Source organism: Streptomyces sp. NPDC096176 (assembly GCF_044763255.1).
Classification (GTDB): Bacteria; Actinomycetota; Actinomycetes; order Streptomycetales; family Streptomycetaceae; genus Streptomyces.
Map to the genome: position 1 here is coordinate 54,027 of NZ_JBIWFV010000003.1, position 54,924 is coordinate 108,950.

The following is a 54,924-nucleotide window of genomic DNA, read 5'->3' on the forward strand; positions in this document are numbered from 1 at the left end:
CCGCCCGGTTAGGGTCTGTCCGCTGCCTACAAAGGGACCGGACCACCATGCCTCAGGATCCTTTCGACTGGATCGACGACGAGTCGCGCCGCCGCGAGCAGGCCGGTCTCGTCCGTACGCTCCGGCCGCGCGCCGCGGACAGTGCCCTCCTGGATCTGGCGAGCAACGACTACCTCGGGCTCACCCGCCGCACGGAGGTCACGGAAGGCGCCGCCGAGGCTGCCCGCCGGTGGGGCGGGGGTGCCACCGGCTCCCGGCTGGTCACCGGCAGCACCGAACTCCACGCCGAGCTGGAACGCGAACTCGCCGACTTCTGCGGCTTCGAGGCGGCCCTCGTCCTGTCCTCCGGCTACGCGGCCAACCTCGCCGCCGTGACCGCCCTCACCGGTCGCGACGCCCTCGTCGTGTCCGACGCGGGCAACCACGCCTCCATCGTCGACGGCTGCCGCCTGTCCCGGGCGGAGACGGCCGTCGTCGCGCACGGCGATGTCGAAGCCGTGCGCAAGACCCTCGACGCGCACCACGGCCGCCGCGCCCTCGCCGTCACCGACTCGGTCTTCTCCGTGGACGGCGACGCGGCACCCCTGACCGGTCTCGCCGACGCCTGCCGCGAGCACGGGGCGGCACTGGTCGTCGACGACGCACACGGTCTCGGCGTTCTCGGCAGCGGGGGGCGCGGGGCCCTGGACGCCGCCGGACTCGCGGGCGCTGCGGGTGTCGTCGCCACGCTCACACTCTCCAAGTCGCTCGGCAGCCAGGGCGGGGCGGTCCTCGGCCCGGCCCGCGTCATCGACCACCTGGTCAACACCGCGCGTACCTTCATCTTCGACACCGGACTTGCCCCGGCGGCGGCCGGCGCGGCTCTCGCGAGCGTGCGGATCCTGCGCCGCGAACCCGGCCTCGCGGCGCGGGCCCGCGAAGTGGCCGCGACGCTGCACCGCCGGCTCACCGACGCGGGGCTGACCTCGGCGCGGCCCGACGCCGCCGTCGTCTCCGTACAGGCGCCGTCGCCGGAGGCGGCCCTGCGGTGGGCGGCCGACTGCCGTGCGGCAGGGCTTGTCGTCGGATGCTTCCGGCCTCCGTCCGTACCGGACGGGATCTCGCGGATCAGGCTCACCGCGCGCGCGGATCTCACGGCAACGCAGATCGACCAGGCGGTCTCCACGATCATCGGTGCCGCGCCCGCCAGTTGAGGACGGCAGCACGTCCCGGGGGCTGCCGGGGCGCCCCAAATACGTTCTGCCGTAGCAGAGTTCACCGCTTCGGGCGACAGATATGTGCGTATCTTGGTGGATCGCCGCCCCTGACGGGCGATAAGTGGCAGTCTGACGCGGAAGCGCAATCCGTGGCCGTTCTCGCATTTCATCCGCTTCGAGTCGGAGCCCGGCCCGGTGGGAAAGGGACAGCGTCGCCATGGCAGACCACCAAGAAGCATCTCTCACTCTGCCGAGCGATCCGGAGTCGGTCTCCACCGCCCGGAGATATGTCACGGACATCGTGTGCGAATGGGGGCTAGGACCCGACACCGAGGCCGTGGACACGGTCCGGCTGATCGTGTCCGAACTCGCCACCAACGCCGTGCAGCACACCTTCGGACAGTCCCCGACCTTCACCGTCGACCTGCGGCTGGAGCGCGACGAGCAGCTGTGCATCGGCGTGACCGACAGTCACCCGCGCTGGCCGCGGCGGCTGCCGGCCGCGGTCCGCCAGGACAATGGCCGCGGGATGGTGATCATTCGTACGCTCACCGCGGAGTGCGGTGGGCAGCTGTCCGTCTCACCCACCCAGGAGGGCGGCAAGACGGTCTGGATCGCGCTGCCGTGGGCCCTTCCCGTACAGAACTGAACGGTCGCCGACTGTCCTCCCCGGCGTCCCCGTCCCGGGGCCGACCCGAGTTGGCCCGGCCGGCGCACCGCCCGTCGCCGTCGAAGGCGTCACGGGGGTGCGCGACCGGACTCGGGGGCGCCCCTGCTCGTCGGGTCCTCGGCGCGATGACACCGTGACCGGGGCGAGGGAAGCGGAGCAGCTGTCGGGGCGTCAGCGGACGCGGCCGTACTTGACGCTCCTCGTCCAGATCTTGGCGAGCTTGACCACGTCGCCCGTCTTGGGTGAGTGCCAGATCTTGCCGTGGCCGGCGTAGATGCCCACGTGGTACACGAAACCGCCGGAGTGGAAGAACACCAGGTCACCGCGTTGCCGGTTGCCGGCGGGGATATGCCGCGTCCGGTTGTACTGCTGTTGAGCGGTCCGGGGCAGTATCTTCCCCGCTTTTTTGTACGAATAGAGCATGAGCCCGGAGCAGTCGAAGCGGGACGGGCCAGTGCCGCCGTAACGGTAGGGGGATCCCTGCTTCGAGGCTGCCACTTTGAGCGCCTTGCTCGCGTGGCTGCTGATCGCTCGCGCCTCTGCGGAGCTGCTGGGGGCCAGGAGTGTGCCGCCGACGGCGGCGATCGTCAGTGCGGATACGGCGCCCGCTCGCGAGAAGAGGGGCGGGAGATGAATCTGCGCAGTCATGCGCAACCCTTCGTCAGCCGCCTGTGAAGGATGACCTGTCGGGTTCGGACCGGCGAAGACGCCCGGCCGCCGTAGCGGCTTCACCCCAAGACGCGTCCGGGATCGCCGGTCACGCCGTACTGCTCGGGTCCTCCACTCCTGCCGATGCAATTCCGTCGACCAGTCGTCCGGTGCGGCGGCAGGACTCAGCGTCCGCCCGGACCGCCCCGTCAGGGTGGCGGGGGCTTGTCGTCCCACGGATCGTTACCCACCGATGTCCGATTTCCGAGTTGAAACGGCTTTTGTGAAGCCAATCACGACTGGCCCTTTCGGGTGGGCAGGAGCGTGAACACCGTTCTCGCGTGACGCGGAAGCATGGTGGTACCAGCGGCGAAGCCGTCGATTGGGCCAGATCGGTGATCGCGCCGCGCAAGTCCTGCGACACGCAACAACTTCCGTGAAGCTCCACCGAACGGGGGACGAATGCCCCTACCCCGTTGGCGGTTGACAACAGCGGAACGACCGTCAACTCGTCGAAACAGGCGGCATGGTCACTCGCTTCGCCCTGCGCTCCCCGTCCAGAATGCGCAGCGCCTCGCTCAGTGTGTGCGTGTACACCTCGCTCTCGCCGCGCACATGCATGAGCGTCAGGGCGTCTTTCAACGCGGCTGCCCGGCCCACCAGGGCTTGTGCCGCGCGCAGTGCGCCGTAGGTGTGGGTGGAGCGGGCGGGGTTGATCCGGCCGACCAGGTCGACTACTTCGAGATACGCGTCGACGAACTCGGCCTCGGCGCTGGTCAGTGCGGGCAGCGGCGGCAGCTCGGGCGGCAACATCGTGCGCTCACTTCGCGCCGGAGGCCGTGGCCGAGGTCTTGCGGCTCGTGATGACGTGGTCGATCAGGCCGTACTCCTTGGCCGCCGTCGCGTCGAAGATCTTGTCCCGCTCAAGGTCGGCGGCGACGCGTTCGGCGTCCTGGCCGGTGTGGCGTACGAACATCCCGGCGAGTTGTGCACGCAGCCGCAGCAACTCGGCGGCATGAATCTCGAGATCGGAGGGCTGTCCCCGCAACGGCTCCTCGAACGCGGGCTGCTGGACCACGATCCGCGCGCCGGGCAACGCCATGCGCTTGCCGGGCGTGCCGGCGGCGAGCAGCGCGGCAGCGGTCGAGGCGGCCTGGCCGAGGCACGTGGTGGCCACGTCGCAGGTGACGACCTGCATCGTGTCGTAGACCGCGGACATGGCGCTGAGAGATCCGCCGGGGGAGTTGATGTACAGGCAGATGTCCTGGTCGGGGGCCGCGTACTCGAGGTGGAGGAATTGCGCGATGACGTCGTTGGCGGCGGTGTCGTCCACCGCGGTCCCGAGGAAGATGATCCGCTCGCCCAGCAGCTTCGAGTACGGGTCCAGCGTGCGCGTCCCCGACGAGGTGCGTTCGGTGAACTCCGGCAGGACGTAGCGGGCGGAAGGACGATTCATGGCGTACCTCTCCTCTGGCGGATGCGGGGCTGTTCGCGGGGCATCTGTAAGAAATGTACAGGACGTACAGACCGTTAGGATGGGTGCATGGCCTATGAGATTCCGGTGACGCAAGCCCGCGCAGAGCTCGCCGACCTGATCAACCGCGTTGTCTACGGCGGGGAGCGCGTGGTGGTGACCCGGCACGGGAAGCCCCTCGTCGCGCTGGTCTCCGCGGCAGACCTGGAACGACTGGAGAACGCGGGGGAGGCGGCCGAGGAGCAGGTGATCAGCTCGGTGTCCTCGTTCGGCTCGACGTCTTCCGCTCCCGCCCCTCGCGGCCGTTTCGGCCTCGCTGCGGAACACCACCGCCCGGAAGACCGCACCTGACCCCTCGCGCGCACTGAACGACCGCGCGCCGCCGCGGGTGAGCGGCGTCGCGCGGCCACTTGAGCCGGCCCGGCGTCGGTTTCGCCGGCCGGCGGCTGGTGTGCGCTCCACCGCCCGGTCGTCGACGGCCCCGGCCGCCGCCTCCCCGCTGCCTCGGTCGCAGAACAGCCGGGCCCGAGCCGCGGTGCCATCGCGCCGGCAGGGTCTTCGGGCTGCGCCGCCCCGGGCTTCGGGCATGCGGAGGCCGCGCGCCCCCGTCCTGCAGCGGGGGCGCGCGGCCGGTAGGAGGGGTCAGGCGGTCGGGACGGGGGAGGGCTTGCTCGGGGCGGGCACGGCGGGGGACGTGGTCCGGCGGCTGCCACCCAAGAGCACCGCTGCCAGGCTCAGTGCCGCCCACGCCGACAGGACGACGGCCGGAGCCGCAGCGGCGTGCCCGTCGAAGTAGGCGGCCGAGCGCAGCAGCGTCGTGCCCGCGCCGGGCGGCAGCCACTGGCCGATGGCGCCGACCGGCTCCGGCAGTAGTTCGGGTGCGGACGCGGCGCCGGAGAACGGATTGCCGATGAGCACCATCAGGAGCGCTCCGAGGCCGATTCCCGGCGTGCCGAGCAGGGCGGCCAGCCCGGCGACCGGCGCGGCGATGGCGGCGACCGTCAGGCTGAGCGCACCCGCCTCCGCCCACCAGTTGCCGTCGAGCACGCCGAGCCAGCTGTGCGCCAGCGCGGCGGCCGTGATGCCCACCATCACGGACGCGCCGACGAGCGCGACGGCGGCCCGCCTGCCGCGCAGTCCCAGCATCGTCACCAGCCCGCCGGCGGCGACCCCGGCGAGGGCGAGCGGCAGCACGCTCGCCGCGAGGGCGCTGCCGCGCGGGTCACCGGACGGCAGCGGAGCGACATCCGTTGTCTGCACCCGGGTGCCGGGCTGCGCCTGTGCCGTGACCGCCTCCTTGAGCATCTGTGCGACGACCGGTGAGGCCCCTGACGCGGTCAGCAGGCGCGGACCTCCCGGGCCGGCGACGACCGCACCGTATACGACCCGGTCCTCTATCGCGGTCCGGGCAGCGGCCTCGTCGTCGTAGCGGTGGACGTCGAAGGCGCCTTCGTGCTCCTCGAACCGCTGCTCGAGCGGGGCGGCCGCCGCGGCCGACCCCGCGACACCTATGGGTACTTCGCGCGGTGCCGTGCGGGCGGCGGGCCAGGCGAACGCCCAGAGGGCCAGCGCCACCACGGCCGGAACCAGGACCATCACCGCGATCATGCGACGCGTCGGCGTAGCGGACATGAGGAACTCCCTGACAGAGAAGGATCGTTCGTTTTGCGGTGTCGCACTGTCCTGCCGCTGGTGGCGCTTGTCAAGAAGGAATGTTCGTTTTACTTTTTGCCTCATGGCCCGCGTATCCCAGGAACACCTTGACGCCCGTCGCCGCCAGATCCTCGACGGCGCCGCCCGCTGCGTCTCCCGCAATGGCTTCCACGCCACGTCGATGCAGGACATCCTGCGCGAGTGCGGACTGTCGGCGGGCGCCGTGTACCGCTACTTCCGCAGCAAGGAAGAGCTGATCACGGCCATCGCCGACGAGGCGTTCAGCGGAATCCGCGCCGCCTTCGCCGAGGCCGCGGAGACCACTCCGCCGCCCGCGCCCGACGTACTGCTCGGGCGGGTGCTGCGCCGCATGCTGGTCGAGGAGGTACCCGGCGGGGACCGTCAGGCCTTCGCCCGGCTGATCGTCCAGGTGTGGACCGAGACCCTGCGCAACGAGGAGCTGGCCGCCGTCCTCGGCGACGGATACAGCGGCATGCGGCAGGCATGGGCGGAGCTCGTCGAGGCCTATCGGGTGAACGGGCAGATGGAGGCGGACGTCGAGGCCGACCATGTGGCGCGCACCCTGATCGCCACCGCTCAGGGGTTCATCGTGCAGCAGGCGCTCTTCGGGGACGTCCGTGTCGAGGTCCTCGAGGACGGCCTGCGCGCCCTGATGTCCATGCGGGATCCCAAGATCAGTTAACGCGCCGGAAAAAACTGCGCTCTAACGTTCAACCCCTGGTCGTGAGATACCCGCGAGCTGGTCAACGAAGTGTTGAAGCGCGCTACGGTCCATCGCGCCCATACGGATACGGGCCGGACGACAGTGAGGTGGACGCGTGCAACTCTCCCCGCACGAGCAGGAACGGCTTCTCATCCATGTGGCCGCGGACGTGGCCGAGAAGCGCAGGGCGCGCGGCGTGAGGCTCAACCACCCCGAGTCCGTCGCCCTCATCACCTCGCACATCCTCGAGGGCGCCAGAGACGGCCGCACCGTCGCCGAACTCATGGCGTCGGGGCGCAAGGTGCTCACCCGCGACGACGTCATGGAAGGCATCCCCGAGATGATCCACGACGTCCAGGTGGAGGCAACCTTCCCCGACGGGACCAAGCTCGTCACCGTCCACGACCCGATCGTCTGAGAGGCGGGGCGCATGATTCCCGGAGAGATCATCTTCGGCGACGGGCCGATCCGGCTCAACGAGGGCCGCGAGACCAGTCGCCTCACCGTTGTCAACGCCGCGGACCGCCCCGTGCAGGTCGGCTCGCACTACCACTTCGCCGAGGCCAATCCCGGCCTCGGCTTCGACCGCGCCGCCGCCCGCGGCAAGCGGCTGAACGTCGCCGCCGGCACCGCCGTGCGCTTCGAGCCGGGCATCCCCGTCGAGGTCGAACTCGTACCGCTCGCCGGGCGCCGGATCGTCGCCGGGCTGCGGGGAGAGACCGGGGGCCGGCTCGATGGCTGAACTGAACCGTGCCGTGTACGCAGATCTGTTCGGCCCCACCACCGGCGACCGTATCCGCCTCGCCGACACGGACCTCCTGGTCGAGATCGAGGACGACCGTTCGGGTGGCCCCGGGCGCGCCGGTGACGAGGCGGTGTTCGGCGGCGGCAAGGTCATCCGCGAGTCGATGGGGCAGTCCCGGACGACACGTGCGGAAGGCGCACCCGACACCGTGATCACGGGTGCCGTGATCATCGACCACTGGGGCGTCGTCAAGGCCGACATCGGCATGCGCGACGGCCGGATCTGCGGCATCGGCAAGGCGGGCAACCCCGACACCATGGACGGTGTCCATCCCGACCTCGTCATCGGCCCGGAGACCGAAGTCATCGCCGGCAACGGGAAGATCGTCACCGCCGGTGCCATCGACGCGCACGTCCACTTCATCTCGCCGACCGTCGTGGAGCAGGCGCTCGCAACCGGCGTGACCACCCTCGTCGGCGGCGGGACGGGGCCGGCCGAAGGGACCAAGGCGACCACGATCACACCCGGTCCGTGGCACCTCGCCCGGATGTTCGAGGCGCTGGAGACCTATCCCGTCAACATCGGCCTGCTCGGCAAGGGCAACACCGTCTCCCGCGACGCCATGTACTCCCAACTGAGGGGCGGCGCCCTCGGATTCAAGATCCACGAGGACTGGGGGGCGACACCCGCCGCCATCGATGCCTGCCTGACCGTCTGCGACGAGACCGGCGCGCAGCTCGCCATCCACACGGACACGTTGAACGAGGCGGGCTTCGTCGGCGACACCCTCGAGGCCATCGCGGGCCGCACCGTCCACGCGTACCACACCGAGGGCGCGGGCGGCGGGCACGCTCCCGACATCATCACCGTCGTCTCCGAGCCGCATGTCCTGCCCAGCTCGACCAACCCGACCCGGCCGCACACCGTCAACACCATCGAGGAACACCTCGACATGCTGATGGTCTGCCACCACCTCAACCCGGCCGTGCCCGAGGATCTCGCCTTCGCGGAGTCACGCATCCGGCCCTCCACGATCGCTGCCGAGGACATCCTCCACGACCTCGGGGCCATCTCGATCATCTCCTCCGACTCGCAGGCCATGGGACGTGTGGGGGAAGTGGTCATGCGCACCTGGCAGACCGCGCACGTGATGAAGAAGCGCAGGGGCCCGCTCGCGGGGGACGGGCGCGCCGACAACCACCGGGCACGTCGTTATGTCGCCAAATACACGATCAACCCCGCGGTCGCACAAGGGCTGGACGGAGAGATCGGCTCGGTCGAGACCGGGAAGCTCGCCGACCTCGTGCTCTGGGAGCCGGCGTTCTTCGGCGTGAAGCCCCAGCTGGTACTCAAGGGCGGACAGATCGCGTACGCGCAGATGGGCGACGCCAACGCCTCGATCCCCACCCCGCAGCCGGTGCTGCCGCGGCCGATGTTCGGCGCGCTGGGGCGTGCCGCGGCCCGGAGTTCGTTCAACTTCGTCGCACCGGCGGCGATCGAGGACGACCTGCCCGGACGGCTCGGCCTCGACAAGAGGTTCGTCCCCATCAGGAGCACCCGACGGGTGACGAAGGCGGACATGCGCGAGAACGACGCCATGCCCCGGGTGGAGGTCGACGCGGACACGTTCTCCGTGAGCATCGACGGCGAGCCGGTGGAGCCCGCTCCTGCCGTCGAACTGCCCATGGCCCAGCGATACTTCCTTTTCTGATGCGGCAGGTGGATCCGATGCGTCCGACGTCACGCGCCACACAGGCGATGCCGCATGCCGCACGAAACGCGGCGTCATGAGCCGCGCCGCGGTGCTCGTGCTCTGTGACGGGCGGTTCCCCGCCGGCGGGCACGCGCACTCCGGCGGCGTCGAGGCCGCGGTGAAGGCGGGGCGTGTCCGGAACGCCGACGACCTGGCGAGGTTCTGCCGCGGCCGGCTGCACACCACGGGGCTCACCTCCGCCGGACTCGCCGCCGCGGCCGCCCTCGGGCACGACCCCGTGAGCCTCGACGCCGTCGCGGACGCCCGCACGCCGTCGCCGGCGCTTCGGGCCACCGCCCGCAAGCTGGGCAGGCAGCTGCTCCGCGCGGCGCGGGCGGCCTGGCCCGGCGCCGAACTCGACGCGCTCGCGGCGGCATTCCCGCGCGGCACACATCAGCCGATCGTCCTCGGCACCACGGCCCGCGCGGCGGGCCTCGGGCCCGTCGACGCCGCGCACTGCGCGGCCTATGAGGCGGTCGGCGGTCCCGCCACGGCGGCGGTGCGTCTGCTCAGTCTGGACCCTTTCGAGGCGACCGCCGTCCTCGCCCGCCTCGCCCCCGAGATGGACGCGGTCGCGGCGCGGGCGGACGAGGCCGCGCGCGAGGGAGTCGAGAGCCTTCCCGCCGCATCGGCCCCCCTGCTCGACATCAGCGCCGAGCAGCACGCCGCATGGCCCGTCCGCCTCTTCGCGTCGTAGACACCGTCCTGCAGCCCCCTCCAGAGCCCCGTCCCGGGCCCCGTTCCACAGCCTTGTCCCCGATCCCGGCCCCGAGCCCCGACCACCAAGGAGCCGCACCCGCATGCACCTCGACCACAGCCACTACGACGCCCCCGCCGCCGTCGGTGCCGACGCAACGCGCCCCGACGGCACTCGGCGTGCCCTGCGGATCGGGCTCGGCGGACCCGTCGGATCCGGCAAGACCGCCACCGTCGCCGCCCTGTGCGCGGCGCTGCGCGACAGGCTCTCCATCGCGGTTGTCACCAACGACATCTACACCCGCGAGGACGCCGAGTTCCTGCTGCGCCATGCCGTGCTGCCGCCCGAGCGCATCCAGGCCGTCGAGACCGGCGCCTGCCCGCACACCGCCATCCGCGACGACATCTCCGCCAACCTCGAGGCCGTCGAGGACCTGGAGGACAGTGTTGGTCCGCTCGACCTGATCCTCGTCGAGTCCGGCGGTGACAACCTCACCGCCACCTTCTCCAAAGGGCTCGTCGACGCGCAGATCTTCGTCATCGACGTGGCGGGCGGCGACGACATCCCCCGCAAGGGCGGCCCCGGCGTTACCACCGCCGACCTGCTCGTCGTCAACAAGACCGACCTCGCGCCGTACGTCGGCTCCGACCTCGCCCGCATGGCCGACGACGCGAAGGCGCAGCGCGGGGCACTGCCCGTCGCCTTCACATCGCTGCGCGAGGACGACGGCATCACTCCCGTCGCCGACTGGGTGCGGGCGCAGCTCGCCGCCTGGACCGCCTGAGCAACGGATGAGCGTCCACGCCACGGCACGTATCGTCGCCGACCGCACCGGCCTGCCCGTCCTCACGAGCGACGGACCGCTGGCGCTGCGCCGTACCCGCTCCACCGGACCGCACCAACGGGTCACCGTCGTCGGCGCGATGAGCGCGCCGCTCGGCGGCGACCGGCTCGCCGTCGACGCCGACGTACGTGACGGCGCGCGGCTCACCGTGGACGCCGCCGCCGCCACGCTCGCCCTGCCAGGACCGAGCGGGGAGCACGCACGCTACGACGTCACCCTGAGCGTGGGCGAGGATGCGGAACTGCACTGGCTTCCCCAGCAGTTGATTGCGGCGCGCGGCAGCGACCTGGGCATGCACACCCGGGTCCGGCTTGCACCGACCGCGCGGCTCGTGCTGCGCGAGGAGCAGATCCTCGGCCGTCACGGGGAGGAGCCGGGAACCCTCACCACGCGCCTCACCGTCCACCGCGCGGGCCGTCCTTTGCTGGACACCGAGCTCGCCTGCGGCCCCGAAGCACCCGGCGGATGGGACGGCCCGGCCGTGCTCGGCGGCCACCGGGCCGTGGGTCAACTTCTTGTCGTGGACCCCGCATACGAGGACAAGCCGGCCGAACCCCGCCCGCTGGGCGCCACCGCGGCGCTGACCCCGCTCGCCGGCCCCGCCGTTCTGGTGACCGCGGTGGCGGCGGACGCTCTGGCCCTGCGGCGCGTACTCGCCGACGCCCACGAGGACTTGCTCGCCGGGCTGCACCGCTGAGCGGACCCGTCGCACCGGTTTCCGTTCGGTAAAGAACGCCTGTACGGGCTGTCGCCCGAGCCCCTGGAGACGGAAAGATCCCCCGGACAACACGACCACAGCAGGGGGATTTCCACGTGAGGCGCACAGCAGTGCTCGGCTCGGCCGGCACTCTCATCGCGAGCACGCTCATAGCGGGCGCGATAGCGGCCCCCGCGGCGACCGCGGACAGCGACGACCGAGGCCGCGACCACGGCCGCTCGGAGGCGTACGGAGTTCGGCTCGCCGCGGAGCGGGCCGCGAAGAAGGGCATCGACTGGGCTGACTGCCCGGCGGACTGGGGGCTCGCCAAGCCCATCCAGTGCGGCACGGTGAGCGTTCCGCTCGACTACGCGCGCCCGAACGGCAAGCAGATCAAGCTGGCTGTCGACCGCATCGGCAACACCGGCACCGAGGCGGAGCGTCAAGGCGCCCTCGTCTACAACCCCGGCGGCCCCGGCGGCTCCGGAATGCGATTCCCGACCCGGGTCACCGGTAAGAACCCGGTCTACGCCGACATGGCCAAGGCCTACGACTTCGTCGGCTTCGACCCCCGGGGCGTCGGCCACTCCACGCCCATCTCCTGCGTGGACCCGCAGGAGTTCGTCAAGGCGCCGAAGCCCGACCCGGTGCCCGGCAGCGAGGCCGACAAGCGCGCCCAGCGCAAGCTCGCCGCGGAGTACGCCGACGGATGCGCCGAGCGCAGCGGCTGGATGCTGCCGCACATGACCACTCCGAACACCGCGCGCGACCTGGACGTCATCCGTGCCGCCCTCGGTGAGAAGAAGCTCAACTTCCTGGGCGTCTCCTACGGCAGCTACCTCGGCGCCGTGTACGCGACGCTGTTCCCGGGCCACGTCCGGCGGATGGTCGTCGACAGCGTCGTCAACCCGTCGCGGGAGAAGATCTGGTACCAGGCCAACCTGGACCAGGACGTCGCCTTCCAGATGCGCTGGAACGACTGGAAGGCGTGGATCGCGAAGAACGACGCCACGTTCCACATCGGCGACACGCCGGACAAGGTCGAGCAGCAGTGGGTGAAGCTGCGAGCCACCGCCAAGAAGAACCCGCTCGGTGGCGTCGTCGGCCCGGCCGAGCTCATCGGCTTCTTCCAGAGCGCGCCGTACTACGACTCCGCCTGGGTGCCCGTCGCCCGCGCCTGGAGCAAGTACCTCGCCGGTGACACCCAGGCACTGGTCGACGCGGCCGCGCCCGACCTGTCGGACACCGCGGGCAACATCTCCGCGGAGAACGGCAACGCCGTCTACACGGCGGTCGAGTGCGCCGACGCCAAGTGGCCCACCAGCTGGAAGAAGTGGGACCGCGACAACAGCAGGCTGCACAAGGACCACCCGTTCATGACCTGGGCCAACGCCTGGATGAACCTTCCGTGCGCCACCTGGTCGGCCAAGCAGCAGACGCCGGTGGAGGTGAGGACCCGCAAGGGCCTGCCGCCGGTGCTGATCGTGCAGGCCGAGCGTGACGCCGCGACCCCGTTCGAGGGCGCCGTCGAGCTGCACAAGCGGCTCAAGGGCTCGCGTCTGATCGTGGAGAAGGACGCCGGTTCGCACGGTGTGACCGGCCTGGTCAACCCGTGCGTCAACGAGCGGGTCGACGCATACCTGCTCAGCGGTGAACTGGACAGCCGCGACGTGACGTGCGAGCCGCACGCCACGCCGAAGCCGTAAGACAGGCAGCGGTAGAGGGGGAGGGGCGGCCGGAGACACGGCCGCCCCTCCCTTCGTGCGGGGTCAGCCGCCGGACCTGTGCTGCTTCAGCCAGGCGTCCTCGTCCGCGTAGTTGAACAGGGCGTCCTGACCGTAGTTCTTCGCCATCTTCGGAAACGCTTCTGTCCACTCACGGCCGTGCAACTGCCTGGCCAGCCACTCCACCGTCGTCGGCAGTGACTCCTCGTACGTGGTGACCGCGCTGTAGCCGAGCTCGCGCTCCGCGGCGCGCATGTCGTACACCACCGGGTGCGCTCCGGACCACGGCGTCTCGCCGACCGAGTGCGACGGGGGCGGCCCGTCGACCAGCACGGTCTCGGACCGGTGGCCGAGCACCTCGTCGATCGCGTCGCCGATCGCGGCGACCGTCGGTGCCTCGGGGTCGCCGGCGTTCAGTACGCGGGAGCCCGGCCGCAGCGCCGCCAGCCGGATCAGTTCGGCCGCATTGGACACATGCACGGGATGGAACCTGCTGAGGCCGCCGTAGGCCAGCACACGCACCGGCCGGCCGTCCAGGGCCCGCTTCACGAAGTACAGCTCCCGCGGCGTACGGCAGTACGGTCCGTGGATCGCGCCCGCTCTCAGCAGGGTGACCGGCAGCTCGTCACCGGCCGCCAGCAGATCCCGCTCCAGCGCCACCTTCCTGGTGCCGTACGTCGAGTCGCCGGGCGCCACGGTGGACTGGGCCTCGGGGATGGGCACCGGGTAGCGCGGAAAGCCGTCGGGCCGGCCCTGGGTGTCGAAACTGCGGCCGCGGTCGTCCTCGTAGACCGCGCCGCTGGAGATGACGACGGCCGAACCGACCCGGTTCGCGAGCGCCCTCAACTGGCGTGCGTGGCCGGTGTGGAAGGCGACCATGTCGACGAGGACGTCGCAGCCGTCGCCGACCGCGGCGGCCAGTGCCGCGTCGTCCTCGCGGTCGACCTGTAGCGTTCGCACCTCGCCCGGCCAGTCCGCGTCGCGCACACCGCCTCGTGAGGCCGCCCGCACCTCCCAGCCGTCCGCCGCGAGGGCGCGGACCGCCGCCCGTCCCACCTGTCCTGTCGCGCCGAGTACAAGGACGCTCCCCCTGGCCGTACGAGGGTCATTTCTCCGACGAGTCATGCGGGCACGTTAGGCGGCCCGTACGGCGGTGCCCAGGAAATTCGCCGACCGCAGATTCGCGCCTCAGCTGCTGCGCCCGGGGAACTTCTTCGGCTGCCTGCCACGCAGTTCCTGCTTCTGCTGCTCCTGCTGCTCGGCCTTGACCTCGGCGGCGTAGCGGTCGACGTACTCCTGGCCGGACAGCTCGAGGATCGCGTACATGATCTCGTCGGTGATCGCGCGGATCGCGGCCTTCTCGTTCTCCATGCCCGCGTAACGGGAGAAGTCCAGCGGCTCCCCGAACCGGACCGTGACCCGCTTGATCTTCGGAATGACCTGCCCGGGCGGCTGGATCTCGAACGTCCCCACCATCGCGCACGGCACGACGGGCACCCCGGCCCGCAGCGCCATCACCGCGACCCCGACCTTGCCCTTGTAGAGCCGACCGTCGTGCGACCGCGTGCCCTCCGGATAGATCCCCAGCAACTCGCCCTTCTCCAGCACCCCGAGGCCCTCCCGGATGGCGGCCTGACCGGCCTCCTTGCCGGAGCGGTCCACCGGAATCTGCCCGGCACTGCGGAAGAACGCGGCCGTCAGCCGGCCCTTGAGGCCGGGGCCGGTGAAGTACTCGGCCTTGGCCAGGAACGTGATACGCCGCTTGAGGATCGCCGGCATCAGGAAGTGGTCGGAGAACGACAGGTGATTGCCCGCGACGATCGCCGCGCCCTCGGCCGGGATGTGCTCCAGTCCTTCGATCCGGGGCCGGAAGAGCAACCGCAACAGCGGCCCGATGAGGACGTACTTGAGCACGTAGTAGAACACGGTGTCTCTCCCAACTCTGCCCGGTTCCCTCTGGAGCCGCGTTCTGCGAGGTCACAGTATGCAATGAGGGGCTCGGTCGATCTACGTCCGCGGCGCCTGCGGCCGACTTTCGTCAGGTGCGATCAGGTGCGGTTGCACTCATGCTGACCCCTCGCGGACTTTTTTGACAGACCATCACGTCCCATGCGGCGGAGCGGCACACCCTGGTCGTCGTGCTGATCGATCATAGTCCGAGCGGCTCGGCCCGCCGGGCCACCGCCCGTACCCGACCGGATCGGGCACAGAATGTCGGGTCCGGCAGGCTGCGTACTGCCTAGCGTGGTGATCGCGAAAGAGGAAGGAGGCCTGGCGTGCTGGAGCGGCTCAACCAGACCATGGAGTACATCGACCGCCATCTCGACCAGTCCATCGACGTGGCGGGGGCGGCGCGCGTCGCGGCCACCTCGGAGTACCACCTGCGCCGGATGTTCTCGGCACTCGCGGGCATGCCGTTGTCGGAGTACATCCGCCGCCGCCGGCTCACCGTCGCAAGTGCCGAGGTGCTGGCTGATCGTGAGCCTCTGCTGGAGATCGCGGTGCGCTACGGCTACGGCTCGGGCGAGGCGTTCGCCCGAGCGTTCCGCGCCATGCACGGTGTCGGGCCGGGCGAGGCCCGGCGCACCGGTGCCGCGCTCGTCTCCCAACCCCGGCTGTCCTTCCGCCTCACCGTCGAAGGGAACAGCAGCATGCGTTACCGCGTAGTGGACAGGCCGGCCTTCAGCGTCGTCGGCCTCAAGGCCCGGGTGCCACTGGTGCACAGGGGGCCGAACCAGGCGATCATCGACTTCGTCCGCAGGATCGGACCGCAGAGAATGGAGAGCCTGGAGAAGCTGTCGGACGAGGAGCCGCAGGGGATCGTCGCGGTCTGCGACGACCTGGATCCGAGCCGCGCCGAAGGGACCGCGCTCGACTACTACCAGGGGGTGATCACGTCAGCGGCCGCCCCGGAAGGCACGACCGTCCTCCCCGTCCCGGCCGGCACCTGGGCGGTCTTCACCACCGCCGGTCCGGCGCCGGAGGCCATTCAGGAACTGTGGCGGGACGTGTTCACGGAGTGGTTCCCGTCCAACCCGTACCGCAGCCGCCCGGGCCCGGAGATCCTTCGCACCCGCCTGTCGCCGGACGGGACCGAAGCGGAGGCCGAGCTCTGGCTGCCGGTGGAGCGGGAGCAGGGCTGAACGAACGCGCACCGAGCGGGCCCGCGCAGTGTGACGAGCCTTGTCACGTCGCATTGCGCGGGCCCGTGACAGCCAGACGGACGCCGACGGCGATGGCGCAAGCGGTGACGAGCCCGGACAGTGGCACGGCGCCGTGTCCGGCGAAGCTGGTGGCCAGGACCAGGAGCGCGGCGACGGGCAGGACGAGATTCTGGGCGGTGCCCTGTTTGAAGTGACGTGCGTGGACCAGCCACACCGTCATCAGGAAGAGCGCGGTGGGCACGGTGACGGCCAGGGCCGCCGCGAAGGTGGAGAGGCGGGCGTGGTGGGTCGCCTGTTCGACGGCCACTTCGATGCCTGCGCCGATCGCGGCGGCGGATCCGAGAATCACGTAGTGGCTGTATCCCCACACGAATGCCTGCCGGTTGGAGGCCAGATACTCGTGGATGGGCACAGCGAAGTAGATCCAGAAAGCCGCGAAGACGATGAGCAGTCCGCCGGCCGCGATCGGCAGGAGCTCGTCGAGGGCCGCTGACTCGTCCAGGGCGGACTGCACGGCCACGGTGGCGGCGGCGATGGTCTCTCCGAGCACGATGATGGTGAAAAGGCCGTAGCGTTCGGCGATGTGGTGCGGATGCCAGCTCGTCCGGTGGCGTCGTTCCGCGAGGGCCGGTACGGCCATTTCCGCGGCGGCCAGCGGCACGAATCCCCATTTCCAGGCAGCGTCCGGCAGCAGCAGCAGAGCCACCCAGGCCAGTTGCACCACTACCAGCCCCGCCGCGTACCTCAGAGCGGTCCCTCTTGCGGCACCTGTCTCACCGCGCGCGGCGCGCAGCCACTGGAAAGTGAGCGCCACGCGCATGATCAGGTATCCGACAACTGCAACCGTGTAGTCGTTGGCGTCGAAGGCACGGGGCACCCCGGCCGCCAGGACGAGCACGCCCGCCATCTGCACCAGCGTGGCGACTCGATAGGGGACGTCGTCGCAGTCGTAGGCGGAGGCGAACCAGGTGAAGTTCACCCAGGCCCACCAGATGGCGAAGAACACGAACAGGTATCCGGTGATCCCGTGCCCGGGGTCGCCCTCGGCCACGGCATGGACGAGGCGCACTCCGGCCTGCGCGACCGCCACGACGAAGCACAGGTCGAAGAAGAGTTCCAGCGGAGTCGCTGCCCGGTGGGCCTCGTCGCGGCTTCGGGCCGTCATCCGGACGAGCGGAACGACAGCCCGGCCGTGACCGGCCCCCTTCGGAGTCTCCTGAGTCATCAGCGCCGCGCCCTTCGCCGGTGTGGTCTGCGAGCGGCCGGGTGGCCTTTGGGTCAGAATGTCCCATCCGCGGCCTCCGTGCAGCAGGTCGACCGCTGGCGGAGCCCCGCGCAGCACAGGGTGCTGCGGGGCGCGGAAGGCGGCTGCGTATCCGATTCTTTTCAACTCGCCATGGCGGGCGGGGAATCCGTTCGCCTCCCGGATGCCGACGTGGCACAGCGGGCAGGCGTGCCGATGCGTCACGGCCTCAGAGGCTGGTCCGTGGCCGCGATGGGGGAGGGGAGCTCGGTGGAGCCGGACAGGTAGCGGTCCGTCGCCGCTGCTGCGGACCGTCCTTCCGCGATGGCCCACACCACCAGGGACTGGCCACGCCCCGCGTCGCCCGCGACGAAGACGCCGTCCGCCACGCTGCGGGCAGTCGGCTCGGCCGTCCCTCCGTGCCACTCTCCCGGCCGTGCCGCGAAGTCTGCGTCCCGCGCGAAGTTGCCGCGGGCGTCGAGTGTGAGTCCGAGCTGCCGGACCAGGCCGGTGTCGCGTTCGGGGCCCGAGAAGCCCAGCGCGAGCAGGACCAGATCCGCGGGCAGAACCCGCTCGGTGCCCGCCAGCGGACGTCTGGCCGACGGTTCGACTTCCGTCAGACACAATGCGCGTACGCGGCCGCTCGCGTCCCCTTCGAAGCGCATGGTGGCCGTGGAGAACGTCCTCGGGTCCGCGCCGTCCCGTCCGCGGGCCTCCTCGTGGGCATGGGAGATCCGGTAGATCTTGGGGTAGACGGGCCACGGCTGGCTGTCCGGCCGGACGGGCGCCGGCTCGGGGTTGATGTCCAGCTGCACCACCGACGCCGCGCCCTGGCGCAGCGTGGTGCCGAGGCAGTCGGAGCCGGTGTCGCCGCCCCCGATGATCACCACGTGCCGACCCTCGGCGGTCACGGGCGGCTGGGCGTAGTCCCCCTCCGAGACCCGGTTCGACGCCGTCAGGTAGTCCATGGCCTGGAAGATGCCGTGCAACTCCCGCCCGGGGACAGGGAGTTCGCGAGCCAGTGTCGCTCCGACGGCGATGACCACCGCATCGTGGCGGGTCCTCACCTCGGCCACGTCGAGATCGCGGCCCACGTCGATCCCGCAGCGGAAGATCGTGCCCTCCGCCTCCATCTGCTCGATGCGCCGGTCCAAATGCCGCTTCTCCATCTTGAAAGCGGGAATGCCGTAGCGGAGCAGACCGCCGAGCCGGTCGGCGCGCTCGTAGACAGCGACGGTGTGGCCGGCGCGGGTGAGCTGTTGCGCCGCGGCCAGGCCCGCCGGTCCTGAGCCCACGACGGCGACGGTCCTGCCGCTGTGTCGCTGCGGCGGGAGCGGCGAGACATAGCCCTGTTCCCACGCCTGGTCGGCAACGGCCTGCTCCACGTTCTTGATCGTCACCGGCTCCGCGTTGATCGAGAGAACGCACGCGTCCTCGCACGGCGCCGGGCACAGTCGGCCGGTGAACTCGGGAAAGTTGTTCGTGGCATGCAACCGCTCGGCGGCCGCGGACCAGTCACCGTGGGCGGCGTACACGTTCCACTCGGGTATGAGATTGCCGAGCGGGCAGCCGTCGTGGCAGAAGGGGATGCCGCAGTCCATGCAGCGCCCCGCCTGCCGGGAGACGACCGGCAGCAGAGTCTGCCCCGCGTACACCTCGTGCCAGTCGCCGAGGCGCTCGTCGGTGGGGCGCGCGGGTATCGGCTGCCGGGGCGTCTTGAGAAAGCCGAAAGGGTCGGTCATATCGCCCTCTGCATCGCTGGCTCAGGATTGACAGGGCGTTCACATCAGCCTACGCCCGGGGGAGAGGCCCTGCGCCGCCGCAGTTTCGGCGGGCCCTGGGCCACGGGCTGCGGGGTGCCCGAAACGACGGGCGGCCCGGCCTCACCCAGGACCGCCGCGCCGATGATTCTCCGGCCCGGCGGGAGTCTCCCCCAGGACACGCACGGGAGAGGGTGGAGCCATGGCCGATCTGAACGACACGCTGAGCAGGCACGTCGGCATGGGCTCGGTGCCCGGTGCCGTGGGGCTGATCGCCCGGGGAGAAAGCGTCGAGGTGGCTGCCGTCGGGACCGTGGATCTCGAGGGCACCGCCCCCATGGCCAGGGACTCGCTGTTCCGCCTGGCCTCCATCACCAAGCCGGTCGTGGCCGCCGCCGTGATGATGCTGGTCGACGAAGGCCGTATCGCACTCGCCGACCCCGTCGGCGAATGGTTGCCGGAGCTGGCCTCGCCTCATGTCGTCCGTACGCCGGCGAGTCCGGCCGACGATGTCGTGCCCCCGGTCCGGCCGATCACCGTCGAGCATCTGCTCGGCTCTCGATCCGGGCACGGTTTTCCGTCCGACTTCTCGCTGCCCGCGGTCGCACCACTGGTCAGCGAGCTGAAGCAGGGCCCGCCCCAGCCGCAGCTCGTGCCCCCGCCGGACGAGTGGACAGCGCGGCTCTCCCGTATCCCGCTGCTGCACCAGCCCGGCGACGGCTGGCTGTACAACATCAGTTCCGACATCCAGGGCGTGCTGATCGCCAGGGTGACGGGCCGCCCGCTCGGAGAGTTCCTGTCCGAGCGGATCTTCGAGCCGCTCGGCATGGTGGACACCGCCTTCGCCGTACCGGCCGACAAGCTCCACCGCTTCACCTGCTACTACCGCACCGGCCCCGGGGGCGGGCTGCACCTCGCCGACGCCGCCGACGGGCAGTGGAGCAGCCCTCCGGCGTTCCCGTCGGGTGCGGGCGGACTGGTCTCGACGCTCGACGACTGGCTGGCCTTCGGGCGGATGCTCCTCGCCGAGGGCGCAGTCGGCGATCAGCGTCTGCTGCGCGCGGAGTCGGTGCGGCAGATGACCACCAACCATCTGACGCGCGCCGAGCGCGAGGCCGCCGGGCTGTTCCTGGAGGGAATGGGCTGGGGCTTCGGCGGCTCGGTGGACGTCGAGCCGGTCGAGCCGTGGAGCGTGCCGGGACGCTACGGCTGGGTCGGCGGCACCGGGACGACGGCGCACATCACGCCGTCGACGGACACGGTCACGCTGATGTTCAGCCAGGTCGAGATGAGCGGCCCCAGTTTCCCGGCGCTGATGAGGGACTTCTGGGAGTACGCGGCCGGCGCGTAGGTCCCTTGCTTCAGCCGGAGCGAAGGCGTTGACGGGGCGGCCGCCTTGCCCCGCGCGGCGCAGCAGTGGCAGCACAGGGGTGGGGCCCGGCGCGCCCGGACCCCACCCCTGTGCGCCTCGTGAGGGGCGCGGTCAGTGCTTGAAGCCGTCCTTCGTCCTCTCCTTGGCCTCGCGGGCCTTGCCGCGCGTCTCCAGAGCAGCACCCTTGGCGGCGGTGGTCTCCTTGCCGACCGCGTGGGCCGCCTTGCGTACGGCCTTCCCGACGACCTGCTCGGCCTTGGCCTTGGCCTTTTCTCCGGCGCTCATCTCGGTCCTCTCGTCGTTCGTCGACGCTCACCGACTCGACTGCCCGGCCCCTCCGGGCCAAAACCGCAGTCGGCGGCGGTTCCGCGGCCGAAAGGAGACCGTGCGATTGTGCCGCCGCCTGCCCAGGCGGATTCTGTAACTGATGAACCAGGCCGGTGGTGCCATGAGCTCGCCGAACACGGCCGCGAGCGCCGACTTCCGTGGCCCCCTCAACGTCACGAGGGCGGCCATCGCGGTTCTCGACGCCCAGAACACCGTGGTCGGCTGGAGTTCCGATGCCGAGACGCTCCTCGGTTGGACCCCGCGCGAGATCATCGGCTGCCCCCTGGACACCTTCCTGTCGCTCCCTGCGACGGCCGAGTCGGGCGGGACCAGTGCTGCGGGGACCGACGGCACACGGCGGAGCGACGCCCGGCTGGCCGTTCACCGAGACGGCCACCGGATCCAGGTCGCCACCGCCACCTGCCCCCTGGCCGGGCCCGGTACCGGGGCGCAGGTGATCGCCGTGGCGGAGCTGCGGGTCATGCGGCAGTGGGAATCCCGGCTGGCCATGCTGCAGGGGCTCGCCACCCAGTCACCCATCGGGCTGGCCATCTACGGCACCGACCTCCGTCTGACCTGGAGCAACAGCGCCTACGAGCGTGAGATCGGGCGTCCGCTCGAGGAGTACCTCGGCAAGCGGGCCGACGAGCTGTACGCCACCGGCAGGTTCGTGACGAAGGGCTATCCGGAGACGCTCGACGCGGTCATGCACCACGTGCTGGACACCGGCGAGCCGTTCCTCGACCTCCACTTCCGCGGTGAGCAGCCCAGCGACCCCGGCAAGGACCACCTGTGGTCGTGCTCCTACTACCGCCTCACGGACGAGGACGGGAACGTCCTCGGTATCTGCGAGGACGCCTTCGACATCACCGACCGTTACGAGGCGCAGCGCCGACTGGACCTGCTCGTCAAGGCCGGCCGCAGCGTCGGCGGCGCTCTGGACGTGGTGCGGACCGCCGAGCAGATCGCCGAAGTAGCCGTGCCGGATTTCGCGGACAGCGCCACCGTCGACCTCGTCGAGGCGGTACTGGACGGGGAGCTGCCGGCGGCCGGCGGCGCGCCGAAGGCATCCCTGGTACGCATCGCCTCCCGGCCGGCCGCCACGGAGGACCGCGGGGGTTCGGGCCGAGCCCGGTGGGCCGGCGGGCCGGTCGCCGTGGTCCACCCGCCCGGAACTCCGCAGCACCGCGTCCTGTCCTCCGGTGGCCTCGTGCTCGACGGCGACACCCTGGTGGTGCCGCTACGGGCGGGCGGCAGCCTCTTCGGCCTCATCACCTTCGTACGCGCCGACCGCGCGGTCGCCTTCGACAACGGCGAGGTGGCGCTGGCGGACGAACTGGCGGCCCGCGCGGCGGTGAGCATCGACAACGCGCGTCGCTTCACCCGGGAACGGACCTCCGCGCTCACCCTGCAGCAGCAGTTGCTGCCCCGCCATGTGCCCCGTCTCTCCGCGGTCGACGTGGCCCACCGCTATCTCCCCACCGACGACGTGACAGGAGTGGGCGGCGACTGGTTCGACGTCGTCCCGCTGTCGGGTACCCGGGTCGGGCTGGTCGTGGGCGACGTCGTCGGCCACGGCCTGCACGCGGCGGCCACCATGGGACGGCTGCGTACGACGTTCAGCGCCCTCGCGCAGCTGGACCTGGCCCCCGACGAACTGCTGAAGCGACTCGACGACCTGGTGGGCCAGTCGGGCGAGGACGTGGAACCATCGGACGGCGCGCCGGAGGCCGCCCTGTCCCGCTACGACGTGGCGACCGGCGCCACCTGCCTGTACGCGGTGTACGACCCGGTCTCGCGGCGTTGCGTGATGGCCCGGGCCGGACACCTGCCGCCGGTGATGGTCGACCCGGACGGCCGAGTAGGCCACATCGAGCTGCCGGCGGGTCCTCCGCTGGGCCTCGGGGGCCTGCCCTTCGAGAGCGCCGAGTTCGAACTGCCGGTGGGCAGCCTGCTGGCACTGTTCACCGACGGCCTGGTGGAATCCCGGGACCACGACATCGAGCAAGGGATCCGGCGCCTGGGAAGGGTGCTCAGCGACCGAACGGCGTCTTTGGAGGATCTTTGCGACCGGGCGGTGGCCGACCTCCGCGCCCGGGGCGCGACGGCGGACGACACCGCACTGCTGCTGGTCCGTACCCGGGAACTGGAGGCCGGGCAGATCGCCGAATGGGCATTCCCCGCGGAGCCGGCCACGGTGGGCCGGGCGAGGGAGCTGGCCGCTCAGCAGGTGGCCGAATGGGGATTCGAGGAACTTTCGTTCTCCGTCCAGCTCATCGTCAGCGAGCTGGTGACCAATGTGATCAAACACGCCGGCGGTCCGCTGCGCCTGCGTCTCATCCGCGACCGCCGTCTGCTGTGCGAAGTCGCGGACACCGGTCACACCTCACCGCACCTGCGGCACAGCGCGGCGGACGACGAAGGGGGCCGCGGCCTGTTCATCGTCGCCCAGCTCGTCCACAGATGGGGCACGCGCTACACGGAGTCGGGAAAGACGATCTGGACGGAACAGCCCCTGCCCTCGAACGACTGACCGCTTGCGGGGGCTCGGACGGTGGCTCGGCGAGGGGAAGTGGACACGGCGGCATCGCTCCCGCTGCGAGATGCGGCGGGTCTCTCTACTGTCGATACCGAGTGTGTCCACGGCGACCGTGCCGACAACCAACGCGCAGCAAGGCGCGCACCGGCCGAAACGCCCTCGGACGCCCGTCGCCCAACCGACCCCCGGAGGCCCCCATGCCGGAGCTGTTCATCGGCGGCGCCTGGACCGCCGCCGCGGAGAAGGGCACTCGTGAGATCCGCTGCCCGGCCGACGGCACGCTGGTGGCGACGGTCGACGAGGCCGGCCCCCGGGACGCGGCCGCGGCCGTGGCCGCCGCACGCGAGGCCTTCGACACAGGGCCCTGGCCCCGCACGCCCGCCGCCGAACGCGGCGCGCTGCTGCTGCGCGTCGCCGACCTGCTGCAGCGCGACAAAGCCGACTTCGCCCGCGCCGAATCCCTCGACACCGGCAAGCGCCTGGTCGAGAGCGAGTACGACATGGACGACATCGCCAACTGCTTCCGCTACTTCGGCAACCTCGTGGCGGCGGGCGGCGGCAACCGCATCGTCGACACCGGCGATCCCGGCGTCGACAGCAGGGTCGTCCACGAACCGGTCGGCGTCTGCACGCTCATCACGCCCTGGAACTATCCGCTGCTGCAGACGGCGTGGAAGGTGGCCCCCGCCCTCGGCGCCGGCAACACCTTCGTCCTCAAGCCCAGCGAACTGACACCCCACACCGCCGTGATGCTGATGCGGCTGCTCACCGAGGCCGGACTCCCCGCGGGGGCCGCGAACCTGGTGCTCGGCGCGGGCGCCATCGCCGGAGCGCCGCTCACCGAGGACCCGCGCGTCGACCTGGTGTCCTTCACCGGCGGGCTGGCCACCGGCCGCCGCATCATGGCCGCCGCCGCCCCGACCGTGAAGAAGGTCGCCCTGGAACTCGGCGGCAAGAACCCCAACGTCGTCTTCGCCGACGCCGACTTCGATTCCGCCGTGGACTACGCCCTGACGGCGGTGTTCCTCCACTCCGGCCAGGTCTGCTCCGCGGGCGCGCGGCTGCTGGTCCAGGACGAATTGCACGACGCCTTCGTCGCGGAGATCGTCGACCAGGCGCAGGCCATCGTGCTGGGCGGCCCGTTCGACGAGAACGCCCGCTCCGGCCCGCTGATCTCCGCCGCCCACCGCGACAAGATCGAGGCGTATGTCGCCGCCGGTCTCGCCGAGGGAGCGGTGCTGCGCTGCGGCGGTTCCCGGCCCGAGAACCCGGAACTGCAGGACGGCTTCTACTACCTGCCGACCGTGCTCGACGAGTGCGACACCCAGATGTCCGTCGTGCGCGACGAGTCGTTCGGCCCGGTGCTCACGGTGGAGCGCTTCCGCGACGAGCAGGAGGCGGTGGCCCTCGCGAACGACACGGTCTACGGGCTGTCCGGAGCGGTGTGGACCAAGGACACCGGCAAGGCGCACCGGGTCGCCTCCCGGGTACGCGCAGGCACGATGTGGATCAACGACTTCCATCCCTACGTGCCGCAGGCGGAGTGGGGCGGCATGAAGCAGTCCGGCTTCGGCCGCGAACTCGGCCCGGCCGGACTGGCCGAGTACCAGGAGGCCAAGCACATCTGGCACAACCTCTCACCGACGCCCCAGAGGTGGTTCGCATGAGCAGCGACGACAGCGCGCCGTCCGGCGGCCACAAACCTTTGGCCACGGCCGAGCACGACGACGACTCGCTTGCCGAACTGGGATACAAGCCCGAACTCAAACGCACCCTGGGCAACTTCCACACCTTCGCCGCCGGCGTCAGCTACATCTCCATCCTCACCGGCACCTTCCAGCTCTTCTACTTCGGCGTCAGCTTCGGCGGCCCCGCGTACTGGTGGTCCTGGCCGATGGTCTTCGTGGGCCAGCTGATGGTGGCTTTGTGCTTCTGCGAGCTGGCCGCCCGCTACCCGGTCGCCGGGTCCATCTACAACTGGGCCAAGCAGATGGGCGGACCGCACGTGGGCTGGCTCGGCGGCTGGATGATGATGACCGCCACCATGGTGACGCTGTCGGCCGTCGCGCTCGCGTACCAGATCACGCTGCCGCAGATCGACGACTGGTTCCAGTTCGTGGGCGACGGAACCGGCCCGACCGACGCCGCCGCCAACGCCGTCCTGCTCGGCACCGTCCTCATCATCTTCTCGACCCTCGTCAACGCCTTCGGTGTAAGCCTCATGGCCCGTATCAACTCCGCCGGCGTCTTCATCGAGCTGATCGCCGCCGTCGCGCTGATCGTCTTCCTCGCGGTGCACATCACCCGCGGTCCCAGCACGGTGCTGACCGAGACCTACGGCCTCGGCGCCGGTCAACCCGGTGGCTACTTCGCCGCGTTCCTGACCGCGTCCCTCGCGTCGGCGTACGTGATGTACGGCTTCGACACGGCGTCCTCGCTCGGCGAGGAGTCCCACAATCCGGGCCGCAACGCCCCGCGCGCCATCCTGCGCGCCCTCGTGGCGTCCTTCGTCATCGGCGGCCTGATCCTCCTCTTCGCGTTGATGGCCGTGCCCGACCTGTTCGCGAAGGAACTGGCCACGGGCGGTCTGCAGTACGTGGTGCTGGCGACGCTGGGCTCGACGATCGGCGAGATCTTCCTCTGGTGCGTCGTCATCGCGATCACGGTGTGCGTGCTTGCCGTCCATGCCGCCGGAATCCGGCTGATGTTCGCCATGGCGCGGGACAACAACCTGCCGGCCGGTTCTGTTCTCGCCCGTGTCAGCCCGCGCTTCCACACCCCCGTCGTCCCCGCGGTGCTGATCGGTTTCGTGGGCGTCGTCATCCTCGTCATCAACATCAACCAGCCGCAGATCTTCTCCGTGATCACGAGCATCGCGATCATCATGATCTACGTCGCGTACCTCATGGTCACCGTGCCGTTGCTGATCCAGCGGCTGCGCGGCCGGTGGAAGCCGGCAGAGGGCCGGTTCTCCCTCGGCCGTCTGGGGCTGCCGATCAATGTGCTCGCCGTGCTGTGGGGCGCGGCCATGTCGATCAACCTCGCCTGGCCGCGCGCCTCGGTGTACAACGCGTCCGGGCCGCAGCACTGGTATCTGCGGTGGGGCGCCTTCCTGTTCATCGGCATCGTCGCCCTCGGCGGGTTCGCCTACTACTGGTTCGTCCAGCGGCACCGGACGGGCGTGCTCGCCGCACACGCCGCACAGGCCGCGGAGATCGGCGACCCGACCACTCCCTGACGCCCCGTGCGTCCCCTGGCCCGCCCGACGCCCTGGAGAAGCCATGACCGTGGACAGCCCAATGCCCGAGTTCGACTACGTCGTGGTCGGCGGCGGTACGGCAGGTGCCGTCGTCGCAGCCCGGCTCACCGAGGACCCGGACGTCAGCGTCTGCGTGGTGGAGGCGGGCCCCTCCGACGTCGACGACGACAACGTGCTCCGGCTCGAGCGGTGGATGGCCCTGCTGGAATCCGGCTACGACTGGGACTACCCCGTCGAGCCGCAGGAGAACGGCAACAGTTTCTTGCGCCACGCACGGGCCAAGGTGCTCGGCGGCTGCTCCTCCCACAACTCCTGCATCGCCTTCTGGGCGCCCGCGGAGGACCTGGACGACTGGGCTGCGACGGGCTGCGCGGGCTGGAGCGCCGCGGACTGCTTCCCGCTCTACCAGCGGCTGGAGAACAACGAGGCTCCGGGCGACCACCACGGCCGCTCAGGGCCGGTCCATCTGCGTACCGTGCCGCCCGACGACCCCTGCGGTCGCGCCCTGCTGGAGGCGTGCGCTGCGGTGGGGATTCCGAAGACGCCGTTCAACACCGGCACCACGGTGGTCCGGGGCGCCCACTGGTTCCAGATCAACGCCTTCCCCGACGGTACGCGGGCGTCCTCCTCGGTCTCGTACCTGCATCCCGTCCTCGGTAAGCGGCCGAACCTGGAGGTGATGACCGGCCTGCAGGCCAGGCGGCTGCTGTTCGACGGCGACGGGCGCTGCAGCGGTGTGGAGTTCCTGCGGCCGGACACCATCCACACCGGTGCGGTCGCCGCCCGGCGCGAGGTGATCGTCTCCTGCGGCGCCATCGACTCGCCGAAGCTGCTGATGCTGTCCGGCATCGGCCCCGCCGGGCATCTGCGGGACGTCGGGGTGGACGTGCGGGTCGACGCCCCCGGCGTCGGGTCCCACTTCCAGGACCATCCGGAGGGGGTGATCATGTGGGACGCGAAGCAGCCGATGGTGAATTCGTCCACGCAGTGGTGGGAGATCGGCATCTTCGCCGACACGGAAGAGGGCTTGGACCGGCCCGACCTGATGTTCCATTTCGGCTCCGTGCCGTTCGACATGAACACCTACCGCCGCGGCTATCCCACCTCGGACAACGCCTTCTGCCTCACCCCGAACGTGACCCGCGCCCGTTCGCGGGGAACGGTGCGCCTGCGCACCCGCGACTTCAGGGACAAGCCGAAGGTCGACCCCCGCTACTTCACCGACGAGCACGACATCCGGGTGATGACCCACGGGCTGAGGCTGGCACGCGAGATCGTCGCGCAGGCCCCGATGGCGGACTGGGCCGGTGCGGAACTGGCACCCGGACCGGGGGCCACGAGCGACGAAGAGCTCCTCGCCTACATCCGCGAGACGCACAACACCGTCTACCATCCGGCGGGAACGGTCCGCATGGGCCCCGACTCCGACGCGGACTCACCGCTCGACGCCCGACTGCGGGTCAAGGGCGTACGGGGACTGCGGGTGGCCGACGCGTCCGTGATGCCGTTCCTCACGACCGTCAACCCATGCATCACCACCATGATGATCGGTGAGAAGTGCGCGGACATGATCAAGGCGGGGTGACGTGCCCGTTCCCGTCATCGTCGACTGCGACCCCGGCCATGACGACGCCCTCGCCCTCGTCCTCGCGGCGGGCGACCCCGCGGTCGACCTGCTGGCAATCACCACCGTCGCCGGGAACCAGACAGTCGACAAGACGACCCTGAACGCCCGCCGCATCTGCACCGTCGCCGGAATCACCGGCGTCCCCTTGGCCGCCGGCTGCGCCCGGCCACTCGTCCAGCCGCTGCTCGTCGCGGACGACGTCCACGGCGAGTCGGGACTCGACGGGCCCGCCTTCGGGGAGCCGACGGTCGACGCGGTGCCGGAACATGCGGTCGACCTCATGCACAGGGTCCTGACGGAACATCCCGAACCGGTCACGCTCGTTCCCACCGGCCCGCTGACCAACGTGGCGCTGTTGCTGACGCGCCACCCCGAAAGCGCCGCGCACATCCGGGAGATCGTGCTCATGGGCGGCTCCACCGGCCGCGGCAACAGGACACCCGCCGCCGAGTTCAACATCCACGTCGACCCCGAGGCGGCGCACACCGTCTTCACCAGCGGGCTCCCCGTCACCATGTGCGGGCTCAACGTCACCCACCAGGCGCTCGTCACCGGCGAGGTACTGGCCCGTCTCGAGCGGCTCGACACCCGGCTGTCCCGAATCTGCGCGGAACTGATGACCTACTTCGCGGCGACCTACCGTCGGCTGTGGGGGTTCGCCGCACCTCCGCTGCACGACCCCGTCGCCGTGGCACGCGTCATCGACCCGGAGATCGTGCGGTGCGTCGAGGCGAACGTGGTGGTCGAACTGCACGGCCAGTACACGCGGGGGGCGACCGTGACCGACCTGCACCAGTACCTGGACCGGCCCGTGAACGCACAGGTCGCGGTGGAGCTCGACACCGAAAGGTTCTGGGACCGGGTGATCGCGGCGGTCGACGCCCTCGGCGGCCGTACGCCCTGAGCCCGCTGCGGCGTGGACGGCGAGGCCCGCGCGGCGCACGGTCCGGCCGGGTGAATCCCGCACCGGCCGTCACCCGTCGGGCCCACCGGGATCGCTCGTATGCCTCCTTCTGCGGTGGTGGGGGACCGCGAACGCGCCGATGGTGATTCACGTCGCCACTGCCGGCCCGAGGGAGCCGGTGCACCGAAGGACGGCGCGGGCAGCGGCGAGCTCACACGACGTCAGCAGCGAAAGGGTGTACGTCCCATGGCCGTGCAGCAGCAGTCGAAGGATACGGACGAGGAGCCCGCCCGGCCTACGCTCGGACGCTCCCTCCTCTGGCCGGCGGCAGCGGTCGGGCTGGGCCTCCTGCTGATCTACAACGCGGTCGACCCCGTCGCGGACGGAAAACCCGCCGCCCCGCCCGCCGTCTCCGCACCGTCGTCGACGGCCAACGCGCCGGCCGAGGTCCTGCGCGCGGGACTGCCGCGCTCGGAACCGACGCGGCTGAAGATCCAGCAGATCGCGGTCGACGCGCCTTTCACCCCCCTGTCCATCGGCACCTCCGGCCGGCTCGACCCGCCGCCACCGGGCAACAGCAATCTCGTCGGCTGGTTCCAGGAAGGCGTGACGCCCGGCGAGAAAGGGACCGCGATCGTCGCCGGGCACCTCGACACCAAGACAGGCCCCGCCGTGTTCGCGCAGCTCAGCGAAGTCAAGCGGGGGACGCGGGTGGAGGTGGTCCGCAAGGACGGCTCCGTCGCCACCTTCGAGGTCGACGAGGTCGACAACTTCAGCAAGTCCAACTTCCCCGACGACCGGGTCTACGCGGACACGGCCGAACCGCAGCTGCGGCTGATCACCTGCGGAGGGGAGTACGACAAGAAGGCGAAGGACTACGAGGAGAACGTGGTGGTCTTCGCGCACCTGGCATCGGCGACGACGAAGTCCTGACGGCGCTGCGGATCATGGCTGCCGCGGCCGTGTGAAGGCGCGGCGGCCGGGTACCCGCGCCGGTGGCGACGGGGGCCATTGCCGCAGGTGAGGAGGGACCATGGCAGGCGACATCTGGGGCTACCCGGAGACGGCGCAGTATGTTCCGGGGGCGCAGCTCGTCGGGTACTCGGTCGAGGCGTCCGACGGCTCGATCGGCAAGGTCGACAAGCACACCGAGGAAGTCGGCCGGTCGTATCTGGTGGTCGACACAGGGCCGTGGATCCTCGGCAGGCGGGTGCTGCTGCCTGCGGGGCTCGTCTCGCGCATCGACACCGCGAACGAGACCGTGCAGGTGGCGGCCGCGAAGGCCGAGGTCAAGGACTCACCGGACTTCGAGAGCGGCAAGTACGAGGACGACGCCGACTACATCACGCTCATCGAGAGCCACTACGCCAATCGGCACATGTGAGACCCGCCCCGGTGGGCGTCCCTGTCGCCGTCGATCCCGCCTTTGGCCCGGCGGTGCTGTCGCGTCCCGCCGGGGCCTACTGCGGGCCCTCTTCGTCGATGTCGTCGTACAGCGCGTCGGCCTCCCGGCGCAGCTCAGCCTCGCTGCGCGACCGTAGACGCTCGGCGCGGTAGCGGAGCCGTTCCGCCTGCTCCGGGTCCTCGGCGCGGCGGGCCTGCTGGAAGAGCTGCTCCGCCTTGTCCCGGTCGTGTTCCGCGTGCACGCGGTGGCTGTCGTGCTCGGGCATGACGTCCTCCTGCGGTTCCGCGGCCGGGGGAGAGCCCCGGTCGTACGTGTGTGATGCCTCGGTACGGGCCGGTTGCCCGTACGGAACCGGGACAAACCCGGGCGCAACCCGTGTCGGACGCGGGCCGCGGGGACCGTGTCCGTGTCGCGGACCTGGGTCTCGGTGAGGTGGCCGGCCCGGACCGTGCGGATCGGTGAGACGGTTCAGCCGGAGTCGATCGCCCTCCCCGCCGCGCGTCGCCGCTGGTCAGGACGTGCTGCGACCGGCAGGGGCCTGCGCCAGTCCGTCGGCGATCAGGCCGGCGAGGACCGCCTCGCCCAGTGCCTGCACCGCGGACTGCGGGCGCACCATCACGGTGAACTCCCTGATTTTGCCCTCCTCGTCGAATTGCAGCAGGTCGATGCCGTGGATCTGCTTCCCGTTGACGGTTGCGCGGAAGAGCAGGATCGCCGACGGCGCCTCGCTGCCGTCGGCGCTCGTCTCCGCCGTGCCGTCGAAGTGTCCGACGTAGCGGAAGTCCTCGAACGTGCGCAGCAGTACGCCGAAGAGCCCGATCACCATGGGCCTGCCCTCGAAGGGGGTGAACTTCACCGGGCTGTAGAGGCGTACGTCCTCGGTGAACAGCTCGTCCAGGCTCGTGAGATCGCGGCTGTCGACGGCGGCGCGGAAGAGGTCTGCTGTTGCCATGGCTTCTCCTCGGTAGTCCTCAACTTGAATAGTCACTTTCTTGAGTATCATGAGCGGGCGCACGAGGGACAGAGAGGGAGAGGTGCATTCCGATGGCATTGCGTCACGCGGTCCTCACGGTCCTGCTGGACGAGGAGTTGAGCGGCTACCAGCTGGCCAAGGCGTTCGACATGAGCGTGGCCAACTTCTGGCACGCACTGCCCCAGCAGCTGTACGGCGAGCTGGCCAAGCTGGAGGCGGACGGGCTGGTCAGCGGCCGGGAAGTGGTACAGGAGTCCCGCCCCAACAAGCGTCTGTTCACGGTGACGGAGGCCGGTCTCGCCGAACTGGAGCGGTTCGCCGTCGCCTCGGCCAAGCCCTCCTTCATCCGTGACGACCTGCTCGTCAAGGTCCAGGCCTCCGACCGCATCGGCACCGAAGACGTCATCGCGCAGCTCACGGAGCGAGCCGTGTTCGCCGGGGCCAAGGTCGAGCTGTTCAGCGGTCTGCTCAGCAAGCTCCGCGGTGAGCGCAGCGAGGAGGACTTCCTGCGTCACGGCGAGCGGGTCGGGCCCTATCTGACCTGTCTGCGGGGCCTCGCCTTCGAGCAGGGCAACCGGGACTGGTGCGAGCGCAGCGCGGCGATCTTGCGGGAAAGGCAGCAGGCCCATGCGAGACGGTGAGTATCAGCGCTATGTCGCCCTGGGGGACAGCCAGACCGAGGGGCTCGGCGACGGCGACGACACCGCGGGGCTGCGGGGCTGGGCCGACCGGCTCGCCGAACAACTGGCCGCGCAGAATCCCGGCGTCCGGTACGCGAATCTCGCCGTACGCGGCCGCCTCGCCCGCCAGGTCCGCGAGGAACAGCTCGACGCCGCGCTCGCCCTGCGCCCCGACCTGGCCACCGTCGCTGCGGGGGTCAACGACCTGCTGCGCCCCCGGTTCGACGCCGACGAGGTCGCCGGGCATCTCGAGGCGATGTTCGCCGCGCTCACTGCTCAGGGCGCCCGCGTGGCGACCGTCACCTTCCCCGACGTCACGCGGATCACTGCGCTCGCCCGCCCGATCGGCTCCCGTGTCGGCGCCCTCAACCACCGCGTCCGGGAGGCGGCACACCGGCACCAGGTCGCCGTGGCGGAGGCCTCCGTGCATGCCGTGGTCACCGATCCCCGCCTGTGGAGTCCGGATCGGCTGCACGCAAGCCCGCTCGGCCACGAACGGATCGCCGCCGCTGTGGCCGACGCCCTCCAACTGCCCGGCAGCAGCGATGTATGGACGCACCCGCTGCCTCCACCGGAAACCCCGGTGCCTGCCGGGTGGCGCGCCACCGCCGGCGAGCTGCGCTGGGCCGGTTCGTTCCTCGGCCCATGGCTCGGCAGGCGCCTGCGCGGCCGCTCCTCCGGCGACGGCCGCACAGCCAAACGCCCGGACCTCCTCCCCGTCCACCTGCTGCCTGCCCCAGGCGGTGGGAAGGGCACAACGGCGCCGTGACCGCCGAAGCGGCATCCCCCGTAGCGGAGGTTCAGTCATCGAGAGCTGACCGATCAGGGCGTTCTTGAGCGGGGCCACCAGCAGTGCGTGAAAGGCGCGGTCGGCCTCGAGGAAACCTTCGCCGGCACCCCCGACCTCTCATCCGCCGCACGAGCCTCTCGAGGGGGTCGAGCGGCCGTGTGCTCAGCGAGGAGACGATCCGATCGGCCATGCCGCGCTCCATGAGCTCGCGTACATCCACGAGGTCGGACAGCACCTGGAAGTCGTCGTCGGGGTTCTGCAGTCCGCGGAAGATCAGGCTCTCCACGGGTTCCCACGCTGCCAAGGCATCGGACATCAGACGTCTGATGCGTCCTTTTGGGGCGCGTCGAGCCTGTCGCCGGGACGGCTGACGGCCAAGGGGACCGACCGCCGGGCGGACGCGCACGACGCCGTACGGAGCAACCCCGCGCACCCGTACGCACCACCGTGCGGCGCGGCGCATTGCGCCGCGCCGCACGGCGGAGTGCTCTATGCCTCGCCCCCGCCCGAGCCGGCCCGTGAGCCGGCCCATCCCGTCAGGAGCGCCCCGTGCACCGCAGCGCCACCCTTGCCGCAGCCGCCCTGCTCGCCCTCGCCGCCGCCGTACCCGCCGCCGCGTCTCCCGGCCCGTTCGAACCCGACCTGCCCGCGGCCGACGAACGGGCCGGGAGACCGGGCCCTTCGCGTGGCCTCTTCCTGACCGTCTCGGGCGCGGAGAACACCTGGATCCGAGGCGTGCTGCTGCACTGCAGCCCCGTGCCCGCCGGACCGCACCCCGAGGCGAAGGCCGCCTGCGCCGCGCTGGACATGGCGCGCGGCGATCTCGACAGGCTGACCGGGGATCCGCATCCGTGCACCAAGCAGTACGACCCGGTCACCGTCAGCGCCACCGGCGCCTGGCGCGGCCGACCCACCGCCTGGCACAAGACCTTCCCCAACGCCTGCAACCTCGCCGCGACCACCGGCGCGGTCTTCCGCTTCTGACCGGATCAGGTGCGCTTGGAGGCGATCATCCCGATCGTCACCATCCCGAGGACCACCCAGCCGAACCACAGCCAGCCGTTGCTGCCGAGTGCCGCCGTGTACGCCGTCACGACCACCAGGGCCCCGACGGTCAGTACGCCCATCGTCTTCGTCGAACCGGACATCTGTGCCCTCCTTCGACGGCGGGGGCCGTCGAGGACAATCGTCGCTCCTGAGGAGGGCACTGCGCTACTGCCCGGCGACACCGGCAGCCGTCTACCTGCTGCGCGCCTGGAGCGAGGCGAGGTACGCGTTGTACGCCTCGAGCTCCTTGTCGCCGTCCCGGTCCGCCGCCCGGTCCCTGCGCTTGGCCTGGCGCTGGTCGGAGCGGTACCACTGGAAGACGAGCGCGATCAGCACCAGCACGGACGGGATCTCGCTGAACGCCCAGGCGATGCCGCCCGCCGCGTTCTGATCGGAGAGCGCGTCGATGCCGAGGGAGGCCGGCGGATTCCGGTACGCCGCGATCATCGGCTCGGTCGCCATCATCAGCGCGATGCCGAAGAAGGCGTGGAACGGCATACCGGCGAACAGCTCCAGCATCCGCATCACATAACCGGGCCGGTGCGGGCCCGGATCCACACCCATGATCGGCCAGAAGAACACCAGGCCGACGGCCAGGAAGTGCACCATCATCGCGACATGACCCGTCTTCGACTCCATCAGGAAGTCGAACAGCGGCGTGAAGTACAGCCCGTAGAGGCTGGCGATGAACAGCGGGATCGTGAACGCCGGATGTGTGACGATCCGCATGTAGCGGCTGTGCAGCAGCATCAGCAGCACCTCGCGCGGCCCCTTGCGGCCCCGACCCGCGACCGGCAGCGCGCGGAGCGCGAGGGTGATCGGCGCACCCAGCAGCAGCACGATCGGCGACAGCATGCTGATCACCATGTGCTGCACCATGTGCACGCTGAACATGACCATGCCGTAATCGTTCAGCTTGGTGCACATCATCAGCGCGATGCTCAGCACACCGACGGTGAACCACACCGTGCGGCTCACCGGCCAGCTGTCGCCGCGCCGGCGCAGACGCGCGACGCCCCAGCCGTAGAACCCGAGGGCGAGGAGGCAGCCGACGAGGAAGAAGGAGTCAGGAGAGAACTCCAGGCCCCGCCCCAGCGTGAACGGCGGCAGATCCATGGTCGTGCCGTGCCCGCTGTGATCCATCTGTTCACTCCCGCAGGGGATTCCTGATTCGTGCTGGTTGTCCGCTTGCTCGCACCAGAGTAGAACCGCCCCCGGTCGCTGCTGCGACCGGGGGCGGTTCGTAGGGATCAGGATGGATCCGCGGGGCGGATCAGAGGACCGTCTCGGCCTCGTCGTACCGCTCCTTTGGAACGGTCTTCAGCGTCTGGGTCGCCTCGGCGAGCGGCACCATGGTGATGTCCGTGCCGCGCAGCGCCGTCAGCATGCCGAACTCGCCGCGGTGCGCGCCCTCCACCGCGTGCCAGCCGAAGCGCGTCGCGAGGACACGGTCGTACGCGGTCGGCGTTCCGCCGCGCTGGACATGGCCCAGGATCACCGGACGCGCCTCCTTGCCGAGCCGCTGCTCCAGCTCGACGGAGAGCTGACGCGCCACGCCCGCGAAGCGCTCGTGGCCGTAGATGTCCTTGCCGCCCTCGTCCCACTGCATCGAGCCTTCACGCGGCTTCGCGCCCTCGGCGACGACCACGATCGCGAACCGCTTGCCCGCCTCGAACCGGGCACCGACCCGACGGGTCAGCTCCTCGATGTCGAAGGGCCGTTCCGGCACCACGATGGCGTGGGCGCCGGCGGCCATGCCCGAGTGCAGCGCGATCCAGCCGGTGTGCCGGCCCATGACCTCGACGATCAGGACGCGCTGGTGCGACTCGGCGGTGGTCTTCAGACGGTCCAGCGCCTCGGTGGCCACGCCGACGGCGGTGTCGAAGCCGAAGGTCACGTCGGTCGACGCAATGTCGTTGTCGATCGTCTTGGGCACACCGACGATGGGGAGCCCGGACTCCGACAGCAGGTTGGCCGCCTTGAGGGTTCCCTCGCCGCCGATCGGGATGATGGCGTCCAGACCCAGGTCGGCCACATGTCCCTTGGCCCGTTCCACGCCGTCGCGCAGGTGCGCCGGCTGGACCCGGGAGGAGCCGAGGATCGTGCCGCCACGGGCCAGGATGCCGCCCACCGCGTCCAGGTCCAGCTTGCGGTAGTCGCACTCCAGGAGGCCCTTCCAGCCGTCGTGGAATCCGATGACCTCGTCGCCGTGATCGACGACGGCACGGTGCACGACGGAACGGATGACGGCGTTCAGTCCGGGGCAGTCGCCGCCGGAGGTGAGCACACCAATGCGCATAGCGCGAATACCTTTACAACGTGGGCCGACTCCCGGACCACGTCGTCCGGTTGGATCCCCGCCACCCTACCGGCGTCGGGTGGCGGGTCAGAAACGGGCGTCCGACTGGTGGGACCGCGCCCACCCGGCTCCGCTCGGCTGAGCGAAAGGCCTATCAGGCGGGCTGTGTGGCGGCCGCGATCCGCTCGCCGCGCAGCGCCTCGTACCACCGGTCGTCGGTCGGCGGCAGCGCGTTCACGTCGAGCGCCAGCTTCAGCATCAGGTCGGCGATCTGCGGATTGCGGGCCATGACGGGGCCGTGCATGTAGGTACCGAAAACGGTGTCGTTGTACGCGCCCTCCGTGCCGTCGCCGGTGCCGTTGCCCCGGCCGAAGACGGTGCGGGCGAACGGGCGCGCCGACGGACCGAGGTGCGTGATGCCCTGGTGGTTCTCGAAGCCCGTCAGCTGGGGCAGTCCCAACTGCGGGTCGATGTCCGCCAGTACGTCGCCGACACAGCGGGCGCCCTCGCCGCGCGTGGAGACCACGTCGATGAGACCGAGGCCGGGCTCGCGCTCACCGAGGTCGTTGATGAACTCGTGACCGAGGATCTGGTAGCCGGCGCACACCGAGAAGATGATCGCGCCGTTCGACGCCGCCCGGCTCAGCCCGCCGTCGCGGCGCAGCCGCTCGGCCGCGAGCCGCTGCGGGCGGTCCTCGCCGCCGCCGATCAGATAGATGTCGCCGGAGGTCGGCACCGGCTGGTCGCTGCGCACGTCGATGCGCATCACGTCCAGGCCGCGCTGCCGTGCCCGTCGCTCCACGACCAGGGCGTTGCCCTGGTCGCCGTAGGTGCTGAGCAGGTCCGGGTAGACCCAGACCAGACGCAGACTGCTGTCACTCATGCTCGTAGTCCTCAAGTCCTGTTCTTCCGCCCGTGGATCAGTTGCCGACGCGGCGGCGAACGTCCTGGAAGGCGGTGTAGTTGGCGATCAGCTCGATCCGGCCGGGCGGCGCCGACTGCACCGCCTCGTCGACCGACTCGCACACCCGGAAGTCCAGACCGGCGACTTCCAGCCGGACCGCGAGGTCCAGCCTGCGGTCGCCGATCACGAAGATCGGGTGCCCGGCGAGCCGGGTGTAGTCGACGTCCCACAGCCAGGAGGTGTCCGTACCGTCCGCGCCGCGGGCGTTGACGGAGAGGATCACCGGCGTCGGCGGCGGGTCGATCAGGGAGAACGTCTCCAGCCATCCGGCCGGGTTCTTCGCCAGCAGCAGCCGCACATCGCGGTCGAGGAAGGACACGACGTCGTACCGGCCGGCCACGGCCTGCACCTGGTACATGCGCTCGAGCGCCACCTGCGGCGGGACACCGAAGCAGGCGGCGACCGCGGCGGAGGTGGCGGCATTGGCCCTGTTGGCACGGCCGGGCAGCTGGAGGTGGATCGGCCAGGCCGAGCCGTGCGGGTCGATGACATGGTCGCCGCTGAGCACCCAGCTCGGGGCGGGGCGGCGGAAGCCGCACTCGCCGCAGAACCAGTCGTCACCGGGGCGCTGCATCACACCACCGCAGGACGGGCAGGACCAGGCGTCGTCCTTCCACTCCTGGCCGGCGGCCACCCACACGACATTGGGAGAGGAGGAGGCCGCCCACACCACCAGCGGGTCGTCGGCGTTGGCGATGACCATCGCCTTCGAACCGGCAAGACCTTCACGCCACTTCTCGGCCAGCATCCGCGTCTCCGCCGCGCGGTCCAGCTGGTCACGGGAGAGGTTGAGCAGCGCGATGGCCTTGGGCGTCACATCCCGAGCCACACCGGCGAGGTACTTCTCGTCCACCTCGATCACACCGAACCGGGCGTCAGAGCCGCCGGCCAGTGCCGACGTGATGCCCGCCGGCATGTTGGCGCCGAGCGCGTTCGACACCACCGGGCCGCTCGCGCGCAGTGCCTCGGCGATCAGCCGGGTCGTGGTGGTCTTGCCGTTGGTCGCAGAGACGAGGACCACGTCCAGGTGCTGCGCCAGCCTCCCCAGCAGGTCGGGGTCGAGCTTGAGCGCCACCCGGCCGCCGATCACCGATCCGCTGCCGCGCCCGGCGGCGCGGGACACCGCTGCTGCGGCCTTGCCCGCCGTCACGGCCAGCTTGGCTCGCGGCGTCAGGGGCTCCGAGTTGCCTGACATCGTCCTTGATCCTCCTTGCATCGGTCCGGCTCAGCCTATCCAGCTCCGGTCGGCCCCCCGCACCGCGGCACCGTCGGAAAACGTGGAGGTCACGAGCGAACGTACGGGGAACGTACGCTGGACGCCATGCGAAACCGGCCGATCCCCGGCAGTACCGGACGCGTCAGGCCGATGAGCCTGCTCGCGGATCCGGCGCTGCACACCCCCTGCGAGACCGTCACAGACTTCGGACCCGCCCTGGCGGAGCTCGTCGAGGACCTGTTCGCGACGATGTACGCGGCCCAGGGCGTCGGCCTCGCGGCCAACCAGGTCGGGGTGGGTTTGCGCGTGTTCGTGTACGACTGCCCCGACGACGAGGACGTCCGCCACCTCGGACACATCGTCAACCCCCGCCTGGTGGCGGCGGACGGCGTCGTCGTCCGCGGCCCGGAGGGCTGCCTCTCGTTGCCGGGCCTGGAGGCCGGCACGGAACGCTTCGACCGTGCGGTGGTGGAGGGCGTGACGAAGGACGGCGAGCCGGTACGGGTGGAGGGCACCGGGTTCTTCGCGCGCTGCCTGCAGCACGAGTGTGACCACCTGGAAGGGGCGATATACGTGGACCGCCTCACGCGCCGGCGCCGCTCCCGCCTGGCGCGGGCGGCGCGCAAGGCGTCATGGGCGACACCGCAACGGGTGGCGCGGCTGCGGTGAGCGGCTGCGGTGAGGGGGTGCGGGTCGCCTGCCTGCCGCCCCGCGCGAAGGGGGCAGGCCCCTGTTCGTACCGTGCTTCGCGCGGTGCCCGGTCTGTCCGCGGCCGAGCCCGCACCGCGGCGACGCCCGCGTCCTAGAAGCCCGGCCCGTCCGCCCTGTCCTCGACCTGGAAGAGGCGGCCGCACAGCAGGTCCGTCAGGTTCGTCACCAACTCCGCCCGCGAACACTGCCGTTCACCCAGCCACCAGTCCCCTGCCGCATGCATCATGCCGACGATGCCGTGGCCCCACACCCGGGCCACCATCTCGCCGCCGGGGCCGAGGTCGACGCGGTCGGCGATCACCTTGCCGAGTTCCTCGCCGAGGCGGCGCAGCAGCGGCGCCGAGTGGCGTCCGACATCGAAGCCGGCCTCCGAGGGCTGGTTGTCCTCCGCCGGGTGCATGAGGAACCGGTACACCTGCGGACGCGCCTCGATCGCGGCGAGATACGTGTCGAGCGTGCCCGCCACCCGCTGGCGGCGGTCGACGTCCGCGTCCACCGCCACCTGCAGGGCCCTGAGCAGCGCGTCGGTGTGGCGCTTCGCGAGCGCCCGGTAGAGCCCGCTCTTGTCGCCGAAGTGCCGGTAGAGGATCGGCTTGGTGATCCCGGCCTCCGCGGCGATGGCGTTCATGGAGGCCTGGGGGCCGTCCCGGAGCACGACCCGGTCGGCGGCCTCGAGGAGCTCCCGGCGGCGCTGGTCCGCCGACCGCTGCTGTTGTGTGGTCTCCATGTGTTTCTCCCCGCCCGGACGATTGCGTGACGCCTGCGCAAAGTAACACTCTGCCAGCCCACACACATGATCGGGCCATGGCTGGTTGACAGGGGCTACCAGTCGGTAACACACTTCCGTTACCGCAGGTAACAAGCACGTCATCGCTGCAGTACTGGAGGGGACATGGCCGAGTTCACGCTCGATCTCAACGACGACCAGAAGCAGGTCCGCGACTGGCTGAACGGATTCGCCAGGGATGTGATGCGTCCGGCCGCCGCCGAGTGGGACGAGCGTGAGGAGACCCCCTGGCCTGTCATCCAGGAGGCCGCCAAGATCGGAATCTACTCCCTCGACTTCTACGCCCAACAGTTCTTCGACCCCACCGGTCTCGGCATCCCGATGACGATGGAGGAGCTGTTCTGGGGCGACGCGGGCATCGCGCTGTCGATCGTCGGCACCGGACTCGCCGCCGTCGGCGTCATCGCCAACGGCACCGAGGAACAGATCGGTACCTGGATTCCCCAAATGTACGGCGATGCCAACGATGTCAAGGTTGCCGCCTTCTGCTCCTCCGAGCCCGACGCCGGCTCCGACGTGGCGTCCATGCGCACGCGCGCCGTGTACGACGAGGCGAAGGACGAGTGGGTCCTCAACGGCACGAAGACCTGGGCGACCAACGGCGGCATCGCGAACGTCCACGTCGTCGTCGCGCTCGTCGACCCGGAGCTCGGCTCCAAGGGCCACGCCTCGTTCATCGTTCCGCCGAACACCCCCGGGCTGTCCCAGGGGCAGAAGTTCAAGAAGCACGGCATCCGCGCCTCGCACACCGCCGAGGTCGTCCTCGAGGACCTCCGTATACCCGGCAGCTGTCTCCTCGGCGGCAAGGACAAGCTGGACGAGCGCCTGGCGAGGGCTCGCGAGCGGGCGAAGGCCGGTGCCGGCGAGCGCGTGAAGAACGCGGCGATGGCCACCTTCGAGGCCTCCCGCCCCGCCGTCGGCGCGATGGCGGTCGGCACCGCCCGCGCCGCGTACGAGGTCGCGCTCGACTACGCGAAGACCCGTGAGCAGTTCGGCCGCCCGATCATCGACAACCAGGGCATCGCCTTCCAGCTCGCCGACATGCGCACCCAGATCGACGCGGCGCGCCTCCTGGTGTGGCGCGCTTCCTGGATGGCGACCGCCGGCAAGCCGTTCACCTCCGCCGAGGGCTCCATGTCGAAGCTGTTCGCCAGCGAGACCGCCAAGAAGGTCACCGCCCAGGCCATCCAGATCCTCGGTGGCAACGGCTTCACCCGCGAGTACCCGGTGGAGCGCATGCACCGCGACGCCGCGATCTACACGATCTTCGAGGGCACCAGCGAGATCCAGCGTCTGGTCATCGCCCGCACCCTCTCGGGCATGCCGATCCGCTGACCCGCCAAGAGCGCACGAAGGCTCCGGACCGCAGGCGGCCGGAGCCTTCCGTGTTCGCTCAGGTGTGTGCGCAGGCGTGTGTGCTCAGGCGGGCAGCAGCGCCTCGATCGCAGCCAGGACCTCGGGGGACTCCGGCTCGGCGCGCGGACGGAAGCGGGTGACCTCGCCCTTGGGCGAAATCAGGAACTTCTCGAAGTTCCACTGGACGTCGCCGGCCTCGCCCTCGGCGTCCGCGACCTTCGTCAGCTCGGCGTACAGCGGGTGCCGGTCCGCGCCGTTCACGTCCGTCTTCTCCAGCAGCGGGAAGGTCACCCCGTACGTCGCGGAGCAGAAGGTCCCGATCTCCTCCGCGCTGCCGGGCTCCTGTCCGGCGAACTGGTTGCAGGGCACGCCCAGCACGGTGAAGCCCCGCTCGCCGAACTCCTTCTGCAGCCGCTCCAGGCCCGCGTATTGCGGGGTCAGCCCGCACTTCGAGGCAACGTTCACCACGAGCACCGCCTTGCCGCGGTGGTCGGCGAGCGAGGTGTCCTCGCCGGTCAGGGTGCGCAGCGGGATGTCGTAAAGGGACATCAGGGACTCCTTTGAACCTGTTCGTCGGTCGGTCGGTCGTCCGCCGGTCGTCGTGCGGCGTTCACCGTGCGACAAGCATGCAGCACGGGCCCGTACGTGCCTCACTCAGCACCCGCGATGGGGCGGAACAGTCCCTCCTGCACCACGGAGACCAGGAGCCTTCCGTCACGGTCGTAGATCCGTCCGCGAGCGAGCCCCCGGCCACCCGTCGAGATCGGTGACTCCTGGTCGTACAGGAACCACTCGTCGGCCCGGAACGGGCGGTGGAACCACATCGCGTGGTCCAGCGACGCCATGTCGAAGCCCCGTGGGCCCCACAGCGGCTCGACGGGGATGCGCACCGCGTCCAGCAGCGTCATGTCGCTCGCGTACGTCAGCGCGCACGTGTGCACCAGCGGGTCGTCGCCCAGCGGGCCCACCGCGCGCATCCAGACGGCGCTGCGCGGGTCCGCGTCCTTGATCTCGTCGGTCGTCCAGCGCAGCCGGTCGACGTACCGGATGTCGAACGGCTGGCGGCGCGCCATGCGCTCCAACGCCTCGGGCAACGCGCCGAGATGCTCACGGATCTCGGTCGCGACCGTCGGAAGCGACTCGGGGTCCGGGAAGTCCAGCCGCGGCGGCAACTGGTGCTCGATGCTGCCGGGCTCGGGACGGTGGAAGGACGCCGTCAGATTGAAGATCGTCCGGCCCTCCTGCACGGCGGTGACGCGGCGGGTCGTGAACGACCGGCCGTCCCGTACCCGTTCGACCTGGTACACGATCGGCACCCCGGGGTGCCCGGGCCGCAGGAAGTACGCGTGCAGCGAGTGAACGGGACGCTCGCCGTCGGTGGTCCGCCCCGCGGCGACCAGGGCCTGACCGGCCACCTGCCCGCCGAAGACCCGCTGCAGCGACTCGTTCGGGCTGAGCCCGCGGAAGATGTTGACCTCGATCTGCTCCAGGTCGAGCAGATCGACCAGACGCTCGGCCGGATTCGTCATCGGAATCTCTCTCCCTGTCAAAGCCTGTCAGAGCTGACCGACGGACGTGACGCGCACGACCGCCAGGCCCGCCTCGTCGGAGGCCGCGAGATCGACCTCCGCGCTGATACCCCAGTCATGGTCGCCGTTCGGATCGGCGAACGTCTGCCGCACACGCCACAGATCGTGCACCGGGTCCTCCTCGATGGCGAGGAGCTTCGGCCCGCGGGCGTCCGGACCGGTGCCCAGGTCGTCGTACTCGTCCCAGTACGCGTCCATCGCCTCGCCCCACGCGTCCTCGTCCCAGCCGGACTCCGCGTCCAGCGCGCCCAGCTCGGCGACGTGGTCGAGGGCCGCCAGCTCCACACGGCGGAACATGGCGTTGCGGACCAGGACGCGGAAGGCGCGGGCGTTCGCCGTGACCGGCTTGACCTGGTCGGCCTTCTCCTGGGCCTCCTCGGCCGTCTCCACCTCCGGATTGGCCAGCTGCTCCCACTCGTCGAGGAGGCTGGAGTCGACCTGGCGCACCATCTCGCCCAGCCAGGCGATCAGATCCTCCAGGTCCTCGGTCTTCAGATCGTCCGGGATGGTGTGGTCGAGCGCCTTGTACGCGCTCGCCAGATAGCGCAGCACGATGCCCTCGGTGCGGGCGAGCTCGTACCAGGACGTGAACTCCGTGAAGGTGAGAGCCCGTTCGTACATGTCACGGATGACGGACTTCGGCGAGACCGGGTGGTCGCCGACCCAGGGGTGCGACTTCTTGTAGACGTTGTACGCGTGCCACAGCAGCTCTTCGAGCGGCTTCGGGTACGAGATGTCCTGGAGGCGCTCCATGCGCTCCTCGTACTCGACGCCGTCGGCCTTCATCCTGCCGACCGCCTCGCCGCGTGCCTTGTTCTGCATGGCGGCGAGGATCTGCCGGGGATCGTCCAGCGTCGACTCGACGACGGAGACCATGTCCAGGGCGTACGACGGGGACTCCGGGTCCAGCAGGTCGAAGGCCGCGAGGGCGAACGTCGACAGCGGCTGGTTCAGCGCGAAGTCCTGCTGGAGGTCGACGGTGAGCCGGATGGTGCGGCCCTCGGCGTCGGGCTTGTCCAACTGCTCCACCACTCCGCCGTCGAGCAGCGAGCGGTAGATGGCGATGGCCCGGCGGATGTGGCGCAGCTGCGCCTTGCGCGGCTCGTGGTTGTCCTCGAGCAGCCGGCGCATCGCCTCGAAGGCGTTGCCCGGCCGGGCGATCACCGAGAGCAGCATGATGTTGGTGACCCGGAAGCGGGACGTCAGCGGCTCCGGCTCGGAGGCGATCAGCTTCTCGAACGTGCTGTCCGACCAGGCGACGAAGCCCTCGGGGGCCTTCTTCCTGACGACCTTGCGGCGCTTCTTGGGATCGTCACCGGCCTTCGCGAGCGCCTTCTCGTTCTCGATGACATGCTCGGGCGCCTGCGCGACGACAAAACCGGCGGTGTCGAAGCCGGCCCGGCCGGCACGCCCCGCGATCTGGTGGAACTCGCGCGCCCGCAGCGTCCGCACCCGGCTGCCGTCGTACTTGGTGAGGGCGGTGAACAGCACCGTGCGGATGGGCACGTTCACGCCGACGCCGAGGGTGTCGGTGCCGCAGATGACCTTCAGCAGACCGGCCTGGGCCAGCTTCTCCACCAGCCGCCGGTACTTGGGCAGCATGCCGGCGTGGTGCACGCCGATGCCGTGCCGCACGAAACGGGACAGGTTCTGGCCGAACTTGGTGGTGAAGCGGAAGTTGCCGATCAGCTCGGCGATCTTGTCCTTCTCCTCGCGCGAGCACATGTTGATGCTCATCAGCGACTGCGCCCGCTCCACGGCCTGCGCCTGGGTGAAGTGCACGATGTAGACGGGTGCCTGCTTGGTCTCCAGCAGCTCCGTCAGCGTCTCCGTGATCGGCGTCAGCCGGTACTCGTACGACAGCGGAACCGGCCGGGTCGCCGACCGGACCACGGAGGTGGGGCGGCCGGTGCGGCGCGTCAGGTCCTTCTCGAACATCGACACGTCGCCGAGCGTCGCCGACATCAGGATGAACTGCGCCTGCGGCAGTTCGAGCAGCGGGATCTGCCAGGCCCAGCCACGGTCCGGCTCCGCGTAGAAGTGGAACTCGTCCATCACGACCTGGCCGATGTCGGCGTCCTTGCCGTCACGCAGCGCGATCGAGGCAAGCACCTCGGCCGTGCAGCAGATGACCGGGGCGTCCGCGTTCACGGACGCGTCGCCGGTCAGCATGCCGACGTTCTCCGTGCCGAACAGCTTGCAGAGGTCGAAGAACTTCTCGGAGACGAGGGCCTTGATCGGCGCCGTGTAGAAGGTGACCTGGTCGTTCGCCAGCGCCGTGAAGTGCGCACCTGCCGCGACCAGGCTCTTCCCGGAGCCGGTGGGGGTGGAAAGGATCACATTCGCCCCCGAGACCACCTCGATCAGGGCTTCCTCCTGAGCCGGATAGAGCGTGATGCCCTGGCCCTCCGCCCACGAGGAGAAGGCTTCGAAAAGGGCATCGGGGTCGGCGTCTGGCGGCAGCTGATCGATAAGGGTCACGCCCCCATCTTGCCTGGCGCGGACCCCGGGACGGGAACCGGCCGCCGACCGGCAAGATCACGAAAGGTACGCTGACCTGTCAACTGGGGTTAGGGACAAGAACAATGGGGCGGGAACGCACATGATGGGACCTGCGCACTCTCTGTCCGGGGCGGCTGCCTGGCTGGGGGTGGGGGCGGCGACGGCTGCCGCCGGCCATCCGATGCCCTGGCCCGTCCTCGTGGTGGGAGCACTGATCTGCGCGGGCGCGGCGCTCGCACCGGATCTGGACCACAAGGCGGCGACCATCTCGCGGGCCTTCGGCCCGATCTCACGCGGACTGTGCGAGATCGTCGACAAGCTCTCGTACGCCGTCTACAAGGCGACCAAGAAACCGGGCGACAAGCGCAGGACCGGGGGCCACCGCACCCTCACGCACACCTGGCTCTGGGCGGTGCTGATCGGCGGCGGAGCGTCCGCCCTGGCGGCCCTCGGCGGACGGTGGGCGGTCCTCGCGCTCCTGTTCGTCCACATGGTGCTCGCGGTGGAGGGCCTGCTGTGGCGTGCCGCACGCGTCTCCAGCGACGTCCTGGTGTGGCTGCTCGGCGCCACCAGCGCGTGGATCCTCGCGGGCGTCCTCGACAAGCCGGGCAACGGTTCGGACTGGCTGTTCACCGCGCCCGGCCAGGAGTACCTGTGGCTCGGCCTCCCCATCGTCCTCGGCGCCCTCGTCCACGACATCGGCGACGCCCTCACGGTCTCCGGCTGCCCGATCCTGTGGCCCATCCCGGTCGGCAACAAGCGCTGGTACCCGGTGGGCCCGCCGAAACTGATGCGTTTCCGCGCCGGCAGCTGGGTGGAGCTGAAGGTCCTGATGCCGGCGTTCATGCTGCTCGGAGGCGTGGGCGGGGCGGCTGCGCTGAACTTCATCTGACGGCTGCCCCGCCCCAGGCCCTAGCCGTGCCAGGAGCGCCACAGCGCCGCATACGCCCCCTCGGCCGCGACCAGCTCGTCATGGCTGCCCAGCTCACTGATGCGGCCTTCCTCGACCACCGCGATCACGTCCGCGTCGTGCGCCGTGTGCAGCCGGTGCGCGATGGCCACGACCGTACGGCCCTGAAGGACACGTGAGAGCGAGCGCTCCAGGTGGCGGGCCGCCCGCGGGTCCAGCAGCGAGGTCGCCTCGTCCAGGACCAGCGTGTGCGGATCCGCAAGGACCAGGCGGGCGAGGGCGATCTGCTGGGCCTGGGCGGGGGTCAGGGAAAGGCCGCCCGACCCGACCTCCGTGTCCAGCCCGTCGTCCAGCGCGCGCGCCCACCCGTCGGCGTCGACCGCACCGAGCGCCGCCCACAGCTCGGCGTCCTGCGCGGAGGAACGCGCCAGCAGCAGATTGTCGCGGAGCGCGCCCACGAAGACGTGGTGCTCCTGGTTGACGAGCGCCACATGCTCCCGTACCCGCTCCGCCGGCATCCGCGACAGCTCGGCCGCGCCGAGGGTGACGTGCCCGGTGCGCGGGGCGTAGATGCCCGCGAGCAGCCGGCCGAGCGTGGACTTGCCCGCCCCGGACGGGCCGACGAGAGCCAGCCGGGTGCCCGGCGGCACGTCCATCGACACACGGTGCAGTACGTCGACGCCCTCGCGGTACCCGAAGTGCACCTGGTCGGCGCGGACGTCACGTCCGTCGGGGCGCAGGCGCCCGTCGCCCGCCTCCGGTTCGATCTCCCGCACGCCGACCAGCCGCGCCAGCGACACGTGTGCCACCTGCAGCTCGTCGTACCAGCGCAGAATCAGGTTCACCGGGTCGACCATCATCTGCGCGATCAGCGCACCCGTGGTCAGCTGCCCGACACCGATCCAGCCCTGCAGCACGAACACGCCGCCGATCATCAGCACCGAGGCGAGCACGGTCGCATGGGTGATGTTGATGACCGGAAAGAGAACCGACCGCAGGTAGAGCGTGTATCGCTCCCAGGAGGTCCATTCCTTGATCCGCCGGTCGGAGAGCGCCACGCGGCGCGCCCCGAGGCGGTGCGACTCGACCGTGCGGCCCGCGTCGACGGTCTCGGCGAGCACCGCGGCCACGGCCGCGTACCCCGCTGCCTCCGAACGGTACGCAGAGGGTGCCCGCTTGAAGTACCAGCGGCAGCCGACGACCAGCACCGGCACCGCCACCAGCACCGCAGGCGCGAGCGGCGGCGCGGTCACCGTGAGCCCGCCAAGCAGCAGCACGACCCAGAAGACGCCGATCGTCAGCTGCGGCACGGCCTCACGCATGGCGTTCGCCAGCCGGTCGATGTCCGTGGTGATTCGGGAGAGCAGGTCGCCCGTCCCGGCCCGCTCGAGCACGCCCGGCGGCAGCCCCACGGAACGCACCAGGAAGTCCTCCCGCAGGTCCGCCAGCATCCGCTCGCCGAGCATCGCCCCGCGCAGCCGCACCAGGCGGACGAAGAACGCCTGGACGACGAGCGCACCCGCGAACAGGGCGGCCGTGCGCTCCAGATGGAGATCACGCGCCCCGTCCGCCGCCTTCTCCACGAGGGAGCCGAGGAGCCAGGGGCCCGTCATCGAGGCGACGACGGCGACCGTGTTGACGGTGACGAGGACCGTGAAGGCGCGGCGGTGCCGCCGCAGCAGCTCGCTCACATACGCCCGCACGGTGGCCGGCGACCCCACCGGCAGGGTGGTCGCCGTGCGCAGAGCCGCCGGGTCGTACTCCGGTCGCGCCAGGCCGATCATGCTTTCTCCTCGATGTCGTCGATGTCGGCCGTCGTCTGGTCGAATCCAGCACCGGTGGCGCCGCGCTGGGCGCCGACGAGGTGTTGCTCCGCCTCGGTCTCCCGGGTCACCACCGTGCGGTACCGGGGCTCGGTTCGCAGCAGTTCGCGGTGCACGCCGACGGCCACGACCTCGCCCTCGTGGACCAGGACGACGCGGTCCGCCCGGTCGAGCAGCAGCGGCGAGGAGGTGAACAGGACCGTCGTGCGTCCTGCGCGCAACTTCCGCACGCCTTCCGCGATCCTGGCCTCCGTGTGCGAGTCGACGGCCGATGTCGGCTCGTCGAGCACAAGCACCTCCGGGTCGGTCACCAGTGAACGCGCCAGTGCGAGGCGCTGCCGCTGGCCGCCGGACAGGGAGCGGCCGCGCTCGGTGATGACCGCTGCCATCGGGTCGTTGTCCAGAGAGGCCTGCGCGAGAGCATCGAGCACGTCGCCGCACTCCGCCGCCGTCAGGGCCTGGTCTGCCGTCACCGCTGCGGACGCCGGCACGTCGAGCAGCTCCGCGAGAGTCCCCGACAGCAGGACGGGGTCCTTGTCCTGGACCAGGACGGCGCCACGGGTTGCGGCGAGCGGCTGCTGGTCGAGTGCCACACCACCGAGGAGCACGGACGGCAGGCCCTCCGGTTCCGTGGGGTGGCCGCCGAGCCGTTCGGCAAGGCGTCCCGCGGCGTCGGGGTCACCGCAGACGACCGCGGTGAGCGTTCCTGCCGGGGCCAGGAGCCCCGTGGCGGGGTCGTACAGGTCGCCGGTGAGCGGCCCGTCGGCCAGGCCCGCGGCCTGGGTCGGGTGACCGCCGGACCCGCGCTCCAGCGCCAGCACCCTGGCCGCCCGCCGTGCGGACGGACGGGAGAAGGAGTACGCCATCGCGATCTCTTCGAAGTGCCGCAGCGGATAGCTCAGCAGCATCACCGCGCTGTACACGGTGACCAGTTCACCGAGCGCGATCCGGCTGTCACCGACGAGCCCGAGCCCGTACCAGACGACCGAGATCAGCAGGAGGCCCGGCAACAGCACCTGGACCGCGCTGATCAGGGACCACATGCGTGCGCTGCGGACGGCGGCGGTGCGCACGTCCTGCGAGGCGCGGCGGTAACGCTTGAGGAACAGCTCCTCGCCGCCGATGCCGCGCAGCACCCGCAGACCGGCCACGGTGTCGGAGGCCAGCTCGGTGGCCCGGCCCGCCTTCTCCCGCTGCACGTCGGCGAGCCTGGTGGCCCGGGGGAGCAGGGGCAGTACGCCGAGCGCCAGAATCGGTACGCCGACGGCGACGAGGACACCGAGCGCCGGCTGGTAGATCACCAGTCCGATGCAGACCGCCACGACGGTGAGGGCCGCGGCGAGGAAACGCGAGACCGCTTCCACGAACCAGCCGATCTTCTCCACGTCTCCTGTCGAGACGGCCACGACCTCGCCCGCGGCGACCCTGCGGGTGAGCGCGGCGCCCAGTTCTGACGTCTTGCGGATGAGCAGCTGCTGGACCCGCGCCGCGGCGGTGATCCAGTTGGTGACGGCCGTGCGGTGGAGCATGGTGTCACCGAGGGCGATGCAGACGGCGGCGAGGGCGAGCACCCCGCCCGCCAGAGCGAGGCCGCTGCCCGACCTGTCCACGACCGCCTGGACGGCGTGGCCGACCCCGTAGGGGAGCGCCATGACGGACATGAAGTGCAGCATTCCCCACGACAGGGAACGCAGCTGGCCCCGCAGTTGATGCCGGCCGAGCCAGAGGAGGAACCTCGGTCCCGACCGGACGTCCGGTTGACCGGGATCGACATACGGAAGGTCGCGAATCTGCATGATGTCCCAGGTCGTCGGAAGAGCACAGAGCTACCAGCGTCGCGCTCCCGCCCCAGGGGCGGCAAACGATTTATGGGCCTGTCGCCGGACCGGTCGCGAGCCTGCCGTCGGGTCTGCCATGGGCCTGGCGCCGGGCCACCGGAGGGGCTGTCAGGGGCGCCGGCCGGCGCCGTGGAGCCGTCCCGGACGGGCCGTCAGCAGCGCGGGTCCGTGCCGTCGACCAGGCTGGAGAGCAGACCGCCGAGAACCTCGCGTTGCTCGGCCGTCAGGGGTGCGAGGACGTCCTCCGCCGCCGCGCGGCGCGCGTCGCGCAGCGAGCGGAGCGTGGCGCGGCCGGTGTCGGTGAGCTCGATCCGGGTCACCCTGCGGTTGCTCGGATCGGGAACCCGGCGGACCCGGCCGCCTGCCTCCAGTCCGTCGACCAGGCTCGTCACCGCGCGCGGAACCACCTCGAGCCGCTCCGCCAGATCCGCCATGCGCGGAGGTCGGTCGTAGTGGGCGACCGTGCGCAGCAGCCGGGACTGCGCGGGGGTGATGGCGATGTCGGCCGACTCGAGCTGGCGCTTCTGGCTGCGGTGGATCCGGCGGGTCAACCGCAGGAGCTGCTCGGCCAGCAGGCCGTCGGCGTCGGAGGTGGTCATGCGGGAACAATATCAGGACGTTGTTCATTGTGAATACAGGTAACAATGAGCTAGGCTCCTCAAGATCGCGCCTTTTCCGTCCGAAGGAGTGCATTGCGTCCCGACCACACCACCTGGACACCACCGCCCAGGGACCCCGACCAGCCGCCCGCGGAAGTGCGGCGCATCCTCCGGCTCTTCCGGCCCTACCGGGGCAGGCTCGCAGTCGTGGGGCTGCTTGTCGGCGCCTCGTCGCTGGTGTCCGTCGCCTCGCCGTTCCTGCTGCGGGAGATCCTCGACACCGCGATCCCCCAGGGACGTACGGGGCTGCTCAGCCTGCTGGCCCTCGGCATGATCGCCACCGCGGTGATGACCAGCGTCTTCGGTGTGCTCCAGACGTTGATCTCCACCACGGTGGGCCAGCGCGTCATGCACGACCTGCGCACCGCGGTCTACGCACAGCTGCAGCGCATGCCGCTCGCCTTCTTCACCAGGACGCGCACGGGGGAGGTCCAGTCGCGCATCGCCAACGACATCGGCGGTATGCAGGCGACCGTGACCTCGACGGCCACCTCCCTGGTCTCCAACCTCACCTCGGTCGTCGCCACCGTCGTCGCCATGCTGGCGCTGGACTGGCGGCTCACCGTCGTCTCCCTCCTCTTGCTGCCGGTGTTCGTCTGGATCAGTCGCCGGGTCGGCCGCGAGCGGAAGAGGATCACCACACAGCGGCAGAAGCAGATGGCCGCGATGGCCGCCACCGTCACCGAGTCACTGTCGGTCAGCGGCATCCTGCTCGGGCGCACCATGGGCCGCGCCGACTCCCTCACGGTGTCGTTCGCCCGGGAGTCGGAGCGCCTGGTCGACCTCGAGGTGCGCTCCAGCATGGCCGGCCGGTGGCGGATGTCGACGATGGGCATCGTCATGGCCGCCATGCCGGCCCTCATCTACTGGGCCGCCGGCCTCGCGATGCAGACGGGTGGGCCCGCGATCTCCATCGGCACGCTGGTCGCCTTCGTCTCACTCCAGCAGGGCCTCTTCCGGCCCGCCGTGAGCCTGCTCTCGACCGGAGTGCAGATGCAGACCTCGCTCGCCCTGTTCCAACGGATCTTCGAGTATCTCGACCTGCCGGTCGAGATCACCGAGCCCGCGGACCCGGTGGCGCTCGACAAGATCCGGGGTGAAGTGCGCTTCGAGAAGGTCGACTTCGCGTACGACCCCGAGCAGAAGCGGCCGACCCTCGACGGCATCGACATCACCGTGCCCGCCGGCGGTTCGCTCGCCGTCGTCGGCCCGACCGGCTCCGGCAAGTCCACGCTCAGCTATCTGGTGCCGCGGCTCTACGATGTCACCGGCGGCCGGGTCACCATCGACGGTGTCGATGTGCGGGACCTGGACTTCGACACGCTTGCGCGGGCCGTGGGAGTCGTCTCCCAGGAGACGTATCTCTTCCACGCCTCCGTGGCCGACAATCTGCGCTTCGCCAAGCCCGACGCCACGGCCCAGGAGATCGAAGCCGCCGCCCGTGCCGCGCAGATCCACGACCACATCGTCTCCCTGCCCGAGGGGTACGACACCTTGGTCGGCGAGCGGGGCTATCGCTTCTCAGGCGGCGAGAAGCAGCGGCTCGCCATCGCGCGCACCATCCTGCGGAACCCGCCGGTCCTCATCCTCGACGAGGCGACCAGTGCCCTCGACACCCGCACGGAGCACGCCGTGCAGCAGGCGATCGACGCTCTCTCGCGGGGCCGCACCACGATCACCATTGCGCACCGGCTCTCCACCGTGAGGGACGCGGATCGGATCGTCGTCCTCGACGCGGGCCGTATCGCCGAGTGCGGCAGTCACCGGCAACTCCTTGCCGAGGGCGGCCGCTATGCCGCTCTGGTCCGCAGGGACGCCCGCCCGGCGCCTGTCGCCCGCTGAAACGGCGACGGCGCCGCCGCTCCCGTGGGACGGGGGACGGCGGCGCCTTTCGTGAACGGTCGTCAGACGAGCCAACCCACGAAGTGGACGCCGGCGAGCAGGTTGGTGATGAGGTCCACGGTGGTGCGTTCTCCTTGTGCAGGGTGAGTGGGACTGCGCAGTCGCGGTCTGTAGCCCGTCGCTTGCGCACCGTAAGAATCGTGCGCAGCGCGGCGACCGGGCAATCACAACGGCTACGACCCCACGTTCTGGCGGACACCGGGCGAGCGTTCGTTTGTTCGCGTCGATTCGGTGGCCGGTAATCCCGGCAACCGGTGGCCGCCGGTCGTCGCCGTGTCGCCCTCCGCAGGCTCCCGGGATCACCGGGTGGGCCGGGTTAGCGTGCGTGTATGACGAACGAGCCCTTCCCGCGGCCCGGGCGCCGGTGCCGCCTGACCCGCCGTGGACGGCTGATCCTGGTGCTGAGCGGCGCGGCGCTGGCGGCGGGAGTGGTGTTCGTGCCGTTCCTCGTTCGTACCCCCGAGAAGCAGCACCGCCCACCACCACCGCCGCCGCCCAAGACGCTGGTGATCCCGGAGGGCTGGCGCGCCACGCAGGTGTACGACGCGGTCGACAAGGCCCTGGAGGCGGCTCCCGGAACCACCGCACAAGCTGCCGCCCGCGCGAAGCTGAACCTGCCCGCCGACGCCAAGGGAAACCCGGAGGGCTATCTCTTCCCGGCCACGTATCCCATCGACAGGACGACCACCCCCACCAGCCTGCTCAGCTTCATGGTCAACATCGCGAACCAGCGATTCGGCACCGAACGCATCGCCGAAGGCGCCCGCGACGCCGGCGTGACCCTTCATCAGGCGGTGAACATCGCCAGCATCGTGCAGGCCGAGGCCGACACAGCCGCCGACATGGGCAAGGTGGCCCGGGTCGTTCACAACCGGCTCGCCCAGGGCATGCCGCTGCAGATGGACTCGACCATCAACTACGCGCTGAGCCGCAGCTCCCTGGACACCACCACCGCCGACACCCGCATCGAGAGCCCCTACAACACCTACGAGTTCCACGGGCTGCCGCCCACCCCCATCGACAACCCGGGGGAGGAGGCCATGCATGCGACGATCGCCCCGCCGGCGGGCGACTGGCTCTACTTCGTGACGGTGGAACCGGGGGACACCCGCTTCACCAGCAGCTACCAGGAACACCAGCGCCATGTGGCGGAGTTCAACACCGTACGCGCCACGGCACGTGCCACCGGCTGAGGGCCGCCGCCCGCTCCGACCGCAGCCGAACGCCGGTCAGACCGGGGCCGGTTCATGGTCCAGCAGGCGCCTGATCTCCCGTACCGCCGCCCGCCCCGCCCGGTTCGCGCCGATCGTCGAGGCTGAAGGCCCGTAACCGACGAGGTGTACCCGGGCATCCCGTACCGCCCGGGTGCCCTCCACCCGGATCCCCCCGCCCGGCTCGCGCAGCCGGAGGGGCGCGAGATGGTCGATCGCCGCACGGAAGCCGGTCGCCCAGAGGATCACGTCGGCCTCCACCGTCCGGCCGTCGTCCCAGGTCGCTCCCGTCGGGGTGATCCGGTCGAACATCGGCCGACGGTCCAGCACACCCGTCTCCCGCGCCCGCCGGATCGCGTCGTTGAGAGGCAGGCCTGTGACGGAGACGACGCTCTGCGGCGGAAGCCCGCGCCGTACGCGTTCTTCCACCCGTGCGACTGCTTCCCGCCCGGCGCCCTCGTCGAACGGCCCCTCTCGGAAGACCGGCGGCCGCCGGGTCACCCACGTCGTCTCCGCGGCGACCTCGGCGATCTCCAGCAGATGCTGCGTCCCGGACGCCCCGCCACCGACCACGATCACTCGCTGCCCCGCGAACTCGTCGGGCCCGGGATAGTCCGCGGTGTGCAGTTGTCGCCCCCGGAATGTCTCCTGGCCGCGGTAGCGTGGCCAGAAGGGACGGTCCCAGGTGCCCGTGGCGTTGATCAGGGCTCGGGTCGACCAGATGCCTTCGGAGGTCTCGACCGCGAGTCGCCCGCTCTCGCCCTCACGGACGGCGCTCACCGCGACGGGCCGGTGCACCCGCAGCCCGAACCGCTCCTCGTAGGCGGTGAAGTACTCGCCGATCACCTCGGACGAGGGCCGCCGGTCGTCCGCCCCGGTCAGCTCCATGCCGGGCAGCGCGTGCATCCCGTGCACCTTGCCGTAGGTCAGCGAGGGCCAGCGGAACTGCCAGGCGCCTCCGGGACGCGGAGCGTGGTCCAGCACCACGAAGTCCTGATCGGGCACCAGACCGGTGCGCCGCAGGTGATAGGCGGCGGACAGGCCGGCCTGCCCCGCGCCGATGACGACCACGTCCACTTCTCGCGCCCCAAGGTAGTTCACGTTTCTACTAACGCGGGGGGTGTCGTGGATCTTCCCGCGCAGCCGCACGGGCCGGGAGACGGGAGGATGGGGCCCATGCCCGGAACCTTCACCACCACGACCTTGACCATCCGCACCGGCTCGCAGGAGACGGTCACCGAC

At 70.6% G+C, this 54,924-nt stretch carries 53 protein-coding genes, 1 pseudogene and 1 riboswitch (1 of these 55 cut by a window edge); of the genes and pseudogenes, 29 read left to right on the forward strand and 25 right to left on the reverse strand.

Annotated elements, in window-relative coordinates; translation table 11 throughout:
* The first annotated feature begins 47 nt into the window (after positions 1-47).
* Both ACIQ7Q_RS08955 and ACIQ7Q_RS08960 read left to right on the forward strand, forming a co-directional pair.
* Positions 48-1,193 (forward strand): 8-amino-7-oxononanoate synthase, encoded by a 1,146-nt coding sequence (locus ACIQ7Q_RS08955; RefSeq protein WP_403858139.1) that lies wholly within the window; start codon positions 48-50, stop codon positions 1,191-1,193.
* Between the two features lie 220 nt (positions 1,194-1,413).
* Positions 1,414-1,845: an ATP-binding protein gene (locus ACIQ7Q_RS08960; RefSeq protein ID WP_403858140.1), complete on the forward strand. Its 432-nt coding sequence runs from the start codon at positions 1,414-1,416 to the stop codon at positions 1,843-1,845.
* Between the two features lie 192 nt (positions 1,846-2,037).
* On the opposite strand, the gene ACIQ7Q_RS08965 is transcribed toward ACIQ7Q_RS08960, so the two are convergent.
* The 3 genes from ACIQ7Q_RS08965 to ACIQ7Q_RS08975 all read right to left on the reverse strand — a co-directional run bounded on the left by ACIQ7Q_RS08965 (position 2,038) and on the right by ACIQ7Q_RS08975 (position 3,970).
* Positions 2,038-2,514: a C40 family peptidase gene (locus tag ACIQ7Q_RS08965; RefSeq protein WP_403858141.1), complete on the reverse strand. Its 477-nt coding sequence runs from the start codon at positions 2,512-2,514 to the stop codon at positions 2,038-2,040.
* 3 nt (positions 2,515-2,517) lie between these two features.
* A riboswitch (cyclic di-AMP (ydaO/yuaA leader) is annotated at positions 2,518-2,682 on the reverse strand.
* Between the two features lie 336 nt (positions 2,683-3,018).
* Positions 3,019-3,327 (reverse strand): hypothetical protein, encoded by a 309-nt coding sequence (locus ACIQ7Q_RS08970; RefSeq protein WP_403858142.1) that lies wholly within the window; start codon positions 3,325-3,327, stop codon positions 3,019-3,021.
* Between the two features lie 7 nt (positions 3,328-3,334).
* Positions 3,335-3,970: an ATP-dependent Clp protease proteolytic subunit gene (locus ACIQ7Q_RS08975; RefSeq protein WP_403858143.1), complete on the reverse strand. Its 636-nt coding sequence runs from the start codon at positions 3,968-3,970 to the stop codon at positions 3,335-3,337.
* A gap of 87 nt (positions 3,971-4,057) precedes the next feature.
* Here ACIQ7Q_RS08975 and ACIQ7Q_RS08980 point away from each other — a divergent pair, with 87 nt between their 5' ends.
* Positions 4,058-4,339 (forward strand): type II toxin-antitoxin system Phd/YefM family antitoxin, encoded by a 282-nt coding sequence (locus ACIQ7Q_RS08980; RefSeq protein ID WP_403858144.1) that lies wholly within the window; start codon positions 4,058-4,060, stop codon positions 4,337-4,339.
* 291 nt (positions 4,340-4,630) lie between these two features.
* Here ACIQ7Q_RS08980 and ACIQ7Q_RS08985 read toward each other — a convergent pair whose 3' ends face one another.
* The gene (locus ACIQ7Q_RS08985; RefSeq protein ID WP_403858146.1) at positions 4,631-5,620 is read right to left on the reverse strand and encodes an ABC transporter permease; all 990 of its coding nucleotides are present in this window, start codon (positions 5,618-5,620) and stop codon (positions 4,631-4,633) included.
* A 103-nt stretch (positions 5,621-5,723) separates the two neighbouring features.
* Between ACIQ7Q_RS08985 and ACIQ7Q_RS08990 the strand changes: the two genes are divergently transcribed.
* The 8 genes from ACIQ7Q_RS08990 to ACIQ7Q_RS09025 all read left to right on the forward strand — a co-directional run bounded on the left by ACIQ7Q_RS08990 (position 5,724) and on the right by ACIQ7Q_RS09025 (position 12,807).
* Positions 5,724-6,344 (forward strand): TetR/AcrR family transcriptional regulator, encoded by a 621-nt coding sequence (locus tag ACIQ7Q_RS08990; protein WP_403858148.1) that lies wholly within the window; start codon positions 5,724-5,726, stop codon positions 6,342-6,344.
* A gap of 136 nt (positions 6,345-6,480) precedes the next feature.
* A complete protein-coding gene (locus ACIQ7Q_RS08995; protein ID WP_403858150.1) occupies positions 6,481-6,783 on the forward strand; it encodes an urease subunit gamma in 303 nt (100 codons plus the stop codon).
* Between the two features lie 12 nt (positions 6,784-6,795).
* Complete coding sequence (locus tag ACIQ7Q_RS09000; protein WP_403858152.1) at positions 6,796-7,107, forward strand: urease subunit beta; 312 nt, start codon at positions 6,796-6,798, stop codon at positions 7,105-7,107.
* Positions 7,100-8,821, forward strand: a complete 1,722-nt coding sequence (locus ACIQ7Q_RS09005; RefSeq protein WP_403858154.1) for an urease subunit alpha — start codon at positions 7,100-7,102, stop codon at positions 8,819-8,821. The genes ACIQ7Q_RS09000 and ACIQ7Q_RS09005 overlap by 8 nt, the downstream gene beginning before the upstream one ends.
* A gap of 76 nt (positions 8,822-8,897) precedes the next feature.
* Positions 8,898-9,560: an urease accessory protein UreF gene (locus ACIQ7Q_RS09010; RefSeq protein WP_403858156.1), complete on the forward strand. Its 663-nt coding sequence runs from the start codon at positions 8,898-8,900 to the stop codon at positions 9,558-9,560.
* A 103-nt stretch (positions 9,561-9,663) separates the two neighbouring features.
* Entirely contained in the window at positions 9,664-10,344 is a 681-nt protein-coding gene (gene ureG, locus ACIQ7Q_RS09015) for an urease accessory protein UreG (RefSeq protein WP_403858158.1), read from the forward strand.
* 7 nt (positions 10,345-10,351) lie between these two features.
* A complete protein-coding gene (locus tag ACIQ7Q_RS09020; RefSeq protein WP_403858160.1) occupies positions 10,352-11,101 on the forward strand; it encodes an urease accessory protein UreD in 750 nt (249 codons plus the stop codon).
* 116 nt (positions 11,102-11,217) lie between these two features.
* Entirely contained in the window at positions 11,218-12,807 is a 1,590-nt protein-coding gene (locus tag ACIQ7Q_RS09025; protein ID WP_403858162.1) for an alpha/beta hydrolase, read from the forward strand.
* Positions 12,808-12,870: 63 nt separating this feature from the next.
* Here the strand turns inward: ACIQ7Q_RS09025 and ACIQ7Q_RS09030 are convergent, their stop codons facing one another.
* Together ACIQ7Q_RS09030 and ACIQ7Q_RS09035 are read right to left on the reverse strand one after the other, a co-directional pair.
* Entirely contained in the window at positions 12,871-13,950 is a 1,080-nt protein-coding gene (locus ACIQ7Q_RS09030) for an NAD-dependent epimerase/dehydratase family protein (RefSeq protein ID WP_403858163.1), read from the reverse strand.
* A 63-nt stretch (positions 13,951-14,013) separates the two neighbouring features.
* Entirely contained in the window at positions 14,014-14,751 is a 738-nt protein-coding gene (locus ACIQ7Q_RS09035) for a lysophospholipid acyltransferase family protein (RefSeq protein ID WP_403858165.1), read from the reverse strand.
* 350 nt (positions 14,752-15,101) lie between these two features.
* Here ACIQ7Q_RS09035 and ACIQ7Q_RS09040 point away from each other — a divergent pair, with 350 nt between their 5' ends.
* Entirely contained in the window at positions 15,102-15,968 is an 867-nt protein-coding gene (locus ACIQ7Q_RS09040) for a GyrI-like domain-containing protein (protein ID WP_403858167.1), read from the forward strand.
* A gap of 43 nt (positions 15,969-16,011) precedes the next feature.
* Here ACIQ7Q_RS09040 and ACIQ7Q_RS09045 read toward each other — a convergent pair whose 3' ends face one another.
* Together ACIQ7Q_RS09045 and ACIQ7Q_RS09050 are read right to left on the reverse strand one after the other, a co-directional pair.
* On the reverse strand, positions 16,012-17,214 hold the full coding sequence (locus ACIQ7Q_RS09045; RefSeq protein WP_403858169.1) for a low temperature requirement protein A: 1,203 nt from the start codon (positions 17,212-17,214) through the stop codon (positions 16,012-16,014).
* 239 nt (positions 17,215-17,453) lie between these two features.
* Positions 17,454-18,974: a glutamate synthase subunit beta gene (locus ACIQ7Q_RS09050; RefSeq protein ID WP_403858171.1), complete on the reverse strand. Its 1,521-nt coding sequence runs from the start codon at positions 18,972-18,974 to the stop codon at positions 17,454-17,456.
* 220 nt (positions 18,975-19,194) lie between these two features.
* Here ACIQ7Q_RS09050 and ACIQ7Q_RS09055 point away from each other — a divergent pair, with 220 nt between their 5' ends.
* Positions 19,195-20,343: a serine hydrolase domain-containing protein gene (locus tag ACIQ7Q_RS09055; protein ID WP_403858172.1), complete on the forward strand. Its 1,149-nt coding sequence runs from the start codon at positions 19,195-19,197 to the stop codon at positions 20,341-20,343.
* A gap of 132 nt (positions 20,344-20,475) precedes the next feature.
* Here the strand turns inward: ACIQ7Q_RS09055 and ACIQ7Q_RS09060 are convergent, their stop codons facing one another.
* On the reverse strand, positions 20,476-20,649 hold the full coding sequence (locus ACIQ7Q_RS09060) for a hypothetical protein (RefSeq protein ID WP_403858174.1): 174 nt from the start codon (positions 20,647-20,649) through the stop codon (positions 20,476-20,478).
* Between the two features lie 163 nt (positions 20,650-20,812).
* Here ACIQ7Q_RS09060 and ACIQ7Q_RS09065 point away from each other — a divergent pair, with 163 nt between their 5' ends.
* From ACIQ7Q_RS09065 to ACIQ7Q_RS09095, 7 genes are all read left to right on the forward strand, one after another.
* Positions 20,813-23,224, forward strand: a complete 2,412-nt coding sequence (locus ACIQ7Q_RS09065; protein WP_403859152.1) for a SpoIIE family protein phosphatase — start codon at positions 20,813-20,815, stop codon at positions 23,222-23,224.
* 203 nt (positions 23,225-23,427) lie between these two features.
* Complete coding sequence (locus ACIQ7Q_RS09070) at positions 23,428-24,897, forward strand: aldehyde dehydrogenase family protein (RefSeq protein ID WP_403858176.1); 1,470 nt, start codon at positions 23,428-23,430, stop codon at positions 24,895-24,897.
* The gene (locus ACIQ7Q_RS09075; protein WP_403858178.1) at positions 24,894-26,468 is read left to right on the forward strand and encodes an APC family permease; all 1,575 of its coding nucleotides are present in this window, start codon (positions 24,894-24,896) and stop codon (positions 26,466-26,468) included. The genes ACIQ7Q_RS09070 and ACIQ7Q_RS09075 overlap by 4 nt, the downstream gene beginning before the upstream one ends.
* 43 nt (positions 26,469-26,511) lie before the next feature.
* Entirely contained in the window at positions 26,512-28,074 is a 1,563-nt protein-coding gene (locus ACIQ7Q_RS09080) for a GMC family oxidoreductase (protein ID WP_403858180.1), read from the forward strand.
* Between the two features lies 1 nt (position 28,075).
* Positions 28,076-29,020 carry a nucleoside hydrolase gene (locus tag ACIQ7Q_RS09085; protein ID WP_403858182.1) on the forward strand — a complete coding sequence of 315 codons (945 nt, stop codon included), beginning with the start codon at positions 28,076-28,078 and terminating at the stop codon, positions 29,018-29,020.
* Between the two features lie 246 nt (positions 29,021-29,266).
* Positions 29,267-29,953: a class F sortase gene (locus tag ACIQ7Q_RS09090; RefSeq protein WP_403858184.1), complete on the forward strand. Its 687-nt coding sequence runs from the start codon at positions 29,267-29,269 to the stop codon at positions 29,951-29,953.
* Positions 29,954-30,053: 100 nt separating this feature from the next.
* Positions 30,054-30,404, forward strand: coding sequence for a PRC-barrel domain containing protein (locus tag ACIQ7Q_RS09095; RefSeq protein ID WP_403858186.1), 351 nt, complete (start codon positions 30,054-30,056; stop codon positions 30,402-30,404).
* A gap of 76 nt (positions 30,405-30,480) precedes the next feature.
* Here the strand turns inward: ACIQ7Q_RS09095 and ACIQ7Q_RS09100 are convergent, their stop codons facing one another.
* The gene (locus ACIQ7Q_RS09100) at positions 30,481-30,690 is read right to left on the reverse strand and encodes a DUF6381 family protein (RefSeq protein ID WP_403858188.1); all 210 of its coding nucleotides are present in this window, start codon (positions 30,688-30,690) and stop codon (positions 30,481-30,483) included.
* Positions 30,691-30,936: 246 nt separating this feature from the next.
* The gene (locus tag ACIQ7Q_RS09105; RefSeq protein ID WP_403858190.1) at positions 30,937-31,377 is read right to left on the reverse strand and encodes a nuclear transport factor 2 family protein; all 441 of its coding nucleotides are present in this window, start codon (positions 31,375-31,377) and stop codon (positions 30,937-30,939) included.
* Positions 31,378-31,469: 92 nt separating this feature from the next.
* Here ACIQ7Q_RS09105 and ACIQ7Q_RS09110 point away from each other — a divergent pair, with 92 nt between their 5' ends.
* Together ACIQ7Q_RS09110 and ACIQ7Q_RS09115 are read left to right on the forward strand one after the other, a co-directional pair.
* Entirely contained in the window at positions 31,470-32,039 is a 570-nt protein-coding gene (locus ACIQ7Q_RS09110) for a PadR family transcriptional regulator (RefSeq protein WP_403858192.1), read from the forward strand.
* Positions 32,026-32,847 carry an SGNH/GDSL hydrolase family protein gene (locus ACIQ7Q_RS09115; RefSeq protein ID WP_403858194.1) on the forward strand — a complete coding sequence of 274 codons (822 nt, stop codon included), beginning with the start codon at positions 32,026-32,028 and terminating at the stop codon, positions 32,845-32,847. Before ACIQ7Q_RS09110 ends, ACIQ7Q_RS09115 begins: the two co-directional genes overlap by 14 nt.
* A gap of 36 nt (positions 32,848-32,883) precedes the next feature.
* Here the strand turns inward: ACIQ7Q_RS09115 and ACIQ7Q_RS09120 are convergent.
* Positions 32,884-33,331 (reverse strand): annotated as a pseudogene (locus tag ACIQ7Q_RS09120) (FCD domain-containing protein); the annotation flags it as partial.
* A gap of 86 nt (positions 33,332-33,417) precedes the next feature.
* Between ACIQ7Q_RS09120 and ACIQ7Q_RS09125 the strand changes: the two are divergent.
* Entirely contained in the window at positions 33,418-33,852 is a 435-nt protein-coding gene (locus ACIQ7Q_RS09125; protein WP_403858196.1) for an SSI family serine proteinase inhibitor, read from the forward strand.
* A 5-nt stretch (positions 33,853-33,857) separates the two neighbouring features.
* Here ACIQ7Q_RS09125 and ACIQ7Q_RS09130 read toward each other — a convergent pair whose 3' ends face one another.
* From ACIQ7Q_RS09130 to ACIQ7Q_RS09150, 5 genes are all read right to left on the reverse strand, one after another.
* Complete coding sequence (locus ACIQ7Q_RS09130) at positions 33,858-34,016, reverse strand: hypothetical protein (RefSeq protein ID WP_403858198.1); 159 nt, start codon at positions 34,014-34,016, stop codon at positions 33,858-33,860.
* A 91-nt stretch (positions 34,017-34,107) separates the two neighbouring features.
* On the reverse strand, positions 34,108-35,058 hold the full coding sequence (locus ACIQ7Q_RS09135; RefSeq protein ID WP_403858200.1) for a cytochrome c oxidase assembly protein: 951 nt from the start codon (positions 35,056-35,058) through the stop codon (positions 34,108-34,110).
* A gap of 130 nt (positions 35,059-35,188) precedes the next feature.
* Positions 35,189-36,214, reverse strand: a complete 1,026-nt coding sequence (locus ACIQ7Q_RS09140) for a 6-phosphofructokinase (RefSeq protein ID WP_403858202.1) — start codon at positions 36,212-36,214, stop codon at positions 35,189-35,191.
* A 154-nt stretch (positions 36,215-36,368) separates the two neighbouring features.
* Complete coding sequence (locus tag ACIQ7Q_RS09145; RefSeq protein WP_403858204.1) at positions 36,369-37,097, reverse strand: type 1 glutamine amidotransferase; 729 nt, start codon at positions 37,095-37,097, stop codon at positions 36,369-36,371.
* Positions 37,098-37,134: 37 nt separating this feature from the next.
* A complete protein-coding gene (locus ACIQ7Q_RS09150; RefSeq protein WP_403858205.1) occupies positions 37,135-38,373 on the reverse strand; it encodes a MurT ligase domain-containing protein in 1,239 nt (412 codons plus the stop codon).
* Between the two features lie 126 nt (positions 38,374-38,499).
* Here ACIQ7Q_RS09150 and def point away from each other — a divergent pair, with 126 nt between their 5' ends.
* Positions 38,500-39,063, forward strand: a complete 564-nt coding sequence (gene def, locus ACIQ7Q_RS09155; RefSeq protein ID WP_403858206.1) for a peptide deformylase — start codon at positions 38,500-38,502, stop codon at positions 39,061-39,063.
* A gap of 133 nt (positions 39,064-39,196) precedes the next feature.
* Here the strand turns inward: def and ACIQ7Q_RS09160 are convergent, their stop codons facing one another.
* A complete protein-coding gene (locus ACIQ7Q_RS09160; protein WP_403858207.1) occupies positions 39,197-39,832 on the reverse strand; it encodes a TetR family transcriptional regulator in 636 nt (211 codons plus the stop codon).
* A 165-nt stretch (positions 39,833-39,997) separates the two neighbouring features.
* On the opposite strand from ACIQ7Q_RS09160, the gene ACIQ7Q_RS09165 reads away from it, so the two are divergent.
* The gene (locus ACIQ7Q_RS09165) at positions 39,998-41,227 is read left to right on the forward strand and encodes an acyl-CoA dehydrogenase family protein (RefSeq protein WP_403858208.1); all 1,230 of its coding nucleotides are present in this window, start codon (positions 39,998-40,000) and stop codon (positions 41,225-41,227) included.
* Positions 41,228-41,311: 84 nt separating this feature from the next.
* Here ACIQ7Q_RS09165 and ACIQ7Q_RS09170 read toward each other — a convergent pair whose 3' ends face one another.
* The 3 genes from ACIQ7Q_RS09170 to ACIQ7Q_RS09180 form a co-directional block, all read right to left on the reverse strand.
* Positions 41,312-41,797, reverse strand: a complete 486-nt coding sequence (locus ACIQ7Q_RS09170; RefSeq protein ID WP_403858209.1) for a glutathione peroxidase — start codon at positions 41,795-41,797, stop codon at positions 41,312-41,314.
* A 101-nt stretch (positions 41,798-41,898) separates the two neighbouring features.
* Positions 41,899-42,777, reverse strand: coding sequence for an acyl-CoA thioesterase (locus ACIQ7Q_RS09175; protein ID WP_403858211.1), 879 nt, complete (start codon positions 42,775-42,777; stop codon positions 41,899-41,901).
* 27 nt (positions 42,778-42,804) lie between these two features.
* The gene (locus tag ACIQ7Q_RS09180) at positions 42,805-45,318 is read right to left on the reverse strand and encodes a DEAD/DEAH box helicase (RefSeq protein WP_403858213.1); all 2,514 of its coding nucleotides are present in this window, start codon (positions 45,316-45,318) and stop codon (positions 42,805-42,807) included.
* Positions 45,319-45,439: 121 nt separating this feature from the next.
* On the opposite strand from ACIQ7Q_RS09180, the gene ACIQ7Q_RS09185 reads away from it, so the two are divergent.
* Positions 45,440-46,231: a metal-dependent hydrolase gene (locus ACIQ7Q_RS09185; RefSeq protein WP_403858215.1), complete on the forward strand. Its 792-nt coding sequence runs from the start codon at positions 45,440-45,442 to the stop codon at positions 46,229-46,231.
* A 20-nt stretch (positions 46,232-46,251) separates the two neighbouring features.
* On the opposite strand, the gene ACIQ7Q_RS09190 is transcribed toward ACIQ7Q_RS09185, so the two are convergent.
* The 3 genes from ACIQ7Q_RS09190 to ACIQ7Q_RS09200 all read right to left on the reverse strand — a co-directional run bounded on the left by ACIQ7Q_RS09190 (position 46,252) and on the right by ACIQ7Q_RS09200 (position 50,509).
* Complete coding sequence (locus tag ACIQ7Q_RS09190) at positions 46,252-48,033, reverse strand: ABC transporter ATP-binding protein (protein ID WP_403858217.1); 1,782 nt, start codon at positions 48,031-48,033, stop codon at positions 46,252-46,254.
* Entirely contained in the window at positions 48,030-49,868 is a 1,839-nt protein-coding gene (locus ACIQ7Q_RS09195; protein ID WP_403858219.1) for an ABC transporter transmembrane domain-containing protein, read from the reverse strand. Before ACIQ7Q_RS09195 ends, ACIQ7Q_RS09190 begins: the two co-directional genes overlap by 4 nt.
* Before the next feature lie 194 nt (positions 49,869-50,062).
* Entirely contained in the window at positions 50,063-50,509 is a 447-nt protein-coding gene (locus ACIQ7Q_RS09200) for a MarR family winged helix-turn-helix transcriptional regulator (RefSeq protein ID WP_403858221.1), read from the reverse strand.
* A gap of 93 nt (positions 50,510-50,602) precedes the next feature.
* Between ACIQ7Q_RS09200 and ACIQ7Q_RS09205 the strand changes: the two genes are divergently transcribed.
* Positions 50,603-52,411: an ABC transporter ATP-binding protein gene (locus ACIQ7Q_RS09205; RefSeq protein WP_403858223.1), complete on the forward strand. Its 1,809-nt coding sequence runs from the start codon at positions 50,603-50,605 to the stop codon at positions 52,409-52,411.
* Positions 52,412-52,800: 389 nt separating this feature from the next.
* A complete protein-coding gene (mltG, locus tag ACIQ7Q_RS09210; RefSeq protein ID WP_403858225.1) occupies positions 52,801-53,664 on the forward strand; it encodes an endolytic transglycosylase MltG in 864 nt (287 codons plus the stop codon).
* 36 nt (positions 53,665-53,700) lie between these two features.
* On the opposite strand, the gene ACIQ7Q_RS09215 is transcribed toward mltG, so the two are convergent.
* The gene (locus ACIQ7Q_RS09215; protein ID WP_403858227.1) at positions 53,701-54,783 is read right to left on the reverse strand and encodes an NAD(P)-binding domain-containing protein; all 1,083 of its coding nucleotides are present in this window, start codon (positions 54,781-54,783) and stop codon (positions 53,701-53,703) included.
* Between the two features lie 75 nt (positions 54,784-54,858).
* On the opposite strand from ACIQ7Q_RS09215, the gene ACIQ7Q_RS09220 reads away from it, so the two are divergent.
* A protein-coding gene (locus ACIQ7Q_RS09220) for a secondary thiamine-phosphate synthase enzyme YjbQ (RefSeq protein WP_403858229.1) crosses the window boundary here: on the forward strand, positions 54,859-54,924 show its beginning. The gene runs 360 nt beyond the window's last position; only the first 66 of its 426 coding nucleotides appear in the window; it begins with the start codon at positions 54,859-54,861; its stop codon lies off the right edge, out of view.

Coding starts and splice junctions, on each gene's coding strand:
- ACIQ7Q_RS09060 (WP_403858174.1), bottom strand. CDS start 20,649: ATGAGCGCCGGAGAAAAGGCCAAGGCCAAGGCCGAGCAGGTCGTCGGG.
- ACIQ7Q_RS09075 (WP_403858178.1), top strand. CDS start 24,894: ATGAGCAGCGACGACAGCGCGCCGTCCGGCGGCCACAAACCTTTGGCC.
- ACIQ7Q_RS08955 (WP_403858139.1), top strand. CDS start 48: ATGCCTCAGGATCCTTTCGACTGGATCGACGACGAGTCGCGCCGCCGC.
- ACIQ7Q_RS09080 (WP_403858180.1), top strand. CDS start 26,512: ATGACCGTGGACAGCCCAATGCCCGAGTTCGACTACGTCGTGGTCGGC.
- def (WP_403858206.1), top strand. CDS start 38,500: ATGCGAAACCGGCCGATCCCCGGCAGTACCGGACGCGTCAGGCCGATG.
- ACIQ7Q_RS09110 (WP_403858192.1), top strand. CDS start 31,470: ATGGCATTGCGTCACGCGGTCCTCACGGTCCTGCTGGACGAGGAGTTG.
- ACIQ7Q_RS09050 (WP_403858171.1), bottom strand. CDS start 18,974: ATGACCGACCCTTTCGGCTTTCTCAAGACGCCCCGGCAGCCGATACCC.
- ACIQ7Q_RS09020 (WP_403858160.1), top strand. CDS start 10,352: ATGAGCGTCCACGCCACGGCACGTATCGTCGCCGACCGCACCGGCCTG.
- ACIQ7Q_RS09130 (WP_403858198.1), bottom strand. CDS start 34,016: ATGTCCGGTTCGACGAAGACGATGGGCGTACTGACCGTCGGGGCCCTG.
- ACIQ7Q_RS09165 (WP_403858208.1), top strand. CDS start 39,998: ATGGCCGAGTTCACGCTCGATCTCAACGACGACCAGAAGCAGGTCCGC.
- ACIQ7Q_RS08985 (WP_403858146.1), bottom strand. CDS start 5,620: ATGTCCGCTACGCCGACGCGTCGCATGATCGCGGTGATGGTCCTGGTT.
- ACIQ7Q_RS09195 (WP_403858219.1), bottom strand. CDS start 49,868: ATGCAGATTCGCGACCTTCCGTATGTCGATCCCGGTCAACCGGACGTC.
- ACIQ7Q_RS09065 (WP_403859152.1), top strand. CDS start 20,813: ATGAGCTCGCCGAACACGGCCGCGAGCGCCGACTTCCGTGGCCCCCTC.
- ACIQ7Q_RS09090 (WP_403858184.1), top strand. CDS start 29,267: ATGGCCGTGCAGCAGCAGTCGAAGGATACGGACGAGGAGCCCGCCCGG.
- ACIQ7Q_RS08965 (WP_403858141.1), bottom strand. CDS start 2,514: ATGACTGCGCAGATTCATCTCCCGCCCCTCTTCTCGCGAGCGGGCGCC.
- ACIQ7Q_RS09185 (WP_403858215.1), top strand. CDS start 45,440: ATGATGGGACCTGCGCACTCTCTGTCCGGGGCGGCTGCCTGGCTGGGG.
- ACIQ7Q_RS09200 (WP_403858221.1), bottom strand. CDS start 50,509: ATGACCACCTCCGACGCCGACGGCCTGCTGGCCGAGCAGCTCCTGCGG.
- ACIQ7Q_RS09190 (WP_403858217.1), bottom strand. CDS start 48,033: ATGATCGGCCTGGCGCGACCGGAGTACGACCCGGCGGCTCTGCGCACG.
- ACIQ7Q_RS09105 (WP_403858190.1), bottom strand. CDS start 31,377: ATGGCAACAGCAGACCTCTTCCGCGCCGCCGTCGACAGCCGCGATCTC.
- ACIQ7Q_RS09140 (WP_403858202.1), bottom strand. CDS start 36,214: ATGCGCATTGGTGTGCTCACCTCCGGCGGCGACTGCCCCGGACTGAAC.
- ACIQ7Q_RS09000 (WP_403858152.1), top strand. CDS start 6,796: ATGATTCCCGGAGAGATCATCTTCGGCGACGGGCCGATCCGGCTCAAC.
- ACIQ7Q_RS09135 (WP_403858200.1), bottom strand. CDS start 35,058: ATGGATCACAGCGGGCACGGCACGACCATGGATCTGCCGCCGTTCACG.
- ACIQ7Q_RS09005 (WP_403858154.1), top strand. CDS start 7,100: ATGGCTGAACTGAACCGTGCCGTGTACGCAGATCTGTTCGGCCCCACC.
- ACIQ7Q_RS09115 (WP_403858194.1), top strand. CDS start 32,026: ATGCGAGACGGTGAGTATCAGCGCTATGTCGCCCTGGGGGACAGCCAG.
- ACIQ7Q_RS08980 (WP_403858144.1), top strand. CDS start 4,058: ATGGCCTATGAGATTCCGGTGACGCAAGCCCGCGCAGAGCTCGCCGAC.
- ACIQ7Q_RS08975 (WP_403858143.1), bottom strand. CDS start 3,970: ATGAATCGTCCTTCCGCCCGCTACGTCCTGCCGGAGTTCACCGAACGC.
- ACIQ7Q_RS09170 (WP_403858209.1), bottom strand. CDS start 41,797: ATGTCCCTTTACGACATCCCGCTGCGCACCCTGACCGGCGAGGACACC.
- ACIQ7Q_RS09150 (WP_403858205.1), bottom strand. CDS start 38,373: ATGTCAGGCAACTCGGAGCCCCTGACGCCGCGAGCCAAGCTGGCCGTG.
- ACIQ7Q_RS09055 (WP_403858172.1), top strand. CDS start 19,195: ATGGCCGATCTGAACGACACGCTGAGCAGGCACGTCGGCATGGGCTCG.
- ACIQ7Q_RS08960 (WP_403858140.1), top strand. CDS start 1,414: ATGGCAGACCACCAAGAAGCATCTCTCACTCTGCCGAGCGATCCGGAG.
- ACIQ7Q_RS08990 (WP_403858148.1), top strand. CDS start 5,724: ATGGCCCGCGTATCCCAGGAACACCTTGACGCCCGTCGCCGCCAGATC.
- ACIQ7Q_RS09175 (WP_403858211.1), bottom strand. CDS start 42,777: ATGACGAATCCGGCCGAGCGTCTGGTCGATCTGCTCGACCTGGAGCAG.
- ACIQ7Q_RS09095 (WP_403858186.1), top strand. CDS start 30,054: ATGGCAGGCGACATCTGGGGCTACCCGGAGACGGCGCAGTATGTTCCG.
- ACIQ7Q_RS09045 (WP_403858169.1), bottom strand. CDS start 17,214: ATGACTCAGGAGACTCCGAAGGGGGCCGGTCACGGCCGGGCTGTCGTT.
- ureG (WP_403858158.1), top strand. CDS start 9,664: ATGCACCTCGACCACAGCCACTACGACGCCCCCGCCGCCGTCGGTGCC.
- ACIQ7Q_RS09070 (WP_403858176.1), top strand. CDS start 23,428: ATGCCGGAGCTGTTCATCGGCGGCGCCTGGACCGCCGCCGCGGAGAAG.
- ACIQ7Q_RS08970 (WP_403858142.1), bottom strand. CDS start 3,327: ATGTTGCCGCCCGAGCTGCCGCCGCTGCCCGCACTGACCAGCGCCGAG.
- ACIQ7Q_RS09100 (WP_403858188.1), bottom strand. CDS start 30,690: ATGCCCGAGCACGACAGCCACCGCGTGCACGCGGAACACGACCGGGAC.
- ACIQ7Q_RS09010 (WP_403858156.1), top strand. CDS start 8,898: ATGAGCCGCGCCGCGGTGCTCGTGCTCTGTGACGGGCGGTTCCCCGCC.
- ACIQ7Q_RS09145 (WP_403858204.1), bottom strand. CDS start 37,097: ATGAGTGACAGCAGTCTGCGTCTGGTCTGGGTCTACCCGGACCTGCTC.
- ACIQ7Q_RS09030 (WP_403858163.1), bottom strand. CDS start 13,950: ATGACTCGTCGGAGAAATGACCCTCGTACGGCCAGGGGGAGCGTCCTT.
- mltG (WP_403858225.1), top strand. CDS start 52,801: ATGACGAACGAGCCCTTCCCGCGGCCCGGGCGCCGGTGCCGCCTGACC.
- ACIQ7Q_RS09160 (WP_403858207.1), bottom strand. CDS start 39,832: ATGGAGACCACACAACAGCAGCGGTCGGCGGACCAGCGCCGCCGGGAG.